This window comes from Limosilactobacillus vaginalis DSM 5837 = ATCC 49540 (genome assembly GCF_000159435.1).
Taxonomy (GTDB): Bacteria; Bacillota; Bacilli; order Lactobacillales; family Lactobacillaceae; genus Limosilactobacillus; species Limosilactobacillus vaginalis.
Genome location: NZ_GG693412.1, coordinates 21,335 through 79,005 on the forward strand (window position 1 = coordinate 21,335; position 57,671 = coordinate 79,005).

Consider the following 57,671-nt stretch of genomic DNA (forward strand, 5'->3'; position numbering starts at 1 on the left):
CCACATCTTTAGCTGGGATGTGACCAAGCTTACTCCAAGCTTCATCTGCGGCAATTTCAACTTCTAACCAACATTGGTATTGGGTTTCCAAGCTCCAAATTTTCGCCATTTCTGGACTAGTATAACGATCAATCATTAGTTAAAAATCCTCTCTAATTATTTCTCTCAGTAACAATATACCATGTTCTGGGAATTATTTATCCCAAATATGTGTATCGTCAATCTCTTTCAATGTCTTAGCAAAATCATCAGTCAAAATTGTAACATGGCCCATCTTTCGGTTATGACGAATTTCAGCCTTTCCGTAATCATGAAAATGCCAGTTCGGCTTCTTAGCAATCTCATCGCGAACTCCCGCAACGTGTTGGCCAAGGACATTGACCATCACGACATGATGAAGTAATTCAATCTTTGGCAATGGCCAATTACAGATTGCCCGATTATGAATTGCAAACTGGGAAAAGTTGCAAGCTTCAATCGAGTAGTGGCCTGAATTATGTGGTCGTGGGGCTAGTTCATTAATGTAAATCTCACCATCATTACCGACAAACATTTCGACGCCTAAGATTCCACGTAAATCAATCGCATGAGCAATCTGAACCGCCATCTTTTGTGCTTTTTCTTGCAGCTCAGCACTAATTCGCGCGGGAACGATACTCAAATGCAAAATCTCATCATGGTGGATATTTTCAGAAACGGGGAAAACAGTTACTTCTCCATTTTCGTTTCGACCAACCATTACTGAGCATTCCAGCTTAAATGGTACCCACCCTTCAAGAATTGCATCTTTCGTTGAAAGGATTCCTGCACATTTTTCGAGATCATCATCACTTAGCAAAACTTCTTGACCATGACCATCATAGCCGCCTTCACAAGTCTTCAAAACCGCTGGGTAACCAATTTTCTTAATAGCTTGTTCAAGATCATCACGATTCTTCACTGCCATAAACGGAGCAGTCTTTAATCCCGCATCGCGTAAAAAGCTCTTCTCACGGATCCGGTTTTTAGTGGTGTATAGCAAATTGGTTCCTTGGGGAATGTAAACCCGATCAGCAACGTCCCGTAAGGCATTCAGGTCGACATTTTCAAATTCGTAGGTTAAAACATCTGACCGGCGAGCTAGTTCTTCAATTGCCTTTACATCTGCATATTCCGCAACTATCTGTTCATCAGCAACCTGACCAGCCGGACAAGCGGGGGTGGGATCAAGTACAATCACCTTCATCCCCGTATACTTAGCATCCAAGGCCATCATTTGACCCAACTGACCGCCACCAATAATACCAATCGTTTGTCCCTGTTGAATCATCCTAGTCAAGGTGAGCACCGCTTTCTACTGATTGATCATGCATTTGCTTCCGGTAATCAAGAATCTGTTGTTGAATTGCTGGATCATTAATTCCAAGGATTTGGAGTGCTAATAAGGCCGCATTCTTCGCTCCTGCTACCCCAATTGCTTGAGTAGCAACTGGAATTCCCGCTGGCATTTGAACGATGGATAAAAGTGAATCCATTCCGCCAAGCGCTTTTGTTTGACCTGGAATCCCGATTACCGGTAACGGAGTATTTGCTGCAATCATTCCTGGCAAATGGGCGGCACCACCCGCACAGGCAATGATTACTTTCGTTCCCTTTTCCACAGCATTTTGAGCAAACGCGAACATTTCGTTTGGCATCCGGTGAGCGGAAATAACATTCTTTTCATAGTCTACGCCAAACTGATCAAGGATCTTGCAGCCTTCCTTAACAGTTGGCCAGTCTGATTTACTACCCATTACAACACTGATCGCACTCATAATTGGACCTCCTTAAAAACTGCTTTAAGGATACCAAATAGTTGTGTTAAATACAACTGTTTTACGAACTAAATATTATTTTAAAGATTAATAGTTCGTGTATATAGGGGATAAAAAATAATCTGGTAAAGAATATTAACGTTCTTTGCCAGATTATTTTAGTTGGTATGCGCTAGCTTGAGCTAACTTCTACTGCAGCGTAGCCAAGATCTGCTCGCCGTGACCGCAACTTCCGCCTAGCTATCTAGACTACATAAGCTAAGACGCGCTCAGCCTAATTTTCCTTGAGCGTTCTAGGCAACACGGTCAAAATGTGTTCGCCAGGGACTTACTAGAGTTAGCAACCTCCCTCCTAGGCGCTAGTCGCCTTTGTCGGGAGAAATTGCTAACTTTCCGTAAGTCCTTTGCTGGCTCACACTCTAATATATATAATCCCTCGTCATTGGAAGATTCTTACCGGAAGCACCTTTAGTAATAAGGTATTGAATAACATCAATATTACCGGATTCGAAGGAAGCAGCGCAGGCTTGGAGATAGAGATCCCACATCCGGGTAAAGCGGTCGCCCATCATGTCTTCGATTTGGGAACGATGAGCATTAAAGTTCATGTCCCAAATTTCTAGGGTTCGTTGATAGTGCCGACGGAGCATCTCAATGTCAGCAATTTGCATGTTATTTTCAACGATGTGCCCAACCATCTCTTGCAATCCAGGGATATAGCCACCTGGGAAAATATACTTATTAATCCAGCCGTTGTAGGCACCGCCCTGTTGACGAGTAATTCCGTGGATCAAAGCAACACCATCATTAGTGAGGTACTTGTAAATATCCTTAAAGTAAAGACCAAGATTTTCTTTACCAACGTGTTCAAACATCCCAACTGATGTAATGTAATCCCACTTCCGGTCACCAAGCTCACGGTAGTCGATCAGGAGAACTTCCGCAACATCCTCTAGTCCTTCATCCTTAATCCGTTTTTGAACAAGGTTGAACTGTTCTTCACTCAGGGTTACCCCAGTGACTCGCAAGCCATATTCCTTGGCAGCGGTAAGCATTAAGGTTCCCCAACCGCAACCAATATCTAGTAAAGTCTTCCCTGGCTTTGGATCGAACTTCTTCAAAATATGGTGAACCTTGTCAATTTGTGCCTTAGTCAAATCATCACGGTTACCATGATCAAAATAAGCACAGGAATAAGTCAACGTATCATCAAGCCATAGTTTATAGAAGTCGTTACCAACATCGTAGTGGCTCTGAACATCGCTTTCACTTTCCTTTTCAGAGTGTCCCTGCTTTGGTAAGAACCGCCGAAATTTAGAATTCCGCATAAAACTACCGGCACTTTCATACGCAGCGGTAATTAATTTTTGAATACTACCATCAATTTTGATCTTGCCGTCCATGTAGGCTTCCCCAAGGGCAATGGAGGCGTTCTTCGTAACATCACGAATAGGAATCTTTTCCTTAAAGGTAATAGTTACTTCTGGTTCACCATCACCATAAACCGCACTCTTGCCATCCCAGTAAACAACCTTAACCGGAATATTAAATGAACGGCTTAATAGTGACTTATAGAACGTCTTTTCTAACATTTCTACGAATCCCTCTTTCAAAAAAGTATGAGATTATTATAACACTCCGCAGCAAAATACAGCGATATTATTGTTCATGCCCTTAATTATTTGCTAAGATTAGGATAATTGATGCATAAAACAGAGGAGGAGATATAATGACTGATACTTGGCACCGATTTATTGCCAACGTCAAGTTACGTCGGTTCGTGGTTTTAGCCCTAATCATCTTTATTCTATGGCTTCTTCGCCCGATGATGAACTTGATCCTGTTTACGTTTATCCTAACGTTTATCGTTGTTAGCTGGGTTCGTTGGCTTCAACGACACGTTCCCAAAATATCAATAAAACTTACCGTGGTTGTTACGTACATTGCATTAATCGTGGCAATTTACTTTGGGGTTACCCGCTACCTGCCAGTTCTGGTTAACCAAGTTATTAAAATGGTTAACTCCGTAATCAAATTCTACAGCTCCCGACAGGCAATCGAGATCATGCACTACGTTAACCACTACATTAGCTGGGGAACGATCATGTCCCAGATGAAGCACGGGGTTACCCTCGCCGTAAGTACATTAACCAGTATTGGCACAATGACAATTACCTTCCTATTGTCATTTATTCTTAGCTTCTTTTACACCCTTGAGCTGAAGCAAATGAATGCATTTTCCCGAACATTTCTTGATAGTGACTTTGGCTGGTTCTTCAGCGATATTGACTACTTTGGCAAAAAATTTGTAAATACCTTTGGAGTTGTCCTGGAAGCCCAGTTCTTCATCGCCATCTGCAATACAGTAATTACTTCAATCTGCCTTGCATTCATGCACATGCCACAAATTTTTGCCCTTGCGCTAATGGTCTTTATTTTCAGTTTGGTTCCAGTCGCTGGTGTTATCATCTCGCTAATCCCTCTTTCAATGGTTGCATACTCTGTCGGGGGAATTCGGGATGTTATCTATATCATTATTATGATTTGTGTAATCCACGCTTTGGAAGCATATGTTTTAAACCCTAAATTCATGGCCAGCAAAACAGAATTGCCAATCTTTTACACTTTCATCGTCCTCCTGGTTGCTGAGCACTTCTTTGGTACATGGGGATTAATCGTTGGGGTCCCAATTTTCACCTTCCTGTTAGACATTCTCGGTGTTAAGTCAATCAAGAAAAAACCACATTCGCTTAGAGTGCATCATCAAGAAAAAAATGAAAGTTAATTTTTCTCTTGACATTTAATGTTCAGCCGACTATTATAGTGAGCAATGAAATACCTTTAACTTAGTCCAGAGAGGCTAGGAAGGATTTAATTGAACGTCATAAGTATTCGATCTACCTTTCTAGTCCATTACTAGAAGGGTTTTCTTTTTATGTAATGGGCAGGCAGCACGAACCAACGTCAATTATTTCAACTAGGTATTTTGGAATAAGCTACTTTTTTGATTCACCTAGGAGGAAATATTTATGACATACTCACAACGCGTCGCTAAAGCACTTTTAGACATCAATGCTGTTACTCTTAGCCCAGAAAAGCCATTCACCTGGGCTAGCGGAATGAAGGCACCAATTTACACTGATAACCGTCTTACCATTTCATACCCAGCTGTTCGTCAGGCAATCGTTAACGGTATGGAAGAACAAATCAAGCTCCACTTCGGCAACGTTGATGCCATCGCCGGAACCGCAACTGCAGGAATTCCTCACGCTACCGGGGTTGCACAAGAAATGGGTCTGCCAATGGTTTACGTTCGCACCAAGCCAAAGGACCACGGCGAAGGAAAGCAAGTTGAAGGGGTTCTTCATGAAGGTGAAAAAGTTGTTGTTATCGATGACTTAATCTCCACTGGTGGTAGTGTTTTGAATGCCGTTCACGCCGTTGAAAATGAAGGTGCTGAAGTAATCGGTGTTGTTTCCATCTTCACCTACCAATTACAAGCTGCTGAACAAAACTTCTTAGCTAACGACCTTCAATACTTCTCAGTAACTAATTACACCACTTTAATCAACCTTGCTAAAGAAACTGGTTTAATCAGCGCCGACCACTTGAAGTCACTTCAACAATGGCGTGAAGACCCAATGAAGTGGAGTAACAACCAACAATTACAAGCAATCTAATATAATCCATAACTCCTTGAAATAACAAAAGAGATTGAGTAAAGCAAAACATCTTTTCTCAATCTCTTTTGTTATTCAAATTTATAAAACCATATTTAGAAGCCAAACGCCAACTAGCCCAGCAATGACTGAAATAGACATTGAACGGGTAAAGTAAGCAATCACCATGACGATCAACGCAGCAAAAATCTGGTCCGGATGACCATAAGGGACAAAATGATAGCCCTTAGTGGTGATAAAGATATTTTTGATTACCAGTGCCGTAAACAAACTGATTGGCACATATTTCATCCACTCATTAAACCACTCAGGAATCTTCCTTGAGGAGAAGAAATGGATCGGAAAATATCGTGGAATGAATGCCGCAAATGCCGCAAAGATAATTACGACGATATGGTAAAGAATTTGATTACTACCGATTCGAGATACTAAAAACTCCATATTACTGTCTCCAATTAATCATGCTGACTTGATTCAGGTGACTGTGAATTAGTCGACCGTTCCTTTGCCTGCTCTTTCTTTTCTTCAAGAACCTGTTTTTCTTCAGCCTCTTGATCCTCAACCGTAATTCGGGTAGCCCGCGGCCGGAATAATTTAGAAAGGAACCAATTGTCATCAGGCTTCTTTGAATGCTTCCGAACAGCATTTTCGATCAAGAAACCAATGAATGATGCAATCAGGGTAGCAATTACGACACCAATAATGCTGTGCGTAATTACCATGAAGAAAACAGCAAGCACTGCTGAAAGCAAGCAAATAATAAGAGTTAGGTGACTTCGCATTTGCATCACAATCATGTAAATAAAGAGTGCGGTCAGTGCAAAGTCAACCACCTCAAGGTTAATTGAAATCGTACTTCCAATTAAGCCCCCAACCATGTTCGATACCGACCAAGAAAGCAATGAATAGTGTTCAACCAGTAATGCATCTTTCGGTTTCCATTTTTTATCAGTTGCAAATTTTAAATAGTTAACGGCATAGTTTTCGTCGTTCATTGACACAGCAAATAGCCAAATAAAGTGCTGCGATTCGGATTTGATATATTTTGAAAGACTTGAGCCGAGTAAAGCATACCGTAATTCAAGAAAGAAAAGAGTCACGAAGATCGAAGTTAACGGTGCATGGATCGTTAACAGCGATGCCAAAATAAACTGGGCACCACCGGAAAAGACCACGATCGAAACGATCAACGTCATGATAAAGTTAAAGCCCGCAGCGTGCAATAAGATACCACAAGCTACCCCAATCGGGACATAACTCAAGCAGAGCGGCATTGCAATGCCTAAGACTTCTAGCCAGCGTGCTTTTTCGGGATTAATTTGTTGCGCTTTAGCCACAGAATTTCCTCCAATAAAATGTGTTAATTGACTCTACAGCGAGAGTTAATACAACCAATCTTCAGTTTAACACATTCAAAATCAACTGAATATAAAAACACCAGGATTTAATTGATAAGTCCTGATGTTTTTCTTGTTAATTTTTCTTTTTCGGCTGTTTTTGCTTCAACGGCAAAGTAACAATAAAGCTCGTTTCGTTATCGTCAGATGTTACTTGAACGTTCCCGTGGTGCAGATCAACAATGCTCTTTACAATTGCTAATCCCAGTCCAGTTCCGCCTGTTGCCCGCGACCGTGAACCCTCTGCTCGGTAAAACCGTTCAAACAAGTGCTCAATTGACTTCGCTGGAATTGGCGTCCCATCATTGCTAACCTTTACCACAACCTGATCCTGCTTTTGATGAGCAGCTACCTTAATATAGCTTGCACCATTACCATACTTTAAGGCATTTGCCACAAGGTTGCTGAAAACTCGCCCTAATTTTTCCGGATCCGCTTCAATCATCAACGGGTTAGGCTCAACAGATGATGTTATTTCAATTCCCTTATGTTGGGCCTCTAGTTCAAAGCTTGCCGTTAACTGTTCCAAAAGCTGGTTAAGGTCAATCTTCATGATATTAACCGGGCTGCCATGTTGCTGAACCTTTGTATATTCAAAGAGATCCTCAACCAGGTTCTTCATTTGCTTAGCCTTTTCATAAGCAATATGAGTATATTTAAGAATATCTTCTTCACTTCGGTATTGCTTATCCTCAATCAACCCTAAATAGCCAATGATACTAGTTAACGGTGTCCGGAGATCATGACTAACATTCGTGATCAACTCGTCTTTTGATTTTTCAATTTTTCGTTCATCGTCCATCGACCGAACAGCACTATCAACCAGGGCATTAACACTGGTAATCACGTGTTGTTCGCTCCCTTTTAGTCGAAACGGGATTCGGTGATCCAAGTGTCCCTGAGCGATATAATGCAATTCCCGGATAATGTGATTCATTTGATATAGGTGGTATCGTCGACGCAACCGCCACCAAACAACCCAGATGTCAATCACAACTAAAATGGCAATCAGGATCCGCTGGTAACTCCAAATTTGCGCCTGCATTGGCCCGATCCTCATTGATTGCTTAATCATGAAAATACCGCTGGTAATTCCTGGATTACTCTGGATGACATCCTGAGCAATCGTGATAATCGCCATATCCAGCAAGATAAGCAGGATAACCGTAATAACCCCTTCAAGGATTAATGAACTTTTCTCCCGTCCTGTTAGCTTCAAAGTTTCTCCTCCATAACCTCGCTAAATTCTAGTGGTCTTCTACCTTGTAACCAACGCCCAAAACGGTTTGGATCACCTTTTCACCATTGGTTGCTTCTTCAATCTTATCCCGCAAGTGACTAACGTGAACCATAACAGTTTTAGCAGAAACAACGCTTTCCTGCTGCCATACCCGCTCAAAGATATCATCAGCGGAAAATACCCGGTTAGGATGACTAGCCAAAAGATAGAGAATTCCAAACTCTAAAGCAGTCAATTGAATGGTATCACCCTTAATCGTCTTAACTTCATGGGAGTCCTTATTAATTGTTAATGGGCCAACATTCAAAATATCAGGAGTATCATTGGTTACCTCTCCCTGACTCCGCCGCAGCAAGGACTTTACCCGTGCCATTACTTCAAGCGGGTTAAATGGCTTGGTAACATAATCATCAGCACCGCTAATCAATCCCTGAATTTTATCCATGTCTGCGGTTTTAGCAGAGAGAACAAGAATTGGAATGTCTGAATCCTTCCGTACCTGCTTGATGACCTGCATCCCGTCCATTTCAGGCATCATCAAATCCAGAATGATTAACCCAATATCGGGATTAGTATTTAACTTAGTCAAGGCTTCCTTGCCATCGTATGCGGTAACTGGCTCGTAGCCTTCATTACGAATATAAATTTCTAATAATTGAACGATCTCTTTATCATCATCGACTACTAAAATCTTCATCCTTTATCCACCCCTTGAGAACTTTCTTACTAACATACTATTATAAGCGTTTATCGATCTTAACGGCGAGATTTAGCGGAATAGTTTAAAGAAACTTAGAAGAAGCTGGAACAAGAAGCTGGGAATTAACTTTCTCGGAGGGACGGTTGACTAACCTAGAACGATGAATGATGATGAAATCATCAGAATCGTTCGTAGCCGAATGGGCTTGCTTCGCTGCGTTAGGCTCGAGTCCCTCAGTTACGATACGAAGTGAGCCTATTTGGAGACTCTATAGGTTCGGAGAGCGCTAAATATGGAAAGAGGATGAAAGAACGCCTAGTTTTTTTCCATCCTCTCTCTTAATTTTAGTTATTCTCCCTCATCAATATCTACCGGATCGAGGCCAAGATTCTTACGCAAAATATTGGAAACTCGCTGTCGCTCATTATAAGAAACACTTTGGAAAGCTTGACCATCAGAATCATCATCAGTTCCTTGGACGTGTCCCTGTTGAATATTCTTGGTTGCTCCCCGATAAGACTTCGCAAGGGTCATCATATTACTGAATGACAAATCTGTCTTAGCATTCTTCGAGATTGTCTTTAAGAATTTTTGGTTAAGAACTGTCTTGTAAGATGCGGACTTCTTCAGCAGTGCCATAATTACCATTTTTTGTCGCTGTTGACGGCCATAGTCACCTTGCGGATCATCATACCGCATTCGACAGAACTTCAATGCTTTTGTTCCGTTCATGTGTTCAGGGACTCCCTTGGTAAAGGAATATCCTTCATACGTAAAGGTTAATGGTGAAGTAACGGTGACCCCGCCAACTTGATTAATGGCCTGCTTCATCCCCGCCATATTAACTAGGGCGTAGTAGTCAATCGGAATATTGAAATACTTTTGAACGGTGTTAATTGTCTCCTTAGTACCGCCATATGCGTAGGCTGCATTGATCTTTGCTGGAGATTCATCCTCATAATCAGGAAGGTTAACTTTCATGTCCCGTGGAATACTCATTAACATGGTTTTCTTGGTTTGCGGATTGATCGTCATCACAATAATGGTGTCTGTCCGTCCCTTATAAGTTCGCCCTAGGTCACCTGTATCCGTTCCTAACAAAAGAATTGATACTGGTCGCTTCTGAGCAAGCACTTTTTGAGCATTTCGCCGTTTATTAGCTCCAGCTGATGTGAACATTTGATCACTTGTTTGTTTGGCGTTATGCCAAGCAAGACCACCAAAAATTACCACAATAACTAGAAGAATCAAGATAATGATCCCGAAAATTTTCCTTCCTCGGTGACGGTGCGGTCCATTACCGCCGTTTTGGTTATTGCCACGACGAATTTGCCGCTGGTACTCAGCCCTTGTTAACGGAAATTCGCTCTCTGATTGATTGTCCATCTTTTTCTCCCTAGATTATTTATTCATTTCAAAATTTATAAGTTGATTCTAACACGATCTCTATTCATAAACACATATTATCCAGGAATTACAGCGTTGAAATCGGTTTCGATCTTGTGCATAATAAAACCATCTAGTAGCAAAGGGAGGAGATTTTCACGAAATCGCTACTTGATATAATTGCTATTATTGGTTTTATCTTATTATTCATTACACCAAAGAATATCTGGCACGTATTAAAGAGCTACCAGAAAGTCGGTTTTATTCTCCTGATGATCGCAGGAATTATTATAATTTGCTTGACGGTATTTTCCGGCATTACTGATTTCGGTCAAGGATACCAAGACTCACCGTTCCACTAATAAGCAATAAAGAAGAAGTAGTTGGTGAAAAATTCACTAACTACTTCTTCTTTATTTGGTGATTAAGTTGTGATTTGCTCGTCAGGAGCTTGTCCCTACTGTAACTGAGTCAAAACGCAGCCTAGCGTTCTAGGCAACCAAGCCGAGATCTGCTCCCTCGGAACTCGCTAGAGCTAACGACCTCTGCTTAGATGATGTTCTTACTACAACAAAGTCAAAACGTGTTCGCAGGGAAGCCCCTATAGACAACAAACTCCCTCCCAGATGCTTCCAGCATCCAGTCGGGAGAAATTGTTGTCTTACGGGTCTTCTATACCTGCTCACACTCTATTTTAAACGTGCTTCGCTCGAGTTTCCTAGAGCTAGCAAACTCCTTCCTAGGCACAAGTCGCCTTCGTCAGGAGAAATTGCTAGCTTTCCGGAAACTCTTTGGAGCGAAGGCACTCTACTTATAATTTGGAGCCGCCTTAGTGATTTGAACATCGTGAGGGTGGGATTCACGGAGACCGGCGTTAGTAATTTGAACAAATTGGGCATTTTCGATCATTGTTGGGATGTCAGGGGCACCAACGTAACCCATTCCTGAACGAAGACCACCATCAATTTGGAAGAGAACATCAGCAACGTCACCCTTGTAAGGAACACGAGCTTCGATCCCTTCTGGAACTAACTTGTTGGCTTCGTTAACACCACCTTGGAAGTACCGGTCTGATGAACCATGAGCTTGAGCCATTGCACCAACAGAACCCATTCCACGGTAAGCCTTGTACTTCTTACCATTATCTTCGTAAACGTCACCAGGTGCTTCAGTGGTTCCGGATAACATTCCACCAAGCATTACGGCATTTCCACCGGCAGCTAAGGCTTTAACAACGTCACCTGAGTACTTAATCCCACCATCAGCAATGATTGGCTTGCCGTATTCACGAGCAACTTGTGCAGCATCGTAAATGGCAGTAATTTGTGGGACACCAACACCAGCAACAACCCGAGTAGTACAGATTGAACCAGGTCCAATACCAACCTTAACTACATCTACTCCGGCATCATAAAGGGCTTTTGTAGCTGAACCAGTGGCAACGTTTCCGGCAATTAATGTAACATCTGGGAAGTGATCACGAATTTCCTTGATCTTACGGAGAACACCAGCAGAGTGACCGTGGGCAGTATCAATAACAATTGCGTCTGCACCAGCATCTAGCAAAGCTTGTGCCCGTTCAAACGTATCACTAGTCACACCAACTGCGGCAGCACAAAGCAACCGGTGCTGATCGTCAACTGCAGCCTTGGTTGCGCTAGCTGGAACAACCACACTCTTAACATTAGCTACTTCGCCTGCTTGGGCTTGAATGGACATGTTCTTGTGAACAACCCCAAGTCCACCTTGTAACGCCATCGCAATCGCCATTGCTCCTTCAGTAACGGTATCCATCCCGGCACTAATAATCGGAATGTTCAACTTAATGTTATCTGCTAACTTCGTACTAAGGTCAACCTCATTTGGTAAAACGTGACTTTCTGCAGGAATCAGAAGGACATCATCAAACGTTAAACCCTTCTTGACAAACTTAGTATCCCAATTTGACATGTGACTAGACACTCCTTTTTTGAATTTTGATTAGGTATACTTTACTAGTAATTTTTCTAAAAATCAACAAAATCGGTAAATTATTTCTTAAATTGACGGATAATGTTCGCTATTCAGGGACTAATTACGAATCATTCACTTAAATCAGCCGGTTTTTAAAATAAAAGTTCGGTTATTAAGTGGTTACATTTTAGTTGATGCTTTAGAAATCCGCCTTTTAATCATTTCTAATTTCATGATAGAAACTCGTCCCGTTTTCTCCTTGAACGTTAAAGTTATCCAGAATCGTCGCACCAAGATCAGCAAAGGTCTTTCGAACCCCTAACGACTGATTTTTCTCCTTCATCGTTGGTGAATAAACAAGCAGGGGCACATTTTCCCGAGTATGGTCGGTTCCCCGGAATCCCGGATCGTTCCCGTGATCAGCCGTAATGATCAGCAAATCATCCGGTCGCAGTTCGTCAAGGACATGACCAAGCCGTTGATCAAGTTCCATTAATGCCTGACCAAAACCTTGAGGATTTCTTCGGTGACCATATTTTGCATCAAAGTCAACTAGGTTAGTAAAACAGAAGCCAGTGAAGTCTTCTTGCATTACCTCATCTAGGTGATCCATCCCATCCGCGTTACTTTCATTATGAAATCCCCGATCAATCCCTTTACCAGAGAAAATATCGTTAATCTTACCAATTCCAATTACATCGTAACCAGCTTCCTGCAGCCGCTCCAAGTCAGTTTTTCCCGTTGGCGCTAAGCTGAAGTCATGCCGGTTAGCAGTCCGGACAAAGTGCTCGCGATCTGGACCAACATAAGGCCGTGCAATTACTCGACCAACCGTATATTCCGGCCCATTTAATAATGTTCGCGCATACTGACAAATTTTATAAAGCTCATCAACTGGAATTACCTCTTCGTGAACTGCAATCTGCATTACCGAATCTCCCGAAGTATAAATGATTAATTCTCCAGTTTTCATCTGCCGTTCACCATAGTCATGAATTACCTGTGTTCCAGAATATGGTTTATTAACGATCACTTTTCTCCCAGAAAAATCCTCAATCTGCTTAATCAATTTTTGTGGGAAACCATCAGGAAAGGTATTAAGCTGTTTAGCTAACGGCAACCCCATCATTTCCCAATGACCATTCATACTATCCTTACCAGCCGATACTTCTGCCATTTGTCCATAATCTCCAATTGCCGGAGTAGCAACGGGAACTCCCTCAATTGGCGTGTTGCGAAGATTGCTTAATCCCATTTTACCTAGGTTTGGTAGTTGGAGTCTCCCCTGATAATATTCACCAACATGACCAAGGGTATCTGCACCAATATCATCAAACTTAGCTGCATCCCCTGCCTGTCCGCTTCCCACCGAATCCAGAACGATTACAAATACTCGTTGATATGCCATTATTACACTCCTCCTTGTTATTTTGGTGCTCCATTAAGGATCTTAACTGACGCAGAAACACCCAAGCGATCTGCACCAGCATCGATCATTGCCATCGCTTCCTCATAGCTATGGATCCCGCCAGCAGCCTTAATCTTAATTGCATCACCAACCGTCTGACGCATCAATTCAACATCTGCCACTTGAGCACCAGAAGTTGAAAAGCCAGTAGAAGTTTTTACAAAGTCAGCTTGAACAGCAATCACTAACTGACATGCTCGAACTTTTTCCTCGTCAGTTAGCAGGGCTGTTTCAATAATCACTTTCAAAATACGGTGTGCATGATGAACTTCATCCGCAACAGCTTTAATATCAGCTACTACAGCATCATCATGTTTAGCCTTCAGCTCACCAATGTATTACCATGTCTAACTCGTCTGCTCCGTCCTTAATCGCCTGACGACTTTCAAGAACTTTACTGGCTGTTGAAGTAGCACCAAGCGGAAAGCCGATCACTGTACAAGTGTTAATTCCCGTTTCAGATAATTTCTGGTGAACCCGCTTTACCCAGTATGGATTAATACAAACAGAAGCTATCTGATACTTAATCGCTTCAAACGCCGTTTGATCAATCATCGCTGCAGTTGCTTCGGGTTTGAGCATCGTATGATCCAGGTATTTTGCTAATTGATTACAACTTAGCTTCATTTCAGTCACGCCCTTTATTTTTGTATGCGCTTTCATATTATCAATTTATTAGTAAAAAAGCTACTGTTAGGGGCCATTAAGTAACATCAATCCGATCTAAAAAACGGGAAAGCAACTGTAAAACCAGACTGGATTTTACAATCGCGTTCCCGCTAATTTGATTAGAATAATGATTTACTTACGCCGATTATTTCGGTTGCCGTAGAAAGCACCGGTAATATGGTACTTGCGCCGGAAGATAATATCTCCAGCAAAGGCAATTACACCAAGGATAATGTAGGCCCAAGCATTTAATCGAGGGTTGATTACATTAGGCAACAAGCTGGAAGCCATGTAAACGGCTAGCCAAACAACTAATCCAAAAGCAACGGTTAAGATCCGGAACCAAACTGGCTTTGCTTGAACCCACTTACCGTTCTTCTTGACCGGTTGTAACTGGGAAGCCACGTAGCCATATAAGAGACCACCAGATACGGATACTAGCACAATTGCCAAGAGACCACTGCTGCCATAGTGGGTCATCTTCATTGCTGCTGGTGAGATCCAGAACATTAACCCGAACATAAAGGTAAAGATACTGAAGAAGATCAGCATATTATCAAGGGCAAGCAGCTTAATAGATTGCTTACTCATGTGGTTAGGCTGATTATTTTTCTTCGGGTCCTTTAGATTTTTGACATATTCTGTCGGGGTTCCGAATAACGCTTTAGCAGTTTTACCCGTCTTTTGTCCTTCTTTAAGTTGGGTAATAGTATCTTGAATAATTTCAGGACGCTTTTCTTTAGCAACTCCTTGACGTTCAAGCTGCTTATTTAGTTGAAAAACGAATTCTTCATTCTTCTTTGTTAAGTTATACTTACTAATTGCATTTCCCGCTTCACGCCGGTCTTCTTTTAAATGTTCTTTTTGTCGTTGACCGGCTTGAGCGTTTCGTGGTTGATTTTCGCTCACAATGAGACTCCTCTCTTTATCTCTTGGTATGAGGTTGGTTGTTTGAAATGGGTTGGCCAGGGATCGGCTAGAGTTCTAGTCTGCATAGTCGAAACGTTGGAGTGAACCAGAAATTGATTTATCAATTTCGTCTGTGAACCCACGCAAGGATGAGTAGGCTTTTGACTATCAACTTGTTGATGGCAAAAGTCACTCAGCTACTGCGCTTCGCCGTGATGTTCTAGGCTAAATGGTCGAAACGTGCTCGCCAGGGTCTTGCTAGAGTTCTAGGCTACATAGTCAAAACGTGCTTCGCCCGAGTTTCCTAGAGCTAGCAACCTCCTTCCTAGGCGCAAGTCGCCTTCGTCAGGAGAAATTGCTAGCTTTCCGGAAACTCTTTGGGGCGAAGGCACTCTAGACATTGAACCTAAATTCCACAATGTCGCCGTCTTGCATGACGTAATCTTTTCCTTCGAGGCGGAGTTTACCGGCTTCTTTAACGGCGGCTTCGGATCCTAACTTGTCGAGATCGTCAAAGCTCATCACTTCGGCACGGATAAAACCCCGTTCGAAGTCGGAGTGGATGATTCCGGCTGCTTGTGGTGCCTTGGTACCCTTCTTGAAAGTCCAGGCACGAGTTTCAGGGCCACCAGCAGTAAAGAAGGTTTCAAGCCCTAAAAGCTTGTAGGCAGCACGAATCAACCGGTTCAATCCTGGTTCCTTAACGCCTTCCATTTCAAGGAAGTCAGCCTTGTCTGCTTCGTCCATTTCAGCAATTTGTTCTTCGGCAGCGGCAGCAACCCCGATTACTTCACCATCGCCCTTAACATGTTCCTTAATTTGATCCATGTACTTGTTAGCATCTGGATCTGCCATGTCATCTTCAGAGATGTTGGCAACATAAAGAACTGGCTTACTGGTTAGCAAGAAGAGTCCCTTAACGATCTTCTTTTCGTCATCGTTAAAGTCAATTGACCGAACACTCTTCCCGTCTTCAAGAACTGGCTTGATCTTGTTAAGAACATCTAATTCAGCCAAGGCATCCTTATCACGACCCTTAGCAGCCCGTTGAACCTTAGAGAGACGCTTGTTAACGGCATCCAGATCAGCCATTACTAATTCCAGGTTGATGGTATCAATATCATCGATCGGGTCAACCTTCCCGGTAACACTAGTAATGTCATTATCATCAAAAGCCCGGACAACGTGAACAATCGCATCGGTTTGCCGAATGTTTTCCAAGAACTTGTTACCAAGTCCTTCACCCTTGCTGGCACCCTTAACGATCCCGGCAATATCAGTAAATTCAAACGTTGTTGGGACGATCTTCTTGGCTGGGATAATTTCATCAATTCGTTGAAGACGACTATCTGGAACTTCAACCATCCCCACGTTCGGATCAATCGTGGCAAATGGGTAATTAGCCATTTCGGCTCCTGCTTTAGTAATCGCGTTGAATAGGGTTGACTTACCAACGTTTGGTAATCCAACAATCCCTGCAGTTAATGACATAAGTTGTTCACTTTCCTTTTCAATTTAATTTTTATTTCTAATCTTCAGACTCAGCGGCTTTTTCCAGGACCTTCTTAAAGCCCTTATCAAACTTTTGCCGTGTCATCATCACAATGTGGCCGCAACCAGTGCATTGAATTTTAATATCCGCACCGACACGTGTGATTAACCACCGATTGGTACCACACGGATGTTGCTTCTTCATCATCACAATATCGCCCTTATCATATGCTGCCATCAGTGATCATCCTCCTTAATCTAACGAAATGTTTAACACTTCCAAAATCCGGTTAAAGTCGTCAGCGGAAGTGTACGGAATTTCAATTTTCCCGGCATTCTTCTTCCGACTCGGCGCCACCGCAACCTTTGTCCCAAATTTACTTTGCAACTGGGATTCTGCTTCACGAACATAGGCTGGCTTTCGTTGGCGACGCTTTGCCCGTTTCTTTTCAGCTGTCCCGTTCATTTGGGCAACTAGTTCTTCAAGCTGCCGGACAGTTAAATTCTTTTCAACTGCCTGCTTAGCAAGTTTAACCAATTGCTTGCGATCTTTCAAACCTAATAACGTTCGTGCTTGACCCATTGATAGCTTCCCGGCAGAAACTAATTCCTTAATCTCATTCGGCAAGCCCAGCAAACGCAGGTAATTAGCAATGTACGGACGACTCTTCCCTAGTCGTTCCGCAACCTGAGCTTGAGTAAGGGACAGCTTATCCATTAATGTCTGGTAAGCTTGTGCCTCTTCCAACGGTGTTAAGTCTTCTCGCTGAAGGTTTTCCAAGACAGCAACTTCCATCATCTTTTCATCACTCATGGTTCGAATGATGGCTGGAATCGTGGTTTGTTTAGCAAGTTTAGATGCTCGGAAGCGCCGTTCACCAGCGATTAACTCATACCGCTTTAACTTTGGATCTGGCTGACGAAGAATGATCGGCTGAAATACTCCTGATTCCTGAATTGAGGATGCCAACTCCCGGAGTGCCTTTTGATCAAACGTCCGTCGTGGCTGGTATGGGTTAGGACGAATCAGCGATAGTTTAACATCTTGGACCGTTTCGTTATCGTTAATCTCATTAAAATCATTTTCTTCGAAGAGCGCTTCAATCCCGCGTCCTAGTCCGCTTTGTTTATTTTTCGCCATGACGAGCTAACACTTCCTTTGCTAATTGTTGGTAAACTTTCGCCCCTGTTGATCGTTTGTCGTAATCAACGATCGCTTGTCCATGACTCGGTGCTTCGGATAAACGAACATTTCGTGGAATGATCGTTTCATAGACCTGGTCACCAAAGTACTTCTTGACTTCCGCATTAACCTGCTGACCCAAGTTTGTCCGCTTATCGTACATTGTTAGCAACACTCCTTCAATCTTTAAAGCAGAATTGAAGTGTTTGCGAACCAGCTTGATGGTATTTAATAACTGACTTAACCCTTCAAGCGCGTAGTATTCGCTCTGAACCGGGATTAGAATCGAATCACAAGCAGTAAAAGCATTAATCGTCAACAAACCAAGAGAAGGCGGGCAATCAATCAAAATATAATCATATTCATCCTTAACATCACCGAAAGCATCCTTCAACCGGGTTTCCCGAGCCATCAAGTTAGTTAATTCAACTTCCGCACCAGAAAGGGCGATTGTAGTTGGAACAATATCTAAGCCCTGGTGACTTGACGGCAAGATTACGTTTTTCAGATCAACATCATTGATCAAAACATCATAAACGCTCTCATCAATATCTTTCTTATCAATCCCCAAACCGCTTGTGGCGTTTCCCTGAGGATCAAGATCAATCAGGAGGACTTTTTTACCGGCGTCTGCCAAACAAGCTCCTAGGTTAACGCTTGTTGTCGTCTTACCAACGCCGCCTTTTTGGTTTGCTAATGCAATAACATACCCCATTTTTCTGCCTCCTACTGTTTCTTCGGAATTTCAATAACTAATTGGTAAGTATCATCATCATCTTTTTCGTGAGTCGTAATAGTAAAGCCATTATCAGTGGCTAGTTTAATTGATTTTTTGATGGTGTTCAAAGCCAACCGAGCATCGGTAGCCTTCGCGGACTGCTTACTAGTAGCACTCTTCTTTCGCCGTTTACTAGTCTTCTTTTTCTTTGGTTGTGCCTGTTTTGAGCTTTCAACGGTCTCTTCAGTGGTTGGTTCCTCAGCTGGCATTCCTTCAAGATCAGCTAATTCTTGCCGTTTCTTTTCAGCTCGTTGCTTAGCAAGCTCTGACGGTAATGGTCGACCAAGAGTCCGGGCAACTCCATCTTCAGTCTGACGAACTGTCAACCGTTCATTAACGACCCGCATTAACATTTCTCGTTGTTGTTTTTCATCCAGATCCAGCATCGCCCGACCATGCCGTTCAGAAATCCGGTGATCGAGGATTGCTGTTTGAACCGGCTTAATCAGCTTCAGTAAACGAAGCTTGTTAGCAACAAAGGATTGACTCTTTCCCATCCCCTTTGCCAACGCTGCTTGAGTCAAGTGGTTCAAGTCCATTAGCTGACGGTAAGCCTGAGCTTCTTCAACGGAACTTAATTGTGATCGCTGAAGATTTTCAATCAACGCTAATGAGGCGGTTTCTTTATCGCTCATCTTCTCAACAATTGCTGGAACAGTATCCCAGTTTAACAATTTCACAGCACGGTACCGCCGTTCACCGGCAATAATTTCATACTTTGCTGATTCATATTCACGAACAACGATTGGCTGTAGTAAACCGTGTTCGTCAATTGTTTGTGCTAATTCACGAATTGCATCTTGGTCAAAGACCTTCCGTGGCTGATACCGGTTTGGAATAATTTGATCAACCTTAATCTCAACAACCTTATTCTTTGTATCGCCAGAGTGATCTTTACCGATACCGAATAATGAAAACGCCATATTCTCTCTCCCTCACTTTTATTGAATTGGTTTCTTATTTGGCAATCCAGGACGTCGCGGAAACTTCTTGGGCGTTGCTGCAACCTTATCAATAACGACAATGTTTCGCTCTTCATCAGTTCCCGGCAATTCTAGTTTAACCGTCTTCCGGATTTGTCCTCCAAGTTTCTTAATTGCTGTTCCACCTTGCTGAATTTCTTCTGGAGCAGCACTTGCCTTATAAGCAATAAATTCACCGCCAACTTTCGCTGCTGGCAGGCATAATTCACTCAGAACCGCTAACCGCGCAACCGCCCGAGCTGTAACAATATCGTATTGCTCACGATGATCGCTTCTTTTGGCACTAAAAGTCTCAGCTCGATCATGAACAAGGGTGACGTCAGACAAGCCTAGCTGATCTACTAACTCTTGTAAAAAGATAATCCGCTTATTTAGTGAATCCACAATCGTAACCTTTAGCTGTGGAAACGCAATTTTTATTGGGATCGATGGGAAACCCGCGCCTGCACCAATGTCACAAAGCGTTAATTCATCAGTCATTAACTTTGGCTCTGCAAACACTCCGCTAATAGAATCAAAAAAGTGCTTAAGGTAGACTTCCTTTTTCTCAGTAATTCGTGTTAAGTTAACATGCTCGTTAGTTGCGACTAGTAAGTCGTAATACTCAGCAAACTGCTTCATTTGCGCATCGCTAAGGTTAATTCCCCGTTCCGCAAGCGCCTGCTGAAATTGTTCTGGATTCATTTTAGCTTCTCCTTTCGTGAAACAATTTTGTTTCACGTCTTTTACTACTGTAACTTAATTACCGGGTTTTTTCAAGGGGAAAATAGAGTGTAAGCCGGGACGAACTAGCAACTGAGCACTAGGAAATCCCGGACGATGATTGTTTTACAATCAAGGACGGGATAGCTAGGCGGAAGTTGCGGTCACGGCAAACACGTTTCAGCTCAGCCGCAGCAGTTCCTCATTCACCACACCCATCAACTCTACCCAAAGAAAAAAGCTGGGAAACACCCCAGCCTCTTTGCTATCTTACATAGATAATAGTGCAACAACGCAGTAGCTGGCTGGCAGTTCAAACGCTGATAAATCAGCATTTGACCAACCTAGCCACTCTCCCTGCCAAGGATCCCTATTCTATAATTTTTCTTAAACTGACGCAATTGCACCGCTCTCTAGTCGCCTTTCTACATAATTCACGATATAATAATTGTAGTTGCATGTATTCGCTTACAAGTAAATTGAAAGGGGCTTATATAATGGTAGAATCTGTTAAAATTGGTCATTCTGATGTTGTCGCAAACCCGCTTGGCCTGGGCACTAACGCGGTTGGTGGACACAATCTTTTCCCCGATCTCAAGGATGAAGATGGGATCAAATTAGTTAAAGCTGCTCTTGATAACGGGATCAACCTCTTAGATACGGCCTATGTTTATGGTCTTGGTCACTCAGAAGAATTAGTTGGTCAAGCAATCAAGGATTACGATCGTCATAAAATTGTCATCGCAACTAAGGGCGCTCATGATTTTTCTACTGGGGAAGAAGTAATCAATAACGATCCTAAATTTTTAACTGACCAAGTAAATAAGAGTCTTAAACGATTAGGGACAGACTACATTGATATTTATTACATCCACTTTCCTGATCATGACACTCCAAAAGCCGAAGCCGTGGGTGCTCTGCAAAAGCTCCGGGAAGAAGGAAAAATTCGGGCAATTGGTATTTCCAACTTTAGCTTAGACCAAATCAAGGAAGCTAACGCGGATGGCTACGTTGATGTCGTTGAAGATGAATTCAGTCTCCTTCACCAGGATCATTTGACGGAGGGAATGCTCGATTACCTGCACGATAATCAAATTAGCTTTGTTCCGTACTTCCCATTAGCTTCGGGACTATTAACGGGTAAATACGTTAAAGATGTTAGCTTCCCTGAAGATGATATCCGAAGTCAAATTGCTGACTTCAAGGAGCCACGATACAGCAGCATTCTCGATGCAGTTGATAAGGTTCGGGATATTGCGGATGCTCATCATGCTACCGTTGCTCAAACCATTTTAGCTTGGTACTTAAAGAATCCGCTCATCTCTGTCGTCATCCCCGGCGCCAAGAAGGCTAAGCAAGTTATCGCTAACGCCAAGGCAATGGGCATTACCTTAACAGATGATGAGTACCAGGCCATTGAATTAGCATTCAACCACTTTAAGAATACGAAGAGCAGTAAATCACTAAAGGATCCTGACTAATAAATTATCGGTAAATAGTTAGAGGCTGAGAAAAAGCGAAACGCATTTTCTCAGCCTCTATTCTATTTATTGACTTATTATTTATCTTTTTGGCCAAATCCCAGCATCGCTAAGAAGCTCTTACCAAGGACACCTGATTGCTTTTTTGACTGATGGTTACTGGTTCGGCGACTAGCACTCCGCGAATGGTTTACTGAACTTTTGGTCCGTGAAGAAGGGCGACTTTCAGCACGTGACGGCTTCCGTTCTTCTCTTCTTTGTACTTGGGGACCGTTCCACTCAACTTTAGGCTGTTTCTCTTTATTTTGCTCTTCCTCAGGAGTTGTAAAGAGCGGCTTTACCTTTTCTCCACCATTCTTTTGCGGACGTGGTGGTTGTGGCCGAGCAACTTGGCTTTCCTGCGATTGTGCCACCGTAGATTCGTCTGACTTAATCTCTTCTTGCCCGCTTTGTACTTCACTTACCGAGCTACGGTATGCTTCACGGGTTAGCGACTGTTCAACATTCGTTGTTTCAATTTTGCTATTATTAGATGCTAGTGAAAGCGAGTTGGCATCTAATTCTTGTTGAAGCTTGGACAATTCTTGATTTAATGACATTAACGAATCAAGGGAGCTTCCCATATCTTCAGAATTTATTTCTGAACTTTGTGATTCTTCTGTTTCTAAACTCTCTGGATCCCGAGAAGTAGCCAACGAAAAGCCTTGAGATGCTGTCTTCAAGTCATCACTGGTTAGTGAAATTGCTTGTGACCCAAAATCACCATCTACAGAAGATTCTGGCACCTTGCTTTGAACCGTAATCTGTGGTGCAGCTTCAGCGTTCATTAACGAATCGCTTGACACTGATACTGAATCTCCCCCATTTTTTTGCTCAGCATCAGTATGGATATCAAATACCAGTCGTTGGCTAACCGGGGTTTGATTGCCGGGTGTTTCTGGATTTTCTTCAGCCGTTCCTGCTTGATCGGTTTGACTACTTTTAATCGAAAAAACGGGACGCTTTGCTAAAGATCCTTCCTCAGTATCGGCTGTTTTTTTGACATTCTTAATATCAAACGAAATCTTTGCTTTGGCATTGCTTCCTGAATCGTTATTGCTCACAGTGATTAACCTCCCCATAAACTTCCAATATATTTTATCACTCTTTATAGGCTTAAAAAGAGTCTCCAGAAAATTCTTAAACATCCTTTATGATCCAAAAAGCCCTATTCAGAAATCTAACTAACTCTCACTCTATTTTAACCCAATGTCGAACAACATACATAAAATACAAAACGAGACAGGTAAAAACTTCCTTTGTTTCTGCCTGTCTCATTTTTAGGGGGTTTATTATAAGGATATTTTTTAAATTACTTTACGCGTTTTTGAATACCAGCAAGCCCTAATAGTGCAAATAATGACCCTACATAAAGTGCTACTACTCCACTTTCGTTACCGGTTTGTGGTAACGTTGCTGGATCATTTTTGACATTATTAGTCTGCTGAATTGCAGGCTTACCACTCGGTACATCCGAAGTACCCGGAGTTCCTGAAATAACTGGTTGACCAGGATTTAATGGTTGCTCTGGTGTACCAGGGGTATTTGATGTTGGTTTCCCTGGATTATCTGGATCTGGCGTGGTTGGCTTTTCTGGTCGGTCTGGTGTAGTCGGTGTTGGCTTATCTGGAAGTGGAAATTCAGGCAATTCAGGTGCAACATCATCAGGACCAACAGCCCATGAGCCCTTGCCAGGTTGGTAACCAGGAACTGGATCTGGATCATCCTTTTTTGATCCAGATGACAGGTCAGGTACCCGAGTTGGTACTGCTTCTCCTTTTAGCTTAGCTTCATCAATGCTTTTAGCCAACATCTTATCATTCTCTGAACTACTATCCCAGATCCAATCACCCTGATTGGTGGCTTTAGACAATACTTGAGTCGTGCCATCGTTGTTGATCTTAACAAGGAAACTTGGTGCCCAGGTAGAACGATTACCTTGACCAGCTACATAACCACGGTTGGTCATGTAGGCAGTAATTAATACATCACTATCATCACCAGCAATCGGCATTGCATAGTAGCTATATGTTGAAGTTCGCCAGTTAAATGGAACACTTGATGTTAAGACAACACCATTACCGTTCAATGGCTTGTAACCATAAGTAAGATGATCAGAAACATATCCAATCATGACAACATTATCACCAATTGTCTTATCCGCCTTGGACCAAAGATCATCACCAGTACCACGATTTAACCGTGTTGCGGCAAACAGGTAGTACTTACCATTTAATTTCACAATATCTGGCCGTTCAATTTCGTCAGAAACCATTGGAGCAGATACTAATGGAGTATAAACCTCTGCTAATTTTGGATTTGATTCATCGTTATTCAAGCGAAGAATCCCTAAAGCTGCGTTAGCCCAACTAGCCCGGCTAGTCATATCATCATTATTTAAAATGCCAAAGAAGTTTTCAATATTTGTCTTGGCATTATCACCATAGTTTTGCCAGTTATAGATCTGATCTTCACCTTGGTAGTTTTCAGTACCAGTAGAGGCCTCAAAGACCAAGTAGCGTTGACCATCAACCTCAATAACGTGAGCATCACGCATTGCAACGTTATCAGCACCTTTATTAGTGGCGCGCCATTGAGCATACGTTTGATAATGGTAACCGTCACCAGCAAAAATAATATGGTTATTATTAACTTTATTAATTGAAACAGTACCATCTGGGTTAACTGTAAGTGTCAGATTGGCAGCAGCAATTCGTTGATTATTTAATCCATGATCTGATGTATCAACATCTGTATAGAACAATTCAATTGTCCCATCACTATTCTTAGTTGCAGAACCTGACCATTGTTGATGAAGTGAATTCTGGTTAAAGCCAAAAATTGGTCCAGCATTCTTCCAGTCTGCTAGGTTATTATTACCATACTTGTTGTATAGCAAGTAAATATGTGAATCATTCTTAGCAGGAATTCCCATCATTGCAACTGCGAGTTGGTAACCATTCCAGTTAACGACTTCACCAGTATTCGCATCTTGAACAGGCCATGAATCCCAAATATCAAGATCAGCTATTTCGTTAGTTTCCGCATCACGAGTATGGCTTGCTGGCATATTTTGAATTTCCTTAGCATTAAAGAATGGAATTGAGTAACGATGATCACGATTAATCAAGTCATTTGCAATTCCCCGGTACTGTTCGTAAGTCATTTGGGTTCCGGTTTTATCGCTACCACTCTTCTTAAAGTTAATCTTATCCAAGTTGGTAACCTGATCTTGAGTTAACTTTGCTGGATCCATCCCTGCATCTTGAACCGCCTTAGCAGCATCCGGAGTCAATCCATATTGATCCTTTGTCTGAGTAGTTTGATCATTAATTTGCTTGCCAGGTTGGGCAACATCACCTGGGTGCTCTGTGGTACCTGGTTGCGATGCACCATTTTCTGCAGATACTGTTTCCACAGGTGTAACTGCTACAGGTTGAGTAGTAGTTACATCATTATCAGTCGCAGAAACTGTCGTTGTATCAGCGTGAACTGTCGTTGCCCCCATTAAAATTCCGGCAGACACTAAAGTCGCAACTGCCCAATTCTTACCCACTTTGTACATCTTTTTATGTTCTTTATATTCCAAAACATTTCCTCCCAATGTCAAACGTTTATCAAAATCCAACAGGGATAGTATCACTGATAATTCTTCATGTCAATGTTTTTTCAGTCAATGACCTTCTTTTTCAGTTATTGGTTAGTTAAAAAGAAAATATTAAACAAAAAGTCCCCTAAAATTATTAGATTAAATCCTTAGGGAACTAATATTAATTATTCTACTAAATTAATATTTAATTAATGCAATCAAAAAAGCACTTATCAAATTTAATTGATAAATGCTTTAATATTATTTATAAGTTTTAAAAATTACCAGCGACACAGCCACTATCAACCGGTAAGATAACGCCATTTACAAATTCTGATCCATCCTCAAAAAAGAATTTAACTGCATGACCAATTTCTGCTGGTTTACCTAACCGCCCTATCGGATTAGAATCTTCCCACTTTTTGAATTCTTCAGGCGCGGTTTCTTTGTAAGGCAAAATTAATTCAGTGGCAATTGTTCCCGGAGCAACTGCATTAATTGTAATTTCTTTCTTAGCATAATCAAGTGCGGCTGCCTTAGTCAAGCCCACAACCGCATGCTTGCAAGCACTATAAAGAGCCATCCCCTTACCAGCAACTAGCCCAGCACCAGAAGTAGTGTTCACGATTCGTCCGAAGTGTTGTTCAGTCATAAATTTTAATTCATTAATCATACAATACATTACAGCTTTAATATCCAAATCAATCAAAGAATCAATCTCAGAATCATTTACTTTAGCAAACGGCTTCGATAAAATACCACGTCCAGCATTATTAAATGCATAATCTACCCGTCCATATTGCTTTCCTATCTGTTCAAAACCCCTATCAACCTCTTGACGTTTGGTAAGATCGCAATGGAAGTATTTACACTCACTGCCAAGCAATTCAACTTGTTTAATTACATCAGGTGCCTTTTTATCCTGTACATCAAGAATAATAATCGTTAAATTTTCTTTAGCTAGTTCTAAAGCAGTTCCTTTACCAATACCGCTTAAACCGCCAGTTATAACTAAGATATTTCCTTTCATAATAAGTTCACCATCCTTAATACTTGTGTATCCTCAGTTTAAGGGTGGTGGTAACCACCAAGTCAAGGGAGAGTACAGAATATGTATACTTCAAAAGATTTACAAAAAATATTTCGGATTGGTCGTGAGACTATAAGATATTATGAAAAAATTGGAATTATTCACGGAAAAGTTAACGCTACTAAATATCATTATTACGATGATTTAGACATAGAAAATCTAGCTCGTATATTAAAATATCGAGAATTCAAATTTCCACTACAACAGATAAAGAAGCTCCGATCAGCTAATCATATAAGCGATTTTCAGTTTGTCTTAACCAATCAAATTAAGCACCTAAAATCCGAAATTAGGATCGATGAAATTTTAGAAACAAGACTGACCTGGAAAATGAATGAATTAGTTGCCTATTCAAAAGGCAGGAAATCATTTATAAAAGATGATTTTTATTATGATCTCGCATATTCTGAAGAACACGGCTTTGCTGGAAATGATAAATACCCTAACTTTACCGATCTATCAAAGACGAGCGACTTTCCATTCTCTGATTTTATTGCATTTACTAAAATAACTGATAATGACGAGCTTAGCTTTACTAACGGTTGAACTGCAATTTCAAAAGGAATAGTTGATAATTTAAGTATTGAAACAAATCAATTAGTCCATCATTCCTTTGATTGCATTTATCAAAGTTATAGAGTCATTTCACAAAGAATGAACGATACTCTAAATATTCATCCCGAAGTGGCTCTCCTAAATAAGCTCCATTATCAAATATGTAATTGCCCTTATGTCCGTCAAATTGCAATTCTCAAGAATAAAAGAATTGTCCAACTAAATATTCCCGTAAATAAGTCGATTTAATCAATACTCATGTAAAAGCCCCCTGAAAACTAGCTAAGGTCTAGTATTCAAGGGGTTCACTCATTATGAACGTTAATCTAGGATCGTAATTTTACATAGTTCTAATTTAAACTTCTTTTATCACTAAACAAGTTTCAAGTGAAGTTGATTATCACCGATCAATCCGGACTTTTTCATGAAGAAGTAGAGCGCCACTGACATCACAGCCGGAGCAACAACCCCGAGTGCCATGTAGGTTGCGAATTGATCCCATCCCCGAGAAAGGTAAGCAATCGGGGCAATCAATGAATTCAATCCCAAACCACCAAGCGTGTAAGTTGAGCGGAAGTTAAACAGCACTGTTGCTAGTGGTGCACAAACCGCTGAGGAAACAACTGATGGTACTAAAAGGTATGGGTTGATCAAGATATTAGGGAACTGAACTTTAGGGGTAACCAATCCTTGAGCAATATTAGCTCCCAGGTTATTTTGCCGCCAGGACATTGCGGTAAAGGCAACGAATTGAGCGGTTGTCCCGATTAAAGCAGCCGCAGAAGAAACAGGATCAAGTGTTAGGGCAACGGCCAGGGCAGCTGAAGAAGCTGGGGTCATTAAGAATAAGGCCCAAACAACAGAGATAACAGCTGAACCAAGCACTGGTGATACTTGCATTGAGTGAGCGATGTAGGCAGAAACAGCTAATAATGCTGGAGTTACTACCGCTGCAACCAGCAAGCCAAAACTAATCCCAACTGCTAAAGCTCCGAATGGTACTAATACCATATCCAGTGGTGTCTTCCCGGTGAGGTATTTACCAACCAGTACTGCTACTACAGCTGCTAAAACAGCGGAAACAGGCTGACCAGTTGTAAATACTGGTGCACCAACTGCGGCAACTGCAGCCTGACCAGTAGCTGTTGCTCCCTTAACGGCTGTGGTAGTAAAGTGAACAGCATTAGCACCAACAGTAGCTGAAATCATCGAAGCAAAGGTTACCAAAGTGTTGGTATTCATTTGTGAGGCAACCGCAACTCCGATCGCAGGCGCTAAGAGGACTTGGGCTTCTGCACCAACCAAAGTTAATACATGCAGACCAGATAAGTTACCAATAGTCTGTACTAAAAGTCCTCCTCCCAAGATGACTAAAATGGCATTGGCCACCGCCGCAAAAATTCGATAAGCCGCCTCTTTCACTACTGACGAATTGGCATAAGTTGCATTTGCTTGTCGCGCATTAACTTGAGTATTTTCCATCATTAACGCCTCCTTAAATATTTTGATGTTGTTGATTCTACATGGAGACGCTAACGAAATCAATAGTTTTTCTCATTATTTTCTAATTTGTTTTTAATTTTAATATCAGACCCATACCTTTAATCATTGAAAACGAATTCACCATTTAAAATTAAAAGCGGAGACTAATTAAAGTCTCCGTGCTTCCGCTGAAGGGATAATCAAGTGATACTGTTTGTTATCAAGATCCGTTAGATTGTATTCTGCAGTTCTTCAAAATGGGAGAACTAAACTGAAATTATTATCGTAAGGGCTCTGTAGATATGGCCTTCTAATTAAGTAATTAGCTAAACATGCTTTTCAAGGAAACTAAATTGTTTTTATGTGGAGTGGGGTGTGTCTTTGTTAACTTTTTACAGATTAATATCAACATACTTTCAAAGTAGTTTATTATGAGAAGATGTTCGATGAAATCACTTAATATCCCTTCACACCTTTAGTATATATTCTCCACTTGCAAAGATCAATTTAGCCGCGTCACATCAAGGATGAAAGCACTTTTACTAATCAAACATATTCAGAAAATTTGTCCTAATACTCATGAATAATAATTCATTTTTGCCCGCTTAGGATCGGAAAAAGACCAGAAAATTTTCTGGCCTTTTTTTGGTGTTCTAGGCAACTGAGTCGAAATCTGCTCCCTCGGAACTCGCTAGAGCTAACGACCTCCGTGAAGCGGTGTAGAACACCACTCCCCGGAGAACTCGTTAGCTTTCCGCGAGTTCTTTGCGAGGTCGCACTCTACTTCTTCAACCCATATCCCCAAGCTAATAGAGCAAAGATGATTACTGATAAGATCAACGGAATTCGTGTTGAATCGATGAAGAGTAATATTACCAAGACGGCAAGGAAGAAAATAATCGTTAACCAACTAGTAACGGGGAAACCTGGCATTTTGAAGTAGCTAACCCCTTTTGGATTTATTTGCCGGTACTTAATATGTGCTGCTAAAATAATGATCCACGTAAAGATAAAGGTAATTGTGGAGATCCCGGCAATCACATCAAAGATTCCAGCTGGCATAATGTAGTTCAAAATTACGGTAATGAAGAGAATCAATGACGAGAAAGTCAAAGCATGATTAGGAACTGCTTTGGCGCTCAACTCACCGAACCGCTTTGGTGCATTTCCGCTCTGAGCAAGCGAGTACAGTGACCGACTTGTACTAAAGATTGCACTATTAGTTGCGGACATTGCGGCAGTCAATACCACAAAGTTAATGATTCCGGCTGCTCCTGGGATACCAATTGCAGCGAACACCTGAACAAACGGACTAGAAGTAGTCTTGATTTGAGTCCATGGGTAAATTACCATCATTGCAATCATTGAACCGATGTAGAACAAACCAATCCGTACCGGCAAAGTGTTGATTGCCTTTGGAATATCCTTTTGCGGATCCTTAGTTTCACCGGCAGTCAAACCAACCATTTCAATTCCAACAAAGGCAAAGACAACCATTTGGAATGACATCAAAAAGCCCATGGGTCCGGTTGGGAAGAAACCACCATGATTAACAAGGTTGCTTAGTTCCACTGTTCGATTGTCGATATGGCTATGCATCAGGAGCATTACCGCACCAATCACAATCAGGACAATAATTGCCAACACCTTAATCATTGAGAACCAACTTTCTAGTTCCCCAAATAAACCGACATTCACCATGTTAACCAACATCAAAAGAACAACGATTGACAGCGGACCAACCCACTGAGGCATTGATGGGAACCAGTATTTCAAGTAAATCCCCGTTGCGGTTAAGTCAGCCATTGCTAATGTTAACCAGCAAGCCCAATACATCCATCCGGCAACGAATTCCATTCGGTCACCAAGGTATTCTTTAACTGAATCAATAAACGAGTGTTTAGAAGTATCAGCGAGAATTAGTTCCCCTAACGCACGCATCATAAAGAAGCAAAAGATACCGACGATTAGGTACGAAAGGATAATCGCTGGTCCGGCTTGTTGAATTGCCTTCCCTGAACCAAGGAATAGTCCAGTACCAATTGCACCTCCAATGGCAATCATCGTTACGTGTCGACTCTTTAATGAGCGCTTTAACTTCTGTTGTTGCTGTTCGTCCATAATCTGCCTCCTTAAAATTTAACTTCTATCTTTTGCATATATCGCTTTTACAAAAAGGGCGCCCCTGGTTTTTATACCAGGGACGTCCTTTTAACGCGGTTCCACCCATCTTTATAGCTCAAATTAATGAACTACCTCTCAGTTGATAAAGGAACCACCCAATTCAAACGTACATGCCATTTTGTTAGTCCCGAATTTCAGCTAACATCGGAATCTCTGTTCACTAACATTAAAGATTACTCATAATTATAATGATTTTACGCCTAATGTCAAACAATATTTTGAATATTTATGTAATCTTTCGGATTTTGAAAGCCTACTCATAACGATATTGTTAGGATTTCAATTGTTTTTTAAAAAAGGTTCTACTGCTGCATAGTCGTAACGTGTTCGACAGAGACTTGCTAGAGCTAGCATAGTCGTTCTACTGCTACACAGTCATAACGTGTTCGCCGTGACCGCAACTTCCGCCTAAATATCCCGGACTTGATTATTACTAATCATCGTCCGGGATTCCTTAGTGCTCAGTTGCTAATCCGTCACGGCTCGCACTCATTCAAACATTCAGCACCTTATTCAAGAAACTCTTGGTGTCGGGATGTTGAGGGTGGTCGAAGATTTGGTCGGGTGTTCCTTGCTCACGGATGTTACCGTCATGGAAGAAGACAACGCGATCGGCAACTTGCTTAGCGAAGCCCATTTCGTGGGTAACGACAATCATCGTCATCCCTTCTTTAGCCAACCGCTTCATAACTTCAAGAACGTCCCCAACCATTTCTGGGTCAAGGGCACTTGTTGGTTCATCGAACAGCATTACGTCAGGCTTCATCGCCAATGCTCGAGCAATTGCCACCCGTTGTTGTTGACCACCGGATAGCTTAGTTGGGTTGGCATCAGCCTTTTCACTTAAACCAACAATATCTAGGTAATGCATTGCTGCCTTCTTCGCTTCGTCCTTACTCATTTTCCCCAGTTCTACCGGAGCTAATGTAATGTTTTGTAAAACATTCATGTTCGGGAAGAGGTTGAAGTGCTGGAAAACCATTCCGATATTTTGCCGAACTTGGTTAATGTTTACTTTTGGATCTGCAATGTCATAACCATCAACGTAAACGTGTCCGCTATTCGGTTCTTCCAATTTATTAATGCACCGTAAAAAGGTACTCTTCCCTGAACCAGAAGGGCCAATCATGCAAACCACTTCGCTTGGCTTAACGTTGAGATCAATTCCCTTTAGCACTTCGTTACTGCCGTAGCTCTTGTGTAGGTCCTTAACTTGAACTTTGTATTTTTTATCCATATTAAGCCATCCTCTTTTGTACGTAGTTTGATAACCATGTTAATAGGGTAATGATAATGATGTAGATTACCGCAATGATGGTCCACATTCTAAACCCTTCCATGTTTTGCGAAATAATTACTGTCCCGGTTTGGGTTAATTCCATGACACCAATTGCCGATAGGATTGAAGTATCCTTCAGGGTAATGATGAATTGATTAACCAATGATGGCACCATCAACTTGAACCCTTGTGGAGCAATAACCTTAATTAAAGCCTTACTGTATGGTAATCCTAAACTTCGAGCGGCTTCCCACTGTCCTTGGCTAACGGATTCGAAACCACCTTTAACAATGGCACCAATGTAGGCCCCTTCATCAAGGGTTAATGTCAAAATCCCGGCAAGGAATAGCGGAACCTTATGACCAATCACGTTTGGAACCCCCATGTAAATGAAGAAGGCCAAAACAATCATTGGGATCCCCCGGAAGATGTAGATTAAGGTACTTGAAATACCGTTAGCAAACTTATTATTAACGACACCCAAGACACCAAGAATTACACCAAAGATCATTGCAAAGATAATCCCGACAACGGTTAACTCAATCGTCATCCACAAACCACGAAGAAGTGCTTCATGGTTAGTCTTTAATAATCCTAAAATTGTGTGGTCAGCAGCGGTAGTCTTAGTTGTCCCGTTACCCTTAGTGTACTTATCAATAATTTTATCTAATTGACCAGTATCCTTTAACCATTTAATCCCATCGTTAACCTTCTTTTGGAGTTCCAAGTTCTTGCCCTTTTGGAAACCAACGGCAACAGGTTGCGCATCAATTGGCTTCTTAGTAACAATCTTTAGCGGAACTCCGGTCTTAATCCCGTATTGAAGAACCGGACCATCATCAAAGGTTGCGGCCGTGTTGCCGTTTTTCACATCGTTCCACATGGTGTTCGATGAATCGAAGTACCGGATCTTGTAACCATATTTATCTTGGTTCTTCTTCAGGTACAATGCAGCACTAGTTCCTGACTTAGCTGAAACGGTTTTGCCTTTCAACTGCTTCATCGACTTAATGTTGCTATCCTTGGCAACTGCCATAACAACACCATCAGTGTAGTAGGGAGTTGAGAAATCATACTTGGCTTTCCGTTCATCAGTAACACTCATCCCGGCGATTACCGCATCAACTTGACCTGATTCAAGCGCCTGCAAGTCACCGTTAAAGCTCATTGGCTTTAGCTTGTACTTAAAGTGCTCGTGTTTAGAAATTTTTTTAAGAATTTCAATTTCAATTCCTGGGTTCTTTCCAGAATACCCACCCTTGCTATCCTGAATTTCAAAGGGTTCAAACGTATTGTTTGTTGCAAAGGTATAGGTTGGGTCAGCAGATGCCGGTTGCTGTTCGACGACCACCCACCCAATTACAATTCCAACAATCGCAATAAAGGCAGTGATTAATTTTTTCCAATGATTGCTTTGCATCTATACCGACTCCTCTTTAATCAAATTTTAACGTTGGTAATACATTATCATTCAGTCAAAAAGAAGTGAATAGTTTTAAGTGAATCGTGTGCTTATCCAAGATAAAATCGGTTTAAACTAATCTTTTTAAAGGCTAATGCCCACAATTTGATTAATTTTATTAAGTGAAATTTTGATGGATGATTTTTGATGAGAGATTTCTCATTTTAAATGATCCAAAAAAACTTTGACATTTATTATTAAACGCCAAAGTTCCCCTTTAATATAGTGTTTGATATTCTTTAATAAAATCAGCAAAGAACGGTAGTGTAAAAGCAACTTCTCCCCATTTTGTTGCCGTAATGAGTTGATCATCCAATAGTCGACGTCGATAAATTGAAATATAATTTTTATCTCGATGCATCTTTTTGGCAATCTCTGCAACTTTAACACTAGCTTTACCACTCTCCGACATTGCTTTAATAAATTCTCGATCCTTGTTGGATAACTCTTGGTACATTTTAATATATACATTTCGATAGAGTTCCGCTTGATAGTTCGGTAAAATTTTCTGGACTACCGCACTCGTTATCTCTGTTTCTTTTGTCCGCCATAGTAGGAATCCTAACAGCTGAAATGCATATGCATAACCATTTGTCATCTTTGTGATTTGGTTAAGGGTGTCATCATCTATCGTCCGTCCCTTTCGATTAAACGCTCGACGGTAGCTTTGTTTGATAGTTAATAAGCTTAATGGTTCAAGATAGATTCGCTGACTACGTAATAAGAAAGTTAATAATTCATCATTTTGTAATTCAGATACCTTATTTGGCAACCCAGCCATTAATAAGGCAATATGGTAGTTATTTCTCAGCAACAATTGATAAATTCCCGCAAATTCACGTAATTCCGGGGTTGAACTGATTTCATCAATCGTTATTAATAATGATAAACCACGCTTCTTTAACATTTCTGCCATTTTCTCCAATAGAACCTGATATGGCAAATTAGTAGACAGTGTCTCTCGATGATTATAATCAATCTCTAGTCCATTTGTACTCAATTTTATTCCATCGATCCCTGTAAGCAATTTTCTTAAACTATTATCTGCTTGTGCGTAAACTGATTCAATTAACGTTGGAATAAACCTTTTTCCCATCGTTAAATCAACAACCAGCCAATCATCATGTTTCATCATGTTGTGACTAATATCTGTTAGAAGTGTCGTCTTTCCTGACCCACGCATCCCGTAAACAAGAGTAGTTAAAAATGGACTATCTGGATCTTGAATATCTTCTTCGAGTTGCTTCACAATTTTACTACGATCCAAGAACAGCCGAGGAACACGCCCGAAGCTTGGATTAAAAGGATTCTTCTCCACCATTTTTATACTCCTTTATACTTTTTATTTTATTTTATACTTCTTTATACTTTAAATCTACTTTTATACTTCTTTATACTTTAAACCTAAAAAGCAGGTCTAATTGGTATTACCACCAGCTAGAACTGCTAATTTTTATCTACTCATTATTTCAGACACCGTTTATAGTATTGCTCAGCTTCCTCATCCGTTAAGTCATACGCTTCTTTCAAATTAGCAATGATTCGTTCTTTTGGCAATTGCTGTTTGATGAACAAGCTTGTAACCTGTAAAATTGCTTCTTCTTTTCCTTCTTCTATACCCTCTTGCCGCGCGACCTTCAATCCATGGCGACGATCCATTTCATATAACGATAAACGCATGTATTCCGCCCTCCATTTCTTATTATGCTTGACGAATGCGATTCTTTTCTTTAATTGTACGATGAAACGATCGTCACCATCAACTTTACGATTAGCAATCACGTCCAAAAATTTTTGTAAAGGCTGATTAACATCTTTCCGCAAGCTCGGAATATTTAAGAAAATTGTTGTTGTCCCATCGTCTGCGATATGTTCTGGACTTTCATCAACGTGTCGATGAATGGTATATTGCTGCAAACCTAAGCCAAGCGGGTCAAAGCAGCAAAAGAAAATCACATATGAATTATTAGCTTCTTGGTAATTTTTCCCTTTTTCGTACGAATCAAGTGATGTCATCGCTTAGTAATATCGCGCTCGTTTTAACAGATCTTTTTCATCTGCAACCTGCATTTCTATATCATAGCAATTATTTTTCGTATCCCGAGTGAATACATCAAAGCGGACTCCCTTCGCATCTGGAGCAAAATTAATCTCTTCTTGGCTATTTGGTAGTTTGATATGATCAATTTCAACTCCGGTAAAACACGTTGAATTACTTCCTGACAAATCTTTGGATCAATCATCACCTTACTGAAAACAAAGTCATTTGATAATCCGGCATCTTCCGATTTCTGAATTAAGTTCATTTTTTCGCCTCCTACTAACTAAAGAACGGAAAAAATGGACTTTTTAACTAAATTCAAAAGAAAACCAGGAGCAACCACCTGTTAAGGAGGTTATTCCTGGTTTAATTATGTTTCGGCAGAGACTTGTTAGAGCTAGTGGTTCTAGGCAACATAGTCAAGATCTGCTCACCGCGACCGCCACCTCCGTCTAACTATCCCGTCCTTGATTGTAAACAATCATCGTCCGGGATTCCTTAGTACTCGGTGGCTAGTCCGTCGCGGTTCGCACTCTACTTTTTAAACGGTACCGCGTTTTCTTTGGTGATCTTAGTAACACCGTGCATGTATGGAACTAAGACTTCTGGAATGGTTACGGAACCATCTTCGTTTTGGTAGTTTTCCAAAATAGCGGCAACGGTCCGACCAACGGCAAGACCTGAACCATTCAAGGTGTGAACGTATTGTAACTTACCATTTTCATCACGGTATTGAGTGTGCATCCGGCGAGCTTGGAAGTCCAGGCAGTTTGAACAACTTGATACTTCACGGTACTTGTTTTGAGCTGGCATCCAAAGTTCAAGGTCATGGGTTTCAGAAGCGGTGAAACTCATGTCACTAGTAGTCAATGTAATGACGTGGTATGGCAAACCGAGCTTCTTCAAGATGTTTTCAGCATTGGCGGTCATCTTTTCCAATTCATCCCATGAATCTTCTGGCTTCGTGTACTTAACCATTTCAACCTTGTTAAATTGGTGCATCCGGATCAGACCACGGGTATCTCGCCCAGCGGCCCCAGCTTCTGAACGGAAGCATGGTGTCAAGGCTGTAACGTAAACTGGCAATTCTTCTGCCGGAATAACGTCGCCACGGTAGTAGTTAGTCAATGGTACTTCGGCAGTTGGGATCAAGGTCATATCTTCACCGTTAACTTGGTAAACACCCTTCTTAAATTTAGGGAATTGACCGGTTCCGTACATTGAAGCAGCGTTAACAATGTATGGTGGCAATACTTCAGTGTAGCCGTCCTTCATGTGTTCATCGAGCATGAAGTTGTAAACGGCACGTTCAAGCTGGGCACCTAAACCAAGGTAGTAAACAAACCGGGCACCAGAAACTTTCCGCGCACGGTCAAAGTCAAGGATTCCCAAGTTTTCACCAACATCCCAGTGGTGCTTTGGTTCGAAATCAAAGTCACGGATCTTGCCGACCTTCCGTAATTCAACGGAACCTTCTTCAGTCAAACTTACTGGAACGCCATCGTGAGGAATGTTTGGCAAGCGAGACATCTTATCATGGAAGACTTCATCATTTGCTTCAACTTGTTCATCGAGTTCCTTGATTTGGTCACCCAATTCACGGGTTTCCTTGATTGCATCGTCAGCTGATTCACCATTCCGCTTAGCTTCACCAATCTTCTTTGAAGCATCATTCCGTTGAGCCTTCAAAGCTTCAGTCTTTTGAAGCAAGTCACGACGCTTTTGATCAAGTTCGATTACTTCATCAATTTCTTCAGCCTTAACGCCCCGAGTAGCTAATTTTTGCTTAAAGAATTCGGGATCTTTACGAATCTTCTTAATATCTAACATTGTATCCTCCTAACAAAAAGAGCCATTCCATCCTCAAAATATTTTGGGACGAAATGGCTCTTAGTTCCGCGGTACCACCCAAGTTTGACAGTTAAATGTCACCCTCGCGATGGATAACGGCCATCAACCGTGCGGCATTACCCGCCCACATTTACTTGCACCGGAGTTTCGATCAACAACTTGCACCTACCGTTGTCTCTCTGAATGATCTACTTGAAATGCATCCGTGTTTAATATTCGCCATTATCATATTACATCTGGCGTTATTTAGCAATCGATATTTTAATAAAATTTATTTTAATTTGCATGACGCAAACCAAATAGTGAAGTTAACCCGGCAATCCGTAGTCCAAGACCATGAAGAATATTTGTCTTTTTTGGTTCAGCTGGACGATGAATCAACGGTGGACGTGAACTGGTCTTGGTATACCGGTCATCAAGTCGTTCATTATCAAACTTATTGTAGACAATTACGATCTTTGAATCAGGAGTCCAGGCATTTACCTGTTCACTTGGCAAAAATGCCCGATCAGGTGCACAGCCTTTAATTTCAGGAGCATCAAATCCAGCCCATTCCTTTGGTGAATCAGGTTGGATAACCCATTGACTATAAGTTACTTGCCCATCTGCTGTTGGTACCTTACTGCGTTGAAAACGAACAGTTTGTTTGATTTCTTGCTGAGTACCATCAACGTCCACTAAGACGATCGTTCGTGTTGACTTTGCCGTCAGCGCATCAGTCAATTGTTGTTCTTCTACAGTAACCATCTGCACCTAACCTCACTTACTTTTTAATAATTTATCGAGTATTAACTTAATTCAAGTCAACCATTACAGTGCCATTTAACATGTAGTTGTAGACCTTAATATTAAAAATATCAAAACTCGTTTATCAAAATATAAGTATTTATTAAAAATACTTAAAAATAAAAAGCAAACCCAAACATCTAAGTAAAAAAGTGTTTAGGTTTGCTTTAAAACTTATAAATAATCGAGTTTAGCTAATCTTCACGTTTGCGTGCAAGACCAAACGATGCAGCAAGTCCGGCAAGGCCAAGACCTAGTAATGCAGTTAGGTTATGTGAATCACCAGTTTGTGGCAACCGTGATTGAGCCTTGTGACTAATAACAACACTTGGGGCTTGTTGATGAGCAATCGAACTATTAGCAGTTGCTACTGGAAAGGCTACAGTTGCAGCTACACCATTAGTCGGTCGATAAACAGTAGTAGTTCCTGCAACTTTTTGACCCTGAGTTGTCACTTTTTCAGAGCCGTTCTCACCAGTTTCACCAATTGTTTGATCCGTGGTTTGTGAACCAGTAGTTTCCGGTTGTAGTCGTGCAAAGGCTGCTAAATCATCCTTGACAGCTTGCTGGTACTTAGCCAAAGTTGCTTGATCCTGGGCTAACTGTTGCTGATCCTTTTGAAGCTGAGCCTTTAGATCCGCAATTGTAGTATCACTAGTAGTCTTAACAAGTGCAGCATTTGCGGCATCCAATTCAGTCTTCTTGGTAGCTAAGACTTTTTGGCTGTCCTTCAGCGCTGCTTGGTCATTACTCAATTTCTTTTGAAGTTTCTCAACACGGGCAGATAAATTACTTATTTCACCAGGAATTGCAGCAGCAAATTTTGCATATGATTGCGCAAAGAGTTGCATTGCCAAACTATTCTTTAACTTATTTCCTTCTAGTTGATTTAATTGATCCTGAGCACTCAGTAATTCTTTCTTAGCGTTATCCAAAGCACTCTTCTTAGCAGTTAAAGTCTCCTGAGCCTTCTTCAAAGCTGATTGGACATTTTGAGCTGCTTGTTGTTTAGTTTTCTGATCCTTTTGATCAGCAGCTAAGGTCTGTTGAGCAGTTTGCAGATCTGCTTTAGCTTGGTTTAATTCCTTAGCTTGGTCGTCCTTTGATTTACCAGCGGCATCTAAAGCAGCCTTCTTTTCATTAACTTGACCTTGGGTTGCATTGGCTTTAGCTTGCGCGTCAGTAACCTCTCGTTGCTTAGTTGTCACTGCTTCTTGAGCTGTTTGAGCCTTCTTCTTAGCTGAATCAAGTTTTTGTTGAGCAGTTGTAACGGCATCAGAAACTGTCTTTACTTCTGCTTGATCATTTTCAACAGTTTCTAATGCAGTTTTAGCTTCTTGTTCAGCCTTATCAGAAGTAACTTTCTTTTGATCATAGTCTTGTTGGGCGGTATTAATGTCATCTTGACTAACATTTGACTGTTGGTCAATTCCTGGAGTTGTAGCGCCTTGAGCTAATTTGGTCTTAACCTCAGGAGTAGCATTGGCATCGCTGATGAAGTTGAAGTGGATAAATCCTTCACTATCAACTCCAACATTGAGGTATTGCTTACCAATAATATTTCCGTTTGGATCCAGTGAGATTGCGTTTCCACCTTGTGAGGTATTTACATTATATTGAGGATCATTTAAGAGCGCTGTAGTATGTCCACCAAATCCAGGTCCACTGACATTGTTGATTATGTTGTCATAAAACATCATAGCCATAATGGCATCATAGACGGTTTCCTTCAAATTATCCATATTGGGTTTAACAGGGTTAAGGTCAATTTGATTTCTTCCTGAGCCACTAACATTTTCACCAACGTAAGCTTCCCCTAGTCCAAGATCTTTAGCAACATACTTAAGGTTTTTGTTATGAGACTTTTGGCTAAATCGCCAAACTGAGGGATCATAACCTTTTGTAAGTAATTGACTACCTATTTCGGTTGCCCCTTTAGAAACTTCAAGATAACCTCGAGTAATATTCTGTCCCCCATCCGCTGCTATCTGTTTACGGATTCGATTAATTACATTTGCAGTGAATTCATTCAATTCTTCTTTCTGACTGTCTGTCAGGTTATGGATGTCAATTAATTCTTTTTGATCACTTGCATTATGTTTAAAATTATCATTTACAAAGTAAGTAGTTTTTCCGTTTACCGTGCTTTCCCAAGTTGTCTGAAAGTGTTCATTCAGTTTACTTCCATTATCCACAATCGCCTCTTTAACGTACTCTTGAATGGCTTGGGAGGCTTTCGTTGGTTCTGCATGTGGATTAAAGCCCGCAAAAGCATCCGTAAACCCTGCTGGCACCTTAGCTGGAGCTTGTTGAGCAATCGGATCACTCTCACTGGCAGTGCCGTTCTTCAATGCATCCAACTTAGCCTTAGCTTGCTCCATTGTTTCCTTGGCACTTTGAGCTGCCTGTTGTTTGCCCTGAGCAGTATTTTGATCAGCAGTAAGTTTATCCTGAGCAGCCTTCGCATCTTGTTGGGCCTTAGTTAAGTCATCATTAGCATTATCCACTGCCTGCTTGGCTGTTTCCAATCCAGTCTGTGCTTGGTTTAATTTGTTTTGGGCATCCGTAACTGCTTGCTGATCGTTTTGAAGCTTTTCTTGAAGCCGGCTAACTTCCTGTTGGAGTGTAGCAACATCTGCATGAGAAGCATTCTGGAGATCAGTTACCTTTTGTTGAGCAGTCTTAACAGCGTTTTGGTCTGTATTTACTTTTTGATTGGCCTGATCAGCAGCTTGTCGAGCGGTATCAACAGCGGTACTCTTCGCATCTACATCATCACTTGCCTGATTAAAGGCTATTTGAGCTGCTTCTTGCTTTGATTGAGCATCCCGAACAGCAGCTTGAGCCTGTTGAAGAGTGGCAGCTGAACTAGCTGATGATGAACTGGATGTAGCACTGGAGCCGGCAGAAGCACTGCCACTAGTGCTAGATGATGCACTACTACTTGTACTTGATGAACCACTGGTAGACCCACTAGTACTTGCCGAAGAACTAGTAGCTGAGGAACTGCTTGTCGATGCAGAACTAGATGCTGAGCCAGCACTTGACTGAGCAGCATTTAATTGTTCCTGAGCTGCGGATAGATCCTGTTGATCTTGATCTACAGTAACTTGCTTAGCTTGAACATCAGCAAGTTGTTGATCATATGCACTTTGAGCTGCTTGTTGCCTTTGCTGAGCAGCTGACAAAATTGATTGACCATGTTCTTGAGCAGTCTGAGCATTCCGCAATGCTGCTTCATCACTAGCGACATTCTGTTAGTCCTGACTAACCTTTTGTTGGTAATCATTAACAGCTTGCTGATCACTAGCTAATTTAGCTTTCAACTGATTAGCAGTTGACTGACCAGTAGAATTTGTTGCCTGTGGATTATCAGCCGCATGAGCAGTATTCGTTGCCCCGATCAACGTAATTCCCGCCAAGATAGCAGTACTAATTAAAAATTTATTTTTGAAACTATCTTTCATTAATTACCCCTCCAAATAATCATTTCTAGACATAGTCGGCTTTATTGTACCTCTCTTATATAAATACAAGCAATTCATTTTAAAGATGATTACTTAGTTAAAAGTTAATGCACTAATTTTTCTTATCTTTATAAGATGGTTTTTATTATCAATGTTATAATTAAGCCGTATTACAAATTGGGAGTGTGATAGGTTATGAATAAGCGGATAGATAAAAAACGGAAAAAGCTAATCGTAAATACAAGCAAAGTTAAACAGCGGTTTGGTATTCGTAAACTAACGACCGGTGTAACCTCTGTCTTACTGGGCGCATTCTTAATATGGGGGGGTGGAGCCACTGCTCAAGCAGCAGAAGGTACGCCTACAAATGATAATGAGGAATCTAGCAATATTAGTAACGATTCTTCAAATATTAAAGATGTAAAAGAGGTAACCTTACCTACTTCCCAAGAATCAGCTGATAAGACTAATGTTGCTCCTTCAACAACTAATTCTCCACAAGAAGCCGAACAACCTGCTCCGACTACTATTAATGAGAAAAAAAGTGATAAAGCGGTCGTACAAAGTTCTAATGTTGCAAATAAAGAAGATGAATCTGCTAATAAAGATCAAGATTATGAAGATAAGCAGTCCTCAATTCTCAAAATTCAGAATAATCAACAAATTAATTCTAATATTTTGAAGAAGAACTTAACCGAAAGTAAGGTTGAAGACAGCTTAAAAGATTTTCACTTTACAGGTGCGATTAGCTCATTCAAAAATACCACTGCGGGAAAAGACGAGAACTATTTAACCTTTAAAGATGGCGATACTGCTGAAATAGCCTATCAAATACAAGGATTTGGCGGTACCGGTTCAAAGTCTGGGTTTTTTTATGATACACCTAATAGTTACCTACTATTGATTCCTAAGGGTTTTGTTGCTGACGGCAAAGTAACTGCTAGTTATGCGTATGGCAATTACACTATTAGTAGCCAAGAAGTTTTGCATGGTATCGGTAAAAACGGTGAAGACTATATAAAAATCAACTGTCCTAATACACCATATTATGGAGCTCCAGTAGCTGCTAAAATTAACCTAACTGCTAAATTAAAAGAAGACGATGGTGGCTATGTTTCCTATAACAATAGCTTACCTTCACCATTTATGGCAATTAATAACGGATCATTTTCCAGTAGTAATGATGTTCAGCTAGGTAATACTACTTATCACATTGCAAATAATGAATGGGATCAAAACTTAAATTATACTTTAATTCCTGGTAAACAAGCTCTTGACTCAAATAATTTTAATATATCCAGCTCTACTGTTGAACTCCATCCTGGTGATACCACAAATAGTGGATATGAACAGTTGAACGCTACCATTAACTTAACTCATCACGTTGAAAATGGTGATTATTTGGACTTTCATCTTGGTCTCCCATTACAAGACGGAAAAATTCTTCCTTACGATACTCAATTAAGTGATGGCTTTGATGCTAAATATCAGGGAACTACTATTGGACATGTCTTTAAGATGGATGGGTATTACCGCCTTGTCTTCAATACTGCAGTCAACCAATTCTTCGGTAATTCTGGTTCAAGCTTTACAGATACATTTCACTTAAAATGGAATTCAGGGACAGCAAATCCTGCCATACGTAAGCCTACTTCAGTAACTGATCATAATTTTGGTAAGCCTTTCGTTTACCAATACACCAGTGACAAAAATCAAAATCAAGAGTTGTTTGGTTACACCCCAACCAATGACGTCAATATCGGCGGTAAAGTTAGTGCTAGTGGTTTAACCATTGGTGGACAATATATCTATCACGGAAAAATTCTTCAATGCAATCAATCGAATGGCTCTAGTGTAGTCTTTTCAATCAACAGAATATGGGACAAAAATAACCACGTTCAAATATACACCAACTGGTATAACAACGAAGCAGTTTCCATTGCTATCAAAGCAAAGGATCCTTCCAAGAGTGCAAGTAATAACTTTGCAATTACTGTTATTGTGGGTCAAAACCCATATTTAACCTACAACTGGACTAGCGATACGGATCTTGCTAATCAAATTAAAAAAACTATTGCTTACTATCACACTCACGAATTGTCTAACCCAATTCAAAATGATAATAATATTCTAACTCAAGACAAAGATACTAAAGGTGCACAGTTACCAGACGGTAGCGTCACCGTTACTCATGAAGAAAAAATCGAAAACGGTGTAGTTACAAGAACCTATCACGTTAAAATTTCAAATCCTGAGGTCGAATTAGACGGTGCAATTTCTCCCTTAGGTGTTTCTGCAAGCGGTTTTACAATGCCCGATAACATTAGAAGCTATTCGGAAGATGTCGCTAACGCAGAAGCAAATAAAAAAGGAAACTTTGGTGGTACTGACGATCTTTCTGCTAACACTTCAAACGAGACACTGAAAAAGGCATTGGAAGATACTGATACCATAAAAGTTGCTATCTCAAATGAAAGTGAAACTACTTCAAAAAATGTTTCTGGAGTTTTAGGTAGTCCCTGGTTTGCCAAAATTGGTTATTCTGGATCTAATTTAGGGCCAAATGGTGATGACCCATCTAACTACATCACAACTAAGTTAATATTTAAGGATGATTCTGGAAACGTCGTTGGCCCAAGCGATGGGTTTAAGTTCCAAGGTAAATCTGGCACCACTATTTCCTTTAATGGCGTTGAACAGGAATTAGTAGATCTCATAAACCAAGGCTACAATATTGATCACGTTGCCAGCAAATCAGGTAATACCGAAACGACTATCTCCCCTTCAGGCGATAAAAATAAGATTAGTTCATATAATTTTGGTAATATCTCAACAGCTAGTGCAACGCCTGATGAGTTTATTGTGTATTTGAAGGCAAGTCATGCTCCAATCACTGATACTTCCAAGAAGGTTACGGAAACTGTTCATTACATCTTCCAAGATGAAAATGGTCAGGTCCTCAACACACCTACTCGTGATGATCACCATGCTGAATTGGACTTCACTGGTACTAAACCTTATGGTTCTAAGGACTCTGATCCATTCACTTATGACGACGGTAAAACCTTTAACGCCGTTACCATTGATCCGCAACTCGGATTCAAGCTCATCTCAGCTAAGACTGCTGATGGCACTGATGTCTTAGACGGTAACTCCGAAGGCATTAACCACAACACTCCAAATGTCGTCGTCAATGTCATCTTCAAGGCCCAACCGCAAGCTGACCTAACTGATACCAAGAACGTTACGGAAACGATTAAATACGTCTTCCAAGATGCAAATGGTCACGTGATTACTTCGACTTCGCGGAAGGCTGATTCGCAGACCTTGACCTTCACTGGGACGCGGGCGGATAAGAATGATCAATTCGCTTATGACGAACCGAAGTCATTTGATGCGGTTGCCATTGCTGCGCAAGCCGGCTTCGATCTCATCTCCGCTACGAATGATGCTAGTCATGCTGACGTCTTAGGCGATAATGCCGTTAAGCAAATCGCTGGCATTAAACACGACTCTGCTCCAGTTAACATCACGGTCGTCTTCAAGGCCCAACCGCAAAATAATCCAGGTGGGAATCCACAACCTTCCACCCCAGATAAACCGGTAACCCCTGTACAGCCAAGCACACCTAATACCCCAGAAACACCAGTTGTTCCAACCACCCCTGATGTTCCTGGAACAACGCCAGAAACACCAACAACTAATCCAGAAGTTCCTGGTACACCAAGCGTTCCTAATACTTCGGAAGCTCCACACAAACAAGAAGTAACTGTTGATACTACAAAGGTTTCCGAAACACCAGTACAAAATATTGGTGAATCTACAGAAACTAAACAGCAAGGACAGAAGTTGCCACAAACCTCTAACCAAAACGGCTCTCATCTTGCCCTTGCAGGATTAGCCGTAACAGCTATTGCTAGTTTGTTTGGTATTACTGGAGAACGTAAGCGAAAAGGTAAAAACTAATCGTTTATAAAAATGAAAAGCCTCAAGACTAAATTTAGTCTTGAGGTTTTTTGATCTACCATAGCAACTATTAAATTTATTTCATCAATCCATCCCATACAATTCAGCCATCTGTAAAATAAACTCTCCCATAAAAGGTAATGAGAAAGCTACTTTACCATAGCCAGCTTCGACAATGACCTGGCTATCAATAAGTCGCTTGCGGTATTGAGAAATATAATTGGTATTTTTTCCCATTTGTTGTCGAATTTCACTGATCTCAACGACATTTTCTTTACTTTTAGCCATCGTTAACAAAAACTGCCGATCTGTTGGTGAAAGTTCCGAAACGATTTTTGTATAAGCGTTCCGAAAGAGATCGTGTTTAAATAGTGACAGAACGTTATCAACATCTTCCTCCGTTACCTGAGTATCAGAGTGTTGCCAAACATAATATCCTAAATCCTGAAAGGCATATGCATAACCCTTAGTTAGCTTTGTCATTTTCATTAAGGTTGAATTACTAATTTCTTTATCCGCACGTTCAAAAGCCTTTTGATAACGATACTTAATATCAAAAGGATCGAGTGGCCCCAATGGAATCCTGCCACTCCGTAGTAAGAAGGTTAGTACATCATTATTCTGCAACTCCGAAACGTTCTTCGGTAATCCCGTCATCATAATATTAATTGGGTAGTTCTTCAACACCATTATTTGATAAATTGAAGCTAGATTTACTATTTCTGGCGTTTCTTTCACTTCATCAATTGCAATTAATAATGATTGATTGTGTTTTTTCAAAACTTTTAACATTTCTTCTAGCAAGAGTTGATATGTTGTTTGTGAATCAGCAATATTAAAATCAATCTCAAAACCAAACGCTGAAAACTTAACACCATCAATCATGTTTAGTGCTTGTTTAATCTTACTGTTAGCTTCTCGATAAACACTTTGAATTAGTGTTTCTAACAGATCGTTGGTCATGGCTAAATAAACGATTATCCAGTCATCCTTTTTCTCTAATTTGGACGTAATATCTGCTAAAAGTGATGTTTTCCCCACTCCACGCATTCCATAAATCATCGAAGTTTGGTATGGTCCCGTACCGTCTTCAAGAGACTGCACTACATTATCTACAATTTTTTCTCTCCCTAAATATATTTGCGGAACCTTACCAAAATTTGGATCAAACGGATTTTTCATTGTTAATTACCCCATTAATTTTAGATCTTTAATTTAATTTTAGATCTCTTTAGATCTTCCGTCCAGATTTTAGATCTCTTTAGATCTTGCTAGTATTTCATCAGCATTAATAACAAAAAGAGCTACCCACTTCAATGAGTAACTCCTTAGTACTAACTAGTTAACATTTTTAACAGTACCATCTTGCGCAATGAAAACAGCACCTAAATTCCCTGACTGTTCTCCCCAACCATTTATAGGAGCGCCATTAAAGAACAATCGTTTAGCCTCGATTTCTCCCATTACCGACTGCTCAGTAAACACGGTCACGCTAGAAAGATCTGTTTGTAAAGGATAACCGGTTCGTGGATCCAGCAAGTGGTGATACTTCTTGCCATTCACTTCCAAGAAACGCTCGTAGATCCCTGAAGTAACAGCGGAGCAAGCTGGTTTACGGACAACTTCGATGTCGTCCCCCCGCCTCAACTGCGGATCCTGAACACCAATTACCCACTGGCCATCCTCACGGCGCGGTGACTTTCCTACAAACAGGAGGTTTCCGCCAAGGTTAATAATTCCTGCTTGAACTCCCTGCTCAATCCAAAAGTCACGAATGCGATCGGCAATGTAACCTTTTGCAATCCCGCCAAGGTCTAACTCCATTCCCTCTTCTTCCAAGAAGACGGTTCGGTAGTCATCATCCAAGAGAACCTTATAGGGATCAATTAATTTAAGGCGATCTTGAATATCGGTATCCTGAGGAACATTTGCTCCCGTAAAGCCGATCTTCCACAGCTTCACTAGCGGCCCAATCAAGGCGTTAAAGCCAAAGTTTTCCCGACTGTACTTAACAGCTAATTTGATTAACTCATAAGTTGATGGTGAAACAACCTTGGGCCCCTTTCCTGCTGCATGATTAACACTCATTACCTCTGATTCAGGGCGGTTAACCGTCAGCCGATCTTCATATTCATCAATTAACCGCATTGATCTCGCCAGCAACGGATAATAGCGATCGCCAAAAAGCGTTAGGACAATCTTTGTTCCTAACGCATGGTGGACCATTGAATGGCGTTGATTTACTAATTCGTTAGTCATCGTTCTCTGAAGCCCCGGTTGATGCATCAGCGGTATCGTCTTCCGCATCAACACTACCAGTTTCGGAGGCACCAGTTGTGGCGTCGGTCTCCTCTGCTGGTCTTTCGTCGGCAGCTACTGGTGTATTTTCCTCATCATCACTATCATCGCTGTTTTCTGAAGCACCAGTTGAGGCATCGACTGCTGGTTCTTCTTCCTCTGGTGCAGAATCATTAGTGCTCTTGGATGCGCCAGTAGTTGCATCCTTGCTCCAGGCACCATTTTCAAAGAGGTTCAAGATGTATTCGACGCTTCCAGTAAATTCGATGGTCCCAAGGTAATGACCATTGATGTCCCGTAAAGCGTAGTATTGGATCAATGAACGGTGACCATTCATCCAGAGTGGCCGCGTAACAACGTCCTTCTTCCCTTCACGGAAGCTGTTGATAATGCTCATTACTGCTGGAACAGCCATTGGTGGATGGCATTCTTGAACAGTTTCACCGAGGGAAGCTGTATTCCGAACGTGCTCCCGGTTTGGCTTATCTGAGAACCAAGCGAAATGATCGGTACTATCGATCAAATCAACTTCAAACGGAATCGTACTAAAGATTTGCTGAACTTCTTTGAGTGTCAAACGACCAGTAGGGAAATTAATGTATGCATCACTGATCGTTGGTTGCTTAATGGCCATATCAAGACCCTCCCTATCTGTATTCTTGAAGATTTGAATATATTCAATAAAATGTTCAAAGCACTTTTCTAGGTTATCAATTGCTTCTTGGTCTACCAAGCGTCCGTCCTTAGCAAAGGTATCACGAACATTCCCGATTAAGACCTCGTTCCCTGGAATCAGGTTAGTATTGCAATCTGGTGAAATCAAGATTTGCCGCATTTGAACTTGTGAACGTGCAGATGCTTGACGACCATAAGCTACCCCAACGATCATTGCAGGCTTTTCCGAAAGTACCTTGGTCTTGTAGGAAAGCCACTCGATAGCTGACTTAAGAACGGCAGGAATCCCGTGGTCGTATTCAGGAGTGGAGAATACTAAGCCATCAGCTTCCTTAACCTTTTGCTTTAATTTCCAGACTTCTGTTTGCTCGGATAGGGGAGTGTCAACGCTAAATGGTGGCAGTTTACCAACTTCGTAAATCTCAATATCAGCCATTTGCTTAAAGTGCTTCTTCATAAACCACAACAGTAACCGGTTGTATGAAAAATCAGCATTGGTACCGACAAAAGCGAGAATCTTCATCATTACTTACTCATCTCCTCGTTCATTCGATCAATTGCTTTCGCATAGTAACGGAAGCCGTTCATACATTTTTCTAAGAAGCCAATTGTTCCCTTATCAGTAATGTTTCCTTCTTCGTCCATCAAACTGGTAACATTACTCATGAAAAATTCGTCACCTTGGTAGACATTTGCATTAATCCCTGGGGAAATCAAAATATCACGCAATTGAACCTGGGACCGTGATGCTCCCTGATCATGCGTTGAGGCCCCAATCGTCATTACTGGCTTCCCAGTAAGGGGGTGCACACTGTAAGACAACCATTCAACAATACTCTTCAACGCTGAGGTAATTGAGTGATTATATTCAGGACTAGCGATGATCACGGCATCGGCATCCTTAATCCGGCGGTCAATGTCCTTGATTACTTCAGGGGCATCACCCTTAAAGCTTTCGTTAAACATTGGTACTTGGCGAATATCAATCACATCAATCTGATCTTGATCCTTAAAATGTTGAGCCATGAATTCTAACAACATCCGGTTATATGAATGATTAGCATTTGACCCAGCAATTGCAGCAATTTTCAAGCATGTCACTTCCTCTTTCAGTTTATTCATTAATTCACAACCATTTTACTATATTTTAACCGATTAAAAAATAGATTATTAGTATTTTGCTTATTTTTAGACGTTTTTCAAACTTTTGATTATAATTAAACCCTTTAAACCAATAAATTTTAATTATCGTCGGCTAAGGTAATATTCAAATAATAACATTATTGTTCAGCAATCACTTGTTAAGAGCGATATGCTAAAATAAGACAATACTCTTTGAAAGGATCGAAAATATATCATGGTTCAATCACGGCAACGACAACAAAACATCGAAGTACAGGTTGGGGATCGTTTCCCATTAACGATTCGTCGACTGGGGGTTAACGGTCAAGGAATCGGCTACTTTAAGCACAAGGTCTGCTTTGTCCCTGGTGCCCTTCCGCACGAAGTCGTTGTTGCTGAAGTAACCCGGGTCCATCCCCGGTTTCTTGAAGCCAAAATCCACCGACTGCGCAAAACTAGTCGTGATCGGGTTGAACCTCGCGATAGCTATGCTGATGTTGCCGGGGGCTTTGAACTAGAAAGGCTAGCTTATCCAGCTCAATTACGGTTTAAGCGACAGGTTGTTTTAGATAGTCTCGAAAAATTCAAGCCATATGGTTATCGCAACTATGACGTTCGCCCTACTATTGCAGCACCACATGAATATGGCTACCGGAATAAGGCTTCATTCCAAGTGCGGATGATTGATGGTCACGTTGCCGCTGGGTTGTACAAGGCAAACAGTCATGACCTAGTAGACATTCAAGAATGTGCCGTTCAGATGCCAAACACAATGAAGGTTATTCGCACTGTTGTTCAAGCAATCGAAGACCTCCAAATTCCGGTATACGATGAGGAACGTAACAGCGGGATCATCAAGACCCTGGTTGTCCGTGAATCAGCAGCGACCGGTGAAGTTCAATTGACATTAATTACTAATACATCAAAACTGCCACATAAGCGTCAACTACTGGAAGCCATTCAGGAACAGCTCCCAAAGGTTGTCTCCGTAATGCAAAACGTTAATCCTGGCGATACCCCGCTGATTTGGGGCGAGCAAATGATCCACTTAGCCGGACAAGAATACATTACCGAAAGTCTAATGGGGTTGGACTTCCGCCTCTCCGCCCGTTCCTTCTTACAGTTAAACCCAGAACAAACGGAAACGTTGTATGAGGAAGCGGCCAAGGCACTAGAGCTTTCCCCTGGCGATACCCTGATTGATGCTTACGCGGGAATTGGAACGATTGGATTGTCATTGGCTAACCGGGTAAAGGAGGTTTGGGGAATGGAAACAATCCCCGAAGCCGTTGCAGACGCCAAACAAAACGCTAACCTTAATGGCATTACAAACGCTCATTACGAAGTCGGCTCAGCAGAGGATGTTATCCCGCAATGGCGAAAGGAAGGTCATCACTTTGACGCGTTAGTAGTCGATCCGCCACGAACCGGTTTAGACAATGATCTGATTGAACAGATCATCAAAGAACGCCCTGCCAAGTTCGCCTACGTTTCATGTAACATGGCATCCCTTGCTCGTAACCTCGGTCGATTAACCAGCGTCTACCATGTTGACTATATCCAACCAGTCGACATGATGCCGCAAACCACCCGTTGCGAAGCGGTGGTGAAGTTATCAATTAGAAAATAGGTAATAAAAAATACCAGTGTATTTTTCTCGCAAGAAGAAACAATACTGGCATTTTAATTTACGAATTTTTAGGCTAATGCATTCCACTGCTTCCAAGTATTAAGGTTACTGATTGCATCGAGGGAATCGTAGGCGCCGGTGCTTAGTTTTTGAAGGAGTTTTGGATCGGTCAGGATGTCTACGGCAGCTTTTTCCATCTTCTTCGCGTTATTTAGTGGTACTAGCTCACCGTTGACGCCAGACTTGACCATTTCACTTGGGCCATACATGTAATCGTAGGTCACAACTGGGACACCGTGGGATAATGCTTCACCCATTGCTAATGGCTGGGCATCGATCCGGCTCGTATCCATGAATAATTGAGCAGTATTATAAGCCGGATCTAATTTTACTTGGTAACCGGCAAACACTACGGTACCAGTCAAGCCCGCATCATCAACCTGCTTCTTGTAGCGGTTAACGTCTTCAGGATTACCGTAACCATAAAGAGTTAGCTTAGCAGTTGGCACCTTTTTGTGAATCCGGGTAAAGATTTCAATTAGCTTCCCGGTCTGCTTGTCTTCACCAAGACGACCAACATAAATAATTTGTCCCGCAATCCGGTACTTCATGTCGGTCCGTTGGTTATTGCTCTTAACCGGAACACCGTTAATTGCGTAAACTGGCTTCTTGTCACCAATTCGCTTCCGAATCATCTCGGCCTGAGCTTCAGTCATGGTAATGATCCCGTCCCACTTATCAAGGTCAGTAGTAAGTGGTCCTTGAAGCATTGGGTTAAGTGGCCCGGTCTTAAGGTTATTACCATCGTTGACGTGGTTCATGGCCATCCAGAGATACTTCTTAGCGGCAGTTTGCATGTTCATCACTGGCTGGATTGCGACTGCTGGCCGGTCAGCAATGAAGACGTTATTTTCGCCATTTGCCTTATTCAATTCATCAAGGAAGAAGGCAAAGAGATCCTCCTCACTATCAAAGAAGCGATCGTGTCCCTGGTAATTCTTCAGAACATTCAACGAGTTGATTGGCGTATTCTGAACAGACTTAACGTAATACCGTTCCATGTAAATGGATTGGTCAGGACGGTAATACCGTTCAAAACTAATTTGACCGTCTTCACCAATAAACTGATCAACAGACTTGAATCCCCGAAGATCGTACTGTTGGCGAAGAGTTACATTCCCCGCAACATCAAACCAGTCGATGTGGTTTACTAGACCAACAGTTCCACCGGTAAAGTAAACGATGCAGACCAGGCGATCACCATCCTTAACTTCTTGGTAGTTATTCCCGGTTCCTACCTGGTATTCGATCGGTAGGTTCAGATCGCTGACGTGGAGATCATGCCCCACGTAATCAGTTGTCCCCGCAAAGAAGTCGTACATATTAACAAGCTGGTCATCAGTTAAACCGAACCGTTGCAGGGTGGCGTGTATAATTTGGTCATAGTTCCGCGTAACTAACTTGGCTTCGGCATTGTGATCCTTAAAGAGCTTCAGCCGCTTCATTTCAGCGTGTTCAATACTTGAATCGTTGCTCAATAAGTATTGGTTAACGAAAAAGAACATTATTTAGCGGCCTCCTTTGTTTTCATATCATCAACTAGTTCGTTCCATAGTTTCATGACATTGGGTTCAGAGTAACGTTCACTATCTTGGTAGGCATTTTCACTGAACTTTGCCAACTTTTCTTGATCTGTCAGGAGGTCGATAATTGCCTTGGCTAGGCCATCAACATCCCCATTTTGGGTAAGGATCCCGTCTTGGCCGTCAATCACAACGTCAGCTGGTCCATACTTAATGTCGTTCGCTACAATTGGCAAACCGTGTGACTGTGCTTCAACTAATGATAAAGGCAACCCTTCGGCACGGCTTGGCAGAATCAGTAATTGGGCATCATTATAAACCGCATTAGGATCATTAGTGTAACCATGGAAAGTTACGGAATTACCGAGATCTTCATCCTTCACGATCTTCTTTAACGTCTTGTCAAAGTTATCGTTCGCGTATCCCCAGAAGTCCAGTTTTGCCGTAGGAACCTTTTCTAAAATCTTTGGCCATGCCTTAAGCAAATGATCCTGTTGCTTTTCTGGTGAAAGCCGCGCAACCATTACGACTTGGTTCTTTGTCCGTTGTTCGAATGGAATGTGCTTAGCTTCCAAGACTGCCTTAGGAACAATCGGACCTGGGATCCGGTAAATCTTTGTCCCGTACTTTTCAAACCGGTCCTTAACATCCCTTTGTTGCTGGGGAGTCAAAGTGATGATCCCGTCCCAATCTTTGACGTGGTTAAGTCCCCAAGTATAGTTATAATTTAAGGTTGAATGCAACATATCACTGTTATCATTAACGTGATCATTGTGCAATTGCATTGTCCGGAAAACCCGGTGTTTCATGTGGAGTACTGACCAACCAACTTCGTATGTCCGGTCAACCACCAAACCAACTGGGCCATCCCCGACCAATTCGGGATCAGTCACGATCTCATCATAGAAGAACCGCGTCAGTTCATCGAGATTAGCAAACTGGTAGTCCTGTCCCTTGTAATTGAAGAGGTGGTAAGTATCAACTACCTTATTCCGCTTATTCTTCTGGTGTTCCAACTGAATAGCGATAGAGCCATCTGGACGGAGGTAGTTTTCAGTTGCAATGTTGCCATTCCAGTCGTAAACTTGTTCAACCGAGATGAATCCACGATTATCGTACCAACTAACCTTTAACAACTTGCCAAAGTGGTCAAAGTACTGAAGGTTAATGATATGCTTTTCCTTATCATTGCGCCGCCGGACATACATAATCCGGTTACCGTTCCGATAGTAGTTATAGTTAATCCCGTCAGCTTTACGTTCCCAGCTAGGATCGATATTAAGATCCTTGATGGTGACATCTTTTTGTGGAAAGATTCGTGCTTCTTGAAAATAATCAAATAAGTTTACAAAGTCTTCATCAGCGATCCCGGCTTCTGCAGTTACCATGTGAAGTTCATTTGAATACTTCCGGGTAACGATCTTAGCTGGTTCATCAAACATCTCAAACAGGTGCAACCGCTTGATTTGCGCATGTTCAATGCCTGACTTGTTATGCTGAATATTATCGTTCAGAAAGAATAACATTGCTTTTCTCCTTTTCTACGTTAACAGGTTAAGTGTACCATAACAAAAGCAGTGATATTAGGACTTGTAAACAGTTTGTGTTAAAATTTATACTTATAATATGAAAGAAGGAGAAGATTAATGCAAAACCCATTTGGTAATAACAATAACAATGACCAAAACCCGTTTGATCTCAATAATCTCCCATTACCGCCAAATTATGCCAAAATCGTTAATGATCAGGGGCAAATTAGGATCGCCAAAGTGGGAATTTCATGGACAACACTCTGGTTTGGTCCCCTACCGGCACTATTCCGGGGCGACTACTATAACTTTATCTTAATGATCGTCCTTGACCTTGATTACGCATTAGTAGTTCTCTTTTTCGGTTTAAACTGGTTAACACAATTTCCATGGCCTTCACTTGTGTTTGCAATCCTTTACAACATGATGTACTTCAAGCACTCCTTCAATATTGGCTATCGTCCCGCTGACCAGCGTTCACGCGAACTACTAGAAAGATTTCATTATCTAAAAAAATAAGGAACTGGAAAAAACAAATTATTTTTCCAATTCCTTATTTTATTATTAGAATAACAGCCTAATCAGTGTTTTCGCCTTCAAAAAATTCATGACGAATCTCCTTGTATGCTGCTACCGGATCGTCACTTTGGGTAATTGGCCGACCAACAACAATTCCGTTGCTTCCCATTTCAGCAGCTTGCTTTGGTGTCACAACCCGTTTCTGGTCATCATGGGTGTTTAAGTCAGGCCGAATCCCTGGTGTAATGCAGAGAAAGTCCGGATTGGTAACTTCACGAATTGCAGAAATTTCCTTGGCGGAACAAACTACTCCTGCTAAGCCACTCTCATCGGCCAACCGGGCATAATTTTGAACGGATTCCATTACGGTACCGTTAATCTTCTGTTCGTTGTGAAGGATCTCCTCGTCAATGGATGTCAACTGGGTAATTGCCAACATCTTGGGAACTGAATTACGCGCTTCGGCAGCACCTTGCTTCAACCCGCGTAAACCAGCCTTCATCATTTCACTGCCACCAGCAGCATGAACGGTAACAAACGCAACTCCTAACCGTCCAACTTGAGCCATCGCCCGTTCAACCGTGTTCGGAATATCGTGCGCCTTCAGATCAAGAAAAATCTTAAATCCACGTTCCTTAGCTTGTTTAATGATTCCGGGACCAAAAGCATAGAATAATTCCATTCCGATTTTGATAATTGGCATATGATCAGTGTCGTTAGAAAGGCGATCAAAGAGTTGAACAGCCTTCCGCTTATCAGGGACATCAATAGCAACAATTGGTTCAAAGCGTTCCATAATTTTCCTCCTAAAAAAGCACCAGTGCTCCTCAGAAAAGGGAGACTGGTGCTTTTGCGTTCTCGCTCATAACACCGTTTCGCCCTCACTGGAGCAGATTAAATGGTTAATAATTTATTCGTGATGTTCGATTGTAATATCTTCGTGACCGTCATATTCTTCAACGGCAACATGAACTGTTTCATTCATTGCAGTTGGGATGTTCTTACCAACAAAGTCAGGCCGAATTGGTAATTCACGGTGGCCTCGGTCAACTAGCACAGCAAGTGAAATTTGTTGTGGTCGTCCCATATCCATCAAGGCATCTAGGGCCGCCCGAACTGTCCGCCCGGTAAAGAGAACATCGTCAACAAGGATGACATGCTTATCGTTAATATCAATTCCAAGTGAAGATGTCTTAACTGTTGGTTCCTTATGATGATCAGGAATGTGCCGATCATCCCGATATAAGGTAATATCAAGCGCACCAACTGGAATTTCAACGTTTTCAAGTTGGTTTAACCGCTTAGCTAGCCGTTCAGCAAGGTAAACTCCCCGAGTCTTAATCCCAACAAAGACAAGGTTTTCGACCCCTTTATTCTGTTCAATAATTTCGTAAGTAATTCGTGTTAATGCCCGTTGCATACTTGATCCATCAACAATTTCATGGGCCATCCTGGTCACTTCCCCTTAATCAATTTATTTTTACAAAACCCTTCTCCACTGAAACTGTGAGGAAGGGTCTAATTACTTATTCGTTCCTTCTTGATTTCACGGAATCAGGTTAAAGGCGATATTTCTCTTATTACCAGTATTTTAAGCGTCTCGCCTAAGCCTGTCAATAATTATCATTGGTTACTATTACTCTGGCTAGCGTGCTTATTCAACCAGTTTTCCATCATGGAAGTGATATTATCCCAAATCTGACTGAACCCATCCTTATTTTTCAGATTATTGACTGTGCTAGTAGCGTTATCAGGGTCTTGTTGAACCTGGGTAATAGTTTGATCAATGTCATTTAGCTTTTGCTTAGCGGAATTACTACTTAGCTGATTTTCGATCTGTTGATTTTGGTTTGAAATATTATTCAAGTGGTTCTGGAGTTCTTGCTGATCATGATCTTTCTCGTATTGTCGAGCAGCACCACGAAGCGCGGCAACCTGTTCCGCAAGTTTTTGATTATCAGAACTCAGCTTACTAATACTACTGGAGTTATCGCTAATTTGGCTGCTTTGTTCCTCGTTATTGGCTTGCTGATTCTGATTGCGGTTATGTGCTGAAACTGCCCACCACACAATAATTATTGCCAGTAAGACGATCAATGCTACTAGCCAACCCCGATGATGCCTTTTCAGCGCAGTTGATTGGTGACCCCGATTTGATTGTGATTGAACTTGTTCTCGAGGCTTAACGTTTAAGGTTAAGTGATCTGACGCGGTTTGACCATCGCTATCCATTACTGTAACGGCAATTGGATACTCACCCTGCTGGTTAATGTTAACCTGAGTTAAGTTAAACGTAATCTTATCGGTGAGGTCACGACCATCACTCGTTGCTTTAATTCCAAATTGATTAATCAATTCTGAATTGACGATTGACTGTCCCAGTGGCCAATCAAGGTAGTGTCGTTGAATCGTTAAAACTGGTTGTGCCATAATATCCTCCATATTTTCTCGTTAATTCGTTTGCATTATAGCACATGATGAAAAAGCTAATCGCAAGTTTTCCTAGCGATTAGCTTTTAGAATGTCTATTGAATTATTAGGTAAGCTAGAGTTCTACTGCTACACAGTCGAAACGTGCTTCGCTCGAGTTTCCTAGAGCTAGCAACCTCCTTCCTAGGCGCAGGTCGCCTTCGTCAGGAGAAATTGCTAGCCTTCCGGAAACTCTTTGGAGCGAAGGCACTCTATAATTCCCACGGATCCTTTACAAT

The 57,671-nt window shown here is 41.4% G+C and carries 48 protein-coding genes and 2 pseudogenes (1 of these 50 cut by a window edge); 7 read left to right on the forward strand and 43 right to left on the reverse strand.

Going from position 1 to position 57,671, the window contains the following annotated elements; translation table 11 throughout:
• The 4 genes and pseudogenes from HMPREF0549_RS09700 to HMPREF0549_RS00105 all read right to left on the reverse strand — a co-directional run.
• Positions 1 to 136, reverse strand: a pseudogene (locus HMPREF0549_RS09700) (adenylosuccinate lyase); the annotation flags it as partial.
• Positions 137 to 193: 57 nt separating this feature from the next.
• Positions 194 to 1,309, reverse strand: coding sequence for a 5-(carboxyamino)imidazole ribonucleotide synthase (gene purK / locus HMPREF0549_RS00095; RefSeq protein ID WP_003716198.1), 1,116 nt, complete (start codon positions 1,307 to 1,309; stop codon positions 194 to 196).
• 1 nt (position 1,310) lies between these two features.
• Positions 1,311 to 1,796 (reverse strand): 5-(carboxyamino)imidazole ribonucleotide mutase, encoded by a 486-nt coding sequence (purE, locus tag HMPREF0549_RS00100; protein ID WP_003716199.1) that lies wholly within the window; start codon positions 1,794 to 1,796, stop codon positions 1,311 to 1,313.
• Positions 1,797 to 2,215: 419 nt separating this feature from the next.
• On the reverse strand, positions 2,216 to 3,388 hold the full coding sequence (locus tag HMPREF0549_RS00105) for an SAM-dependent methyltransferase (RefSeq protein WP_003716200.1): 1,173 nt from the start codon (positions 3,386 to 3,388) through the stop codon (positions 2,216 to 2,218).
• Positions 3,389 to 3,525: 137 nt separating this feature from the next.
• Between HMPREF0549_RS00105 and HMPREF0549_RS00110 the strand changes: the two genes are divergently transcribed.
• Positions 3,526 to 4,581 (forward strand): AI-2E family transporter, encoded by a 1,056-nt coding sequence (locus HMPREF0549_RS00110; RefSeq protein WP_003716201.1) that lies wholly within the window; start codon positions 3,526 to 3,528, stop codon positions 4,579 to 4,581.
• A 244-nt stretch (positions 4,582 to 4,825) separates the two neighbouring features.
• Complete coding sequence (gene pyrE / locus HMPREF0549_RS00115) at positions 4,826 to 5,476, forward strand: orotate phosphoribosyltransferase (RefSeq protein ID WP_003716202.1); 651 nt, start codon at positions 4,826 to 4,828, stop codon at positions 5,474 to 5,476.
• A gap of 81 nt (positions 5,477 to 5,557) precedes the next feature.
• Here pyrE and HMPREF0549_RS00120 read toward each other — a convergent pair whose 3' ends face one another.
• The 15 genes and pseudogenes from HMPREF0549_RS00120 to rsmG all read right to left on the reverse strand — a co-directional run bounded on the left by HMPREF0549_RS00120 (position 5,558) and on the right by rsmG (position 20,317).
• The gene (locus HMPREF0549_RS00120) at positions 5,558 to 5,917 is read right to left on the reverse strand and encodes an AzlD domain-containing protein (RefSeq protein WP_003716203.1); all 360 of its coding nucleotides are present in this window, start codon (positions 5,915 to 5,917) and stop codon (positions 5,558 to 5,560) included.
• A gap of 14 nt (positions 5,918 to 5,931) precedes the next feature.
• A complete protein-coding gene (locus HMPREF0549_RS00125) occupies positions 5,932 to 6,813 on the reverse strand; it encodes an AzlC family ABC transporter permease (RefSeq protein ID WP_003716204.1) in 882 nt (293 codons plus the stop codon).
• 136 nt (positions 6,814 to 6,949) lie between these two features.
• Positions 6,950 to 8,092 carry a sensor histidine kinase gene (locus HMPREF0549_RS00130; RefSeq protein ID WP_003716205.1) on the reverse strand — a complete coding sequence of 381 codons (1,143 nt, stop codon included), beginning with the start codon at positions 8,090 to 8,092 and terminating at the stop codon, positions 6,950 to 6,952.
• Positions 8,093 to 8,120: 28 nt separating this feature from the next.
• Complete coding sequence (gene croR, locus HMPREF0549_RS00135; protein WP_003716206.1) at positions 8,121 to 8,810, reverse strand: response regulator transcription factor CroR; 690 nt, start codon at positions 8,808 to 8,810, stop codon at positions 8,121 to 8,123.
• 351 nt (positions 8,811 to 9,161) lie between these two features.
• Positions 9,162 to 10,199, reverse strand: a complete 1,038-nt coding sequence (locus tag HMPREF0549_RS00140) for an LCP family protein (RefSeq protein WP_003716207.1) — start codon at positions 10,197 to 10,199, stop codon at positions 9,162 to 9,164.
• Between the two features lie 807 nt (positions 10,200 to 11,006).
• Complete coding sequence (gene guaB / locus HMPREF0549_RS00145) at positions 11,007 to 12,149, reverse strand: IMP dehydrogenase (RefSeq protein ID WP_003716208.1); 1,143 nt, start codon at positions 12,147 to 12,149, stop codon at positions 11,007 to 11,009.
• Between the two features lie 217 nt (positions 12,150 to 12,366).
• On the reverse strand, positions 12,367 to 13,560 hold the full coding sequence (locus HMPREF0549_RS00150; RefSeq protein WP_003716209.1) for a phosphopentomutase: 1,194 nt from the start codon (positions 13,558 to 13,560) through the stop codon (positions 12,367 to 12,369).
• Between the two features lie 17 nt (positions 13,561 to 13,577).
• Positions 13,578 to 14,247, reverse strand: a pseudogene (deoC, locus tag HMPREF0549_RS00155) (deoxyribose-phosphate aldolase).
• 174 nt (positions 14,248 to 14,421) lie between these two features.
• Complete coding sequence (locus tag HMPREF0549_RS00160) at positions 14,422 to 15,198, reverse strand: DUF1129 domain-containing protein (RefSeq protein ID WP_003716212.1); 777 nt, start codon at positions 15,196 to 15,198, stop codon at positions 14,422 to 14,424.
• A 393-nt stretch (positions 15,199 to 15,591) separates the two neighbouring features.
• A complete protein-coding gene (ychF, locus tag HMPREF0549_RS00165; RefSeq protein WP_003716213.1) occupies positions 15,592 to 16,689 on the reverse strand; it encodes a redox-regulated ATPase YchF in 1,098 nt (365 codons plus the stop codon).
• A 37-nt stretch (positions 16,690 to 16,726) separates the two neighbouring features.
• Positions 16,727 to 16,927, reverse strand: coding sequence for a DUF951 domain-containing protein (locus tag HMPREF0549_RS00170; protein WP_003716214.1), 201 nt, complete (start codon positions 16,925 to 16,927; stop codon positions 16,727 to 16,729).
• Positions 16,928 to 16,942: 15 nt separating this feature from the next.
• On the reverse strand, positions 16,943 to 17,830 hold the full coding sequence (locus HMPREF0549_RS00175; protein ID WP_003716215.1) for a ParB/RepB/Spo0J family partition protein: 888 nt from the start codon (positions 17,828 to 17,830) through the stop codon (positions 16,943 to 16,945).
• A complete protein-coding gene (locus tag HMPREF0549_RS00180; RefSeq protein WP_003716216.1) occupies positions 17,817 to 18,587 on the reverse strand; it encodes a ParA family protein in 771 nt (256 codons plus the stop codon). Before HMPREF0549_RS00180 ends, HMPREF0549_RS00175 begins: the two co-directional genes overlap by 14 nt.
• Before the next feature lie 11 nt (positions 18,588 to 18,598).
• A complete protein-coding gene (locus HMPREF0549_RS00185; RefSeq protein WP_003716217.1) occupies positions 18,599 to 19,573 on the reverse strand; it encodes a nucleoid occlusion protein in 975 nt (324 codons plus the stop codon).
• A gap of 18 nt (positions 19,574 to 19,591) precedes the next feature.
• Positions 19,592 to 20,317, reverse strand: coding sequence for a 16S rRNA (guanine(527)-N(7))-methyltransferase RsmG (gene rsmG / locus HMPREF0549_RS00190; protein ID WP_040530553.1), 726 nt, complete (start codon positions 20,315 to 20,317; stop codon positions 19,592 to 19,594).
• A gap of 515 nt (positions 20,318 to 20,832) precedes the next feature.
• On the opposite strand from rsmG, the gene HMPREF0549_RS00195 reads away from it, so the two are divergent.
• Entirely contained in the window at positions 20,833 to 21,816 is a 984-nt protein-coding gene (locus HMPREF0549_RS00195) for an aldo/keto reductase (RefSeq protein ID WP_040530556.1), read from the forward strand.
• Between the two features lie 77 nt (positions 21,817 to 21,893).
• Here the strand turns inward: HMPREF0549_RS00195 and HMPREF0549_RS00200 are convergent, their stop codons facing one another.
• The 3 genes from HMPREF0549_RS00200 to HMPREF0549_RS00210 form a co-directional block, all read right to left on the reverse strand.
• Positions 21,894 to 22,919: a hypothetical protein gene (locus HMPREF0549_RS00200; RefSeq protein WP_040530559.1), complete on the reverse strand. Its 1,026-nt coding sequence runs from the start codon at positions 22,917 to 22,919 to the stop codon at positions 21,894 to 21,896.
• A 248-nt stretch (positions 22,920 to 23,167) separates the two neighbouring features.
• Positions 23,168 to 25,444 carry a glycoside hydrolase family 68 protein gene (locus tag HMPREF0549_RS00205; RefSeq protein WP_258409003.1) on the reverse strand — a complete coding sequence of 759 codons (2,277 nt, stop codon included), beginning with the start codon at positions 25,442 to 25,444 and terminating at the stop codon, positions 23,168 to 23,170.
• A gap of 274 nt (positions 25,445 to 25,718) precedes the next feature.
• On the reverse strand, positions 25,719 to 26,474 hold the full coding sequence (locus HMPREF0549_RS00210; protein ID WP_003716222.1) for an SDR family NAD(P)-dependent oxidoreductase: 756 nt from the start codon (positions 26,472 to 26,474) through the stop codon (positions 25,719 to 25,721).
• Between the two features lie 81 nt (positions 26,475 to 26,555).
• On the opposite strand from HMPREF0549_RS00210, the gene HMPREF0549_RS00215 reads away from it, so the two are divergent.
• On the forward strand, positions 26,556 to 27,080 hold the full coding sequence (locus HMPREF0549_RS00215) for a MerR family transcriptional regulator (RefSeq protein WP_003716223.1): 525 nt from the start codon (positions 26,556 to 26,558) through the stop codon (positions 27,078 to 27,080).
• Positions 27,081 to 27,461: 381 nt separating this feature from the next.
• On the opposite strand, the gene HMPREF0549_RS00220 is transcribed toward HMPREF0549_RS00215, so the two are convergent.
• From HMPREF0549_RS00220 to HMPREF0549_RS00265, 11 genes are all read right to left on the reverse strand, one after another.
• A complete protein-coding gene (locus HMPREF0549_RS00220; RefSeq protein WP_003716224.1) occupies positions 27,462 to 28,574 on the reverse strand; it encodes a PTS sugar transporter subunit IIC in 1,113 nt (370 codons plus the stop codon).
• A 777-nt stretch (positions 28,575 to 29,351) separates the two neighbouring features.
• Entirely contained in the window at positions 29,352 to 30,692 is a 1,341-nt protein-coding gene (locus HMPREF0549_RS00225) for an amino acid permease (protein ID WP_003716225.1), read from the reverse strand.
• A gap of 556 nt (positions 30,693 to 31,248) precedes the next feature.
• Complete coding sequence (locus HMPREF0549_RS00230; protein WP_003716226.1) at positions 31,249 to 31,992, reverse strand: amino acid ABC transporter ATP-binding protein; 744 nt, start codon at positions 31,990 to 31,992, stop codon at positions 31,249 to 31,251.
• A gap of 1 nt (position 31,993) precedes the next feature.
• Positions 31,994 to 33,454 (reverse strand): ABC transporter substrate-binding protein/permease, encoded by a 1,461-nt coding sequence (locus HMPREF0549_RS00235; RefSeq protein WP_003716227.1) that lies wholly within the window; start codon positions 33,452 to 33,454, stop codon positions 31,994 to 31,996.
• A 259-nt stretch (positions 33,455 to 33,713) separates the two neighbouring features.
• Positions 33,714 to 34,817 carry a DUF8462 domain-containing protein gene (locus HMPREF0549_RS00240; RefSeq protein ID WP_003716228.1) on the reverse strand — a complete coding sequence of 368 codons (1,104 nt, stop codon included), beginning with the start codon at positions 34,815 to 34,817 and terminating at the stop codon, positions 33,714 to 33,716.
• Between the two features lie 143 nt (positions 34,818 to 34,960).
• Positions 34,961 to 35,512 carry an Rpn family recombination-promoting nuclease/putative transposase gene (locus HMPREF0549_RS00245; protein ID WP_003716229.1) on the reverse strand — a complete coding sequence of 184 codons (552 nt, stop codon included), beginning with the start codon at positions 35,510 to 35,512 and terminating at the stop codon, positions 34,961 to 34,963.
• A gap of 56 nt (positions 35,513 to 35,568) precedes the next feature.
• Entirely contained in the window at positions 35,569 to 35,802 is a 234-nt protein-coding gene (locus HMPREF0549_RS10050; RefSeq protein ID WP_050754840.1) for a hypothetical protein, read from the reverse strand.
• Between the two features lie 269 nt (positions 35,803 to 36,071).
• Complete coding sequence (gene serS / locus HMPREF0549_RS00250; RefSeq protein WP_003716231.1) at positions 36,072 to 37,367, reverse strand: serine--tRNA ligase; 1,296 nt, start codon at positions 37,365 to 37,367, stop codon at positions 36,072 to 36,074.
• A gap of 297 nt (positions 37,368 to 37,664) precedes the next feature.
• Positions 37,665 to 38,135: a mucin-binding protein gene (locus HMPREF0549_RS00255; RefSeq protein ID WP_003716232.1), complete on the reverse strand. Its 471-nt coding sequence runs from the start codon at positions 38,133 to 38,135 to the stop codon at positions 37,665 to 37,667.
• A 233-nt stretch (positions 38,136 to 38,368) separates the two neighbouring features.
• The gene (locus tag HMPREF0549_RS00260) at positions 38,369 to 41,404 is read right to left on the reverse strand and encodes an SEC10/PgrA surface exclusion domain-containing protein (RefSeq protein ID WP_003716233.1); all 3,036 of its coding nucleotides are present in this window, start codon (positions 41,402 to 41,404) and stop codon (positions 38,369 to 38,371) included.
• A 27-nt stretch (positions 41,405 to 41,431) separates the two neighbouring features.
• On the reverse strand, positions 41,432 to 41,641 hold the full coding sequence (locus tag HMPREF0549_RS00265) for a hypothetical protein (protein ID WP_003716234.1): 210 nt from the start codon (positions 41,639 to 41,641) through the stop codon (positions 41,432 to 41,434).
• Positions 41,642 to 41,836: 195 nt separating this feature from the next.
• Between HMPREF0549_RS00265 and HMPREF0549_RS00270 the strand changes: the two genes are divergently transcribed.
• Positions 41,837 to 45,607 (forward strand): YSIRK-type signal peptide-containing protein, encoded by a 3,771-nt coding sequence (locus HMPREF0549_RS00270; RefSeq protein ID WP_003716235.1) that lies wholly within the window; start codon positions 41,837 to 41,839, stop codon positions 45,605 to 45,607.
• Positions 45,608 to 45,691: 84 nt separating this feature from the next.
• Here HMPREF0549_RS00270 and HMPREF0549_RS00275 read toward each other — a convergent pair whose 3' ends face one another.
• The 4 genes from HMPREF0549_RS00275 to HMPREF0549_RS00290 all read right to left on the reverse strand — a co-directional run bounded on the left by HMPREF0549_RS00275 (position 45,692) and on the right by HMPREF0549_RS00290 (position 49,672).
• Positions 45,692 to 46,789 carry a DUF8462 domain-containing protein gene (locus HMPREF0549_RS00275; RefSeq protein ID WP_003716236.1) on the reverse strand — a complete coding sequence of 366 codons (1,098 nt, stop codon included), beginning with the start codon at positions 46,787 to 46,789 and terminating at the stop codon, positions 45,692 to 45,694.
• A 156-nt stretch (positions 46,790 to 46,945) separates the two neighbouring features.
• On the reverse strand, positions 46,946 to 47,866 hold the full coding sequence (locus tag HMPREF0549_RS00280) for an FAD:protein FMN transferase (protein ID WP_003716237.1): 921 nt from the start codon (positions 47,864 to 47,866) through the stop codon (positions 46,946 to 46,948).
• A complete protein-coding gene (locus tag HMPREF0549_RS00285; protein ID WP_040530893.1) occupies positions 47,859 to 49,103 on the reverse strand; it encodes an NAD(P)H-dependent oxidoreductase in 1,245 nt (414 codons plus the stop codon). Before HMPREF0549_RS00285 ends, HMPREF0549_RS00280 begins: the two co-directional genes overlap by 8 nt.
• Before the next feature lie 2 nt (positions 49,104 to 49,105).
• Positions 49,106 to 49,672, reverse strand: coding sequence for an NADPH-dependent FMN reductase (locus HMPREF0549_RS00290; protein WP_040530564.1), 567 nt, complete (start codon positions 49,670 to 49,672; stop codon positions 49,106 to 49,108).
• Positions 49,673 to 49,937: 265 nt separating this feature from the next.
• On the opposite strand from HMPREF0549_RS00290, the gene rlmD reads away from it, so the two are divergent.
• Entirely contained in the window at positions 49,938 to 51,332 is a 1,395-nt protein-coding gene (gene rlmD / locus HMPREF0549_RS00295) for a 23S rRNA (uracil(1939)-C(5))-methyltransferase RlmD (protein ID WP_003716240.1), read from the forward strand.
• 68 nt (positions 51,333 to 51,400) lie between these two features.
• On the opposite strand, the gene asp1 (HMPREF0549_RS00300) is transcribed toward rlmD, so the two are convergent.
• Positions 51,401 to 52,897, reverse strand: a complete 1,497-nt coding sequence (gene asp1, locus HMPREF0549_RS00300; protein WP_003716241.1) for an accessory Sec system glycosyltransferase Asp1 — start codon at positions 52,895 to 52,897, stop codon at positions 51,401 to 51,403.
• Positions 52,897 to 54,441 carry an accessory Sec system glycosyltransferase Asp1 gene (asp1, locus tag HMPREF0549_RS00305; protein ID WP_003716242.1) on the reverse strand — a complete coding sequence of 515 codons (1,545 nt, stop codon included), beginning with the start codon at positions 54,439 to 54,441 and terminating at the stop codon, positions 52,897 to 52,899. Before asp1 (HMPREF0549_RS00305) ends, asp1 (HMPREF0549_RS00300) begins: the two co-directional genes overlap by 1 nt.
• 120 nt (positions 54,442 to 54,561) lie before the next feature.
• On the opposite strand from asp1 (HMPREF0549_RS00305), the gene HMPREF0549_RS00310 reads away from it, so the two are divergent.
• Positions 54,562 to 54,963 (forward strand): hypothetical protein, encoded by a 402-nt coding sequence (locus HMPREF0549_RS00310; protein WP_003716243.1) that lies wholly within the window; start codon positions 54,562 to 54,564, stop codon positions 54,961 to 54,963.
• Between the two features lie 58 nt (positions 54,964 to 55,021).
• Here HMPREF0549_RS00310 and pyrF read toward each other — a convergent pair whose 3' ends face one another.
• The 4 genes from pyrF to HMPREF0549_RS00330 form a co-directional block, all read right to left on the reverse strand.
• Entirely contained in the window at positions 55,022 to 55,759 is a 738-nt protein-coding gene (pyrF, locus tag HMPREF0549_RS00315) for an orotidine-5'-phosphate decarboxylase (protein WP_003716244.1), read from the reverse strand.
• 114 nt (positions 55,760 to 55,873) lie between these two features.
• Positions 55,874 to 56,413, reverse strand: a complete 540-nt coding sequence (gene pyrR / locus HMPREF0549_RS00320; RefSeq protein WP_003716245.1) for a bifunctional pyr operon transcriptional regulator/uracil phosphoribosyltransferase PyrR — start codon at positions 56,411 to 56,413, stop codon at positions 55,874 to 55,876.
• A 173-nt stretch (positions 56,414 to 56,586) separates the two neighbouring features.
• Positions 56,587 to 57,393, reverse strand: a complete 807-nt coding sequence (locus HMPREF0549_RS00325; protein ID WP_040530566.1) for a DUF5011/hyalin repeat domain-containing protein — start codon at positions 57,391 to 57,393, stop codon at positions 56,587 to 56,589.
• A gap of 251 nt (positions 57,394 to 57,644) precedes the next feature.
• Positions 57,645 to 57,671: the final stretch of an adenylosuccinate synthase gene (locus HMPREF0549_RS00330; RefSeq protein ID WP_003716247.1), read on the reverse strand. 1,263 nt of this gene lie beyond the right edge of the window; 27 of the gene's 1,290 nt are visible here — the last part of the coding sequence; its start codon lies beyond the right edge, outside the window — the gene reads right to left on this strand; its stop codon occupies positions 57,645 to 57,647.

What these genes read in the sequence shown, in the direction of transcription:
- pyrE (WP_003716202.1), top strand. Translation starts at nt 4,826, where the DNA reads ATGACATACTCACAACGCGTCGCTAAAGCACTTTTAGACATCAATGCT.
- serS (WP_003716231.1), bottom strand. Translation starts at nt 37,367, where the DNA reads ATGTTAGATATTAAGAAGATTCGTAAAGATCCCGAATTCTTTAAGCAA.
- HMPREF0549_RS00280 (WP_003716237.1), bottom strand. Translation starts at nt 47,866, where the DNA reads ATGACTAACGAATTAGTAAATCAACGCCATTCAATGGTCCACCATGCG.
- HMPREF0549_RS00210 (WP_003716222.1), bottom strand. Translation starts at nt 26,474, where the DNA reads ATGAAAGGAAATATCTTAGTTATAACTGGCGGTTTAAGCGGTATTGGT.
- HMPREF0549_RS00170 (WP_003716214.1), bottom strand. Translation starts at nt 16,927, where the DNA reads ATGGCAGCATATGATAAGGGCGATATTGTGATGATGAAGAAGCAACAT.
- HMPREF0549_RS00180 (WP_003716216.1), bottom strand. Translation starts at nt 18,587, where the DNA reads ATGGGGTATGTTATTGCATTAGCAAACCAAAAAGGCGGCGTTGGTAAG.
- HMPREF0549_RS00310 (WP_003716243.1), top strand. Translation starts at nt 54,562, where the DNA reads ATGCAAAACCCATTTGGTAATAACAATAACAATGACCAAAACCCGTTT.
- guaB (WP_003716208.1), bottom strand. Translation starts at nt 12,149, where the DNA reads ATGTCAAATTGGGATACTAAGTTTGTCAAGAAGGGTTTAACGTTTGAT.
- HMPREF0549_RS00265 (WP_003716234.1), bottom strand. Translation starts at nt 41,641, where the DNA reads ATGAAAGATAGTTTCAAAAATAAATTTTTAATTAGTACTGCTATCTTG.
- HMPREF0549_RS00185 (WP_003716217.1), bottom strand. Translation starts at nt 19,573, where the DNA reads ATGGCGTTTTCATTATTCGGTATCGGTAAAGATCACTCTGGCGATACA.
- HMPREF0549_RS00105 (WP_003716200.1), bottom strand. Translation starts at nt 3,388, where the DNA reads ATGTTAGAAAAGACGTTCTATAAGTCACTATTAAGCCGTTCATTTAAT.
- purK (WP_003716198.1), bottom strand. Translation starts at nt 1,309, where the DNA reads ATGATTCAACAGGGACAAACGATTGGTATTATTGGTGGCGGTCAGTTG.
- HMPREF0549_RS00150 (WP_003716209.1), bottom strand. Translation starts at nt 13,560, where the DNA reads ATGGCATATCAACGAGTATTTGTAATCGTTCTGGATTCGGTGGGAAGC.
- HMPREF0549_RS00240 (WP_003716228.1), bottom strand. Translation starts at nt 34,817, where the DNA reads ATGGTGGAGAAGAATCCTTTTAATCCAAGCTTCGGGCGTGTTCCTCGG.
- HMPREF0549_RS00215 (WP_003716223.1), top strand. Translation starts at nt 26,556, where the DNA reads ATGTATACTTCAAAAGATTTACAAAAAATATTTCGGATTGGTCGTGAG.
- pyrR (WP_003716245.1), bottom strand. Translation starts at nt 56,413, where the DNA reads ATGGCCCATGAAATTGTTGATGGATCAAGTATGCAACGGGCATTAACA.
- HMPREF0549_RS10050 (WP_050754840.1), bottom strand. Translation starts at nt 35,802, where the DNA reads ATGAACTTAATTCAGAAATCGGAAGATGCCGGATTATCAAATGACTTT.
- HMPREF0549_RS00110 (WP_003716201.1), top strand. Translation starts at nt 3,526, where the DNA reads ATGACTGATACTTGGCACCGATTTATTGCCAACGTCAAGTTACGTCGG.
- ychF (WP_003716213.1), bottom strand. Translation starts at nt 16,689, where the DNA reads ATGTCATTAACTGCAGGGATTGTTGGATTACCAAACGTTGGTAAGTCA.
- pyrF (WP_003716244.1), bottom strand. Translation starts at nt 55,759, where the DNA reads ATGGAACGCTTTGAACCAATTGTTGCTATTGATGTCCCTGATAAGCGG.
- HMPREF0549_RS00285 (WP_040530893.1), bottom strand. Translation starts at nt 49,103, where the DNA reads ATGAAGATTCTCGCTTTTGTCGGTACCAATGCTGATTTTTCATACAAC.
- HMPREF0549_RS00235 (WP_003716227.1), bottom strand. Translation starts at nt 33,454, where the DNA reads ATGCAAAGCAATCATTGGAAAAAATTAATCACTGCCTTTATTGCGATT.
- purE (WP_003716199.1), bottom strand. Translation starts at nt 1,796, where the DNA reads ATGAGTGCGATCAGTGTTGTAATGGGTAGTAAATCAGACTGGCCAACT.
- HMPREF0549_RS00140 (WP_003716207.1), bottom strand. Translation starts at nt 10,199, where the DNA reads ATGGACAATCAATCAGAGAGCGAATTTCCGTTAACAAGGGCTGAGTAC.
- HMPREF0549_RS00275 (WP_003716236.1), bottom strand. Translation starts at nt 46,789, where the DNA reads ATGAAAAATCCGTTTGATCCAAATTTTGGTAAGGTTCCGCAAATATAT.
- HMPREF0549_RS00120 (WP_003716203.1), bottom strand. Translation starts at nt 5,917, where the DNA reads ATGGAGTTTTTAGTATCTCGAATCGGTAGTAATCAAATTCTTTACCAT.
- rlmD (WP_003716240.1), top strand. Translation starts at nt 49,938, where the DNA reads ATGGTTCAATCACGGCAACGACAACAAAACATCGAAGTACAGGTTGGG.
- HMPREF0549_RS00255 (WP_003716232.1), bottom strand. Translation starts at nt 38,135, where the DNA reads ATGGTTACTGTAGAAGAACAACAATTGACTGATGCGCTGACGGCAAAG.
- rsmG (WP_040530553.1), bottom strand. Translation starts at nt 20,317, where the DNA reads ATGAATCCAGAACAATTTCAGCAGGCGCTTGCGGAACGGGGAATTAAC.
- HMPREF0549_RS00230 (WP_003716226.1), bottom strand. Translation starts at nt 31,992, where the DNA reads ATGGATAAAAAATACAAAGTTCAAGTTAAGGACCTACACAAGAGCTAC.
- asp1 (WP_003716241.1), bottom strand. Translation starts at nt 52,897, where the DNA reads ATGTTCTTTTTCGTTAACCAATACTTATTGAGCAACGATTCAAGTATT.
- HMPREF0549_RS00175 (WP_003716215.1), bottom strand. Translation starts at nt 17,830, where the DNA reads ATGGCGAAAAATAAACAAAGCGGACTAGGACGCGGGATTGAAGCGCTC.
- asp1 (WP_003716242.1), bottom strand. Translation starts at nt 54,441, where the DNA reads ATGTTATTCTTTCTGAACGATAATATTCAGCATAACAAGTCAGGCATT.
- HMPREF0549_RS00220 (WP_003716224.1), bottom strand. Translation starts at nt 28,574, where the DNA reads ATGATGGAAAATACTCAAGTTAATGCGCGACAAGCAAATGCAACTTAT.
- HMPREF0549_RS00225 (WP_003716225.1), bottom strand. Translation starts at nt 30,692, where the DNA reads ATGGACGAACAGCAACAACAGAAGTTAAAGCGCTCATTAAAGAGTCGA.
- HMPREF0549_RS00245 (WP_003716229.1), bottom strand. Translation starts at nt 35,512, where the DNA reads ATGACATCACTTGATTCGTACGAAAAAGGGAAAAATTACCAAGAAGCT.
- HMPREF0549_RS00325 (WP_040530566.1), bottom strand. Translation starts at nt 57,393, where the DNA reads ATGGCACAACCAGTTTTAACGATTCAACGACACTACCTTGATTGGCCA.
- HMPREF0549_RS00195 (WP_040530556.1), top strand. Translation starts at nt 20,833, where the DNA reads ATGGTAGAATCTGTTAAAATTGGTCATTCTGATGTTGTCGCAAACCCG.
- croR (WP_003716206.1), bottom strand. Translation starts at nt 8,810, where the DNA reads ATGAAGATTTTAGTAGTCGATGATGATAAAGAGATCGTTCAATTATTA.
- HMPREF0549_RS00270 (WP_003716235.1), top strand. Translation starts at nt 41,837, where the DNA reads ATGAATAAGCGGATAGATAAAAAACGGAAAAAGCTAATCGTAAATACA.